This is a genomic window from Actinomadura harenae, assembly GCF_003696215.1.
In the GTDB taxonomy this organism is placed as follows: Bacteria; Actinomycetota; Actinomycetes; order Streptosporangiales; family Streptosporangiaceae; genus Spirillospora; species Spirillospora harenae.
Map to the genome: position 1 here is coordinate 1 of NZ_RFFG01000066.1, position 45,163 is coordinate 45,163.

The following is a 45,163-nucleotide window of genomic DNA, read 5'->3' on the forward strand; positions in this document are numbered from 1 at the left end:
GCCCGCCGCGCCCGCCGCCCCCGGCGCGCCCGCCGCCCCCGGCGGGCCCGTGGCGTCCGGTGAGGAGGGCCCCGGCGAGGTCCGCACTTTCCCGTAGGGCGCGTCCGGGCCCGGCAGGTGATGCTGAAGCCCGGATTCCCCAGGAGAGGACGCGGCCCGTGACGGACCTGAAGACGGTCATCGCCGACCTGACCGCCGAGAGTGAGCAGATCGACCGCATGGTCGAGGACCTCGACGACGCCCGCTGGGGCCGGGCCACGGCGGCCCCCGGCTGGACCATCGCCGACCAGGTGGCCCACCTGGCGTTCATCTACCGGCTCGCCGGGACGGCCGCGTCCGACGCCGCCGGGTTCCAGGCGCTCGTCGAGGGCGCGAAGGGCGACTTCGACGGCGCGGTGAACGCCGCCCTGAACCTCTACCCGCGCGAGAAGCCGCGCGAGCTGCTGGAACGCTGGCGCGACGACCGCGCCATGGGCGTCGACGCGCTCGCCGCCTTCCCCGAGGACGGCGTGGTGCCGTGGCTGGTCAACCCGCTGCCCCCGGCGATCCTCGCCTGCGCGGGGATCATGGAGACGTTCGCGCACGGGCAGGACATCGCCGACGCCCTCGGCGTCCGCCTGGAACGCAACGACCGGCTGATCCACCTGGTCGGGTTCGCGATCCTCACCCGCGACTTCGGCTACCAGGCGCACGGCCTGACGCCGCCCGCCGAGGAGTTCCGCTACGAGATCACCGCGCCGTCCGGCGCGACGTGGGAGTTCGGCCCGGAGGACGCCGCGCAGCGGGTCAGCGGCCCGGCCGAGGACTTCTGCCTGCTGGTCACGCGGCGGCGGCACCGCGACGACCTGGCGGTGACGGCGTCCGGCGCGGAGGCCGGCCGCTGGCTGGACATCGCGCAGGCCTACCGGGGACCGGCCGGGGAGGGGCGGGCCCCGGGACAGTTCGCGGCGGGCGGGAACGGCCGCCGATGAGCGAGGTCGACTTCGCCCCGATACCCGTCCCGCGCCCGGGCCACGGCAACGGCAACGGCAACGGTTCCCGCAGGGGTTCCGGGGACGCCCCGGGCGCGGGACGGGTGAACGGGCGCCGGGTCGCCGCCGCCCCCGGCACGGCAGAGGTCGTCCCCGGCACGGCCGAGTTCGCCCCCGGGACGGCCGAAGCCGTCCCGGGGATGGACGCGCTGCGGGACCGCCGCGACCGGACGCGGCGGGAGATCGTCCAGGGGCGGGCGGCGGCGGTCGAGCGGCAGCACCGGCAGGGCAAGCGGACGGCGCGCGAGCGCCTCGCCCTGCTCCTGGACGAGGGGTCCTTCCTCGAGGTGGACCTGTTCCGGCGGCACCGGGCGCAGGGCCCGAAGATGGACGGCGCCCGGCCCGCGACCGACGGCGTCGTCACCGGCTCCGGCACGATCGGCGGCCGCCGCGTGTTCGTGTACGCGCAGGACTTCACCGTGTTCGGCGGCTCGCTCGGCGAGGCCCACGCCGCGAAGATCCACAAGGTGATGGACCTGGCGGTGGAGAACGGCGCGCCGCTGATCGGGCTGAACGACGGCGGCGGCGCCCGGATCCAGGAGGGCGTCATGGCGCTGGACGGCTACGGCGGGATCTTCCGCCGCAACGTCCGCGCGTCCGGGGTGATACCGCAGATCAGCGTGGTGCTCGGGCCGTGCGCCGGGGGAGCGGCGTACTCGCCCGCGCTGACCGACGTCACGTTCATGGTCCGCGGCACCGCGCAGATGTACCTGACCGGGCCGGACGTCATCGAGGCGGTCAGCGGCGAGCGGGTCACGCACGCCGAGCTCGGCGGCGCGCACGTGCACGGCGGCCGGACCGGCGTGGCGACGTTCGTGCACGACGACGAGGAGGGCTGCCTCGCCGACGTCCGCCACCTGGTGTCGCTGCTGCCGTCGAACCACCTGGAGGCCCCGCCGTCCGGTCCGGCGCGCGGCGCGGAGGACGACCTGCGCCCGCGGCTCGCCGAGATCGTCCCGGCGGAGCCGCACCGGCCGTACGACACGCGGCTGGTCGTCGCCGAGCTGGTGGACGACGCGGACTTCATGGAGTTCCACGAGGACTGGGCGCCGAACGTCGTCTGCGGACTCGGCCGGGTCGACGGCCATGTGACGGGCGTCGTCGCGAACCAGCCGACCGTCCTCGCCGGGGTCCTGGACGCGGCGGCGGCGCAGAAGGCGGCGCGGTTCGTCCGGTTCTGCGACGCGTTCGGCATCCCGCTCGTGACCCTCGTGGACGTGCCGGGCTTCCTTCCCGGCACCGAGCAGGAGTACGCGGGCGTCATCCGGCACGGCGCGAAGCTGCTGTACGCGTACTGCGAGGCGACCGTCCCGCGCGTCCAGGTGATCCTGCGGAAGGCGTACGGCGGCGCGTACATCGTCATGGACTCGCGGTCGATCGGCACGGACCTCTCGCTCGCCTGGCCCACCAACGAGATCGCCGTGATGGGCGCGGAGGCGGCCGTGAACGTCGTGTACCGCCGCGAGCTGGCCGCCGCCGACGACCCCGCGCCGCTCCGCGACCGGTACGTCGCCGACTACCGCGACCGGCTCATGCATCCCTACTACGCCGCCGAGCGCGGCCTGGTCGACGACGTCATCGATCCCGCGCGGACCCGCGCCGAGGTGGCCCGCGCCCTCGCCATGCTCCGCAACAAGGCCGTGCCCGCGACGCCCCGCAAACACGGCAACATCCCGCTCTGAGGGAGCCCCGGCCCCGCCCGTATCCGGGTCCCCATTGGGGTCTTGTCTCCACCGCCGAACCGTGGTCATCTCACCTCATGGCCCACGAGAAGTGGAACGAGATCCGCGCGTCGCTCCACGAGACCGGCGAGCGTTTCTCCGAGCTGGTGTCCGCCGCCCCCGACCCGTTCGCCATGGCCACCGACGCGTGGACGATCGCCGACAGCGTCGCCCATGTCGCCGCCATCGCCTGGATGGACGCCATCCTCGTCGACCCGGACGCCGCGCCCCCGCCGCCCGTCCCCGACCTGTTCGAACGCCTGCCGCGCATGAACGTGGACGCGGTGCACGAACTCAACGTCGTCGTCCTGGACGCGTTCGCCGAGCGCGGCCTCGCGGCCCTGGTCGACCGCCTCCGCGAGTGCCTGGCGTTCATGCACGACCACACCGAGGACCGCGACCCGTCCGACACCGTGTCCTGGATCGGCGGCGCCCAGGTGACGCTGTCCGGGCTGTTCGGCCACATGATCAACGAGCTGCTGCTGCACGGCCACGACATCGCGGCCGCCCTCGGCCGCCCCTGGGAGATCCCGTCCCGGGACGCGTCCTACTTCTTCGGCGAGTTCATCGTGGGCATGGCGAACAACGGCGTCGGCGGCCTGCTCGACGGCGGCGGCAGGCCGCGCGCCCGCCCGATCTCGGTGGAGTTCCGCTCCGCCTACACCGAGCCGGTGACGCTGCGCCTGGCGAACGGCGAGGTGACCGCCCACCCGCCGTCCGCGGCGCCGGACGTCCGCCTCACCTTCGACCCGGCCGCGTTCAACCTCATGCTCTTCGGCCGCATGTCCAAGCCGCGCGCCGCCCTCACCCGGAAGATCGTCGTCGGCGGCCGCCGCCCCTGGCTCCTCCCCGTCTTCCTCAAGACCGTCCGCGTCCCCTGACCCCGGAAAGGCCGAAGCCCCGGTGACCGGCCACGGTCCCCGGGGCTTCGCCCTGGCATCAGAGGAACACTGGATCAGAAGCGCACCCGATCAGAAGAACTTCTTCTCCTGGCGGGGGAGGTTCACCTTGGACGGTCCGCGCCACGGGGCCGTCGGGGCGGGGGCGAGCTGCGAGGTCACGCCCTGCGGGGCCAGGACGACCGGGACGCTGATCGAGCTGCCCGCGAGGTCCACGGTCACGTTCGCGCCCGTGGGGGTCTCGGTGGTGTTGTCGATGTCGGTTCCGGCGATGACCAGGCCGAGGCGGTGGCCCTGCTTGAGGACGTACTCCTGGCTGAGCGTCTTCCAGTCGATCGTGTAGTACTTCCCGGACGCCAGCGGCGTCGGGTCGCTCAGCGAGGTGCGGTTCTGCGCGTCCATCCAGCCGCGGGCCACGACGTTCAGCGGGGTCGTGGTCGTGGTGGTCCGGGTGTCGAGGTAGCAGGCGCTGTCGTCGGCGGTGCTCTCGCCGAAGCAGCTGCGCGTGGTGAGCGTCTTGATGCCGGAGCCGTCGCCCAGGTAGTCGACACGGGTGTCGGTGCCGTAGTCGACGAGCAGGGCCGTCAGGTTCGACGTCGGCTTGTCCATCTTGACGCGCAGCCTCACGCTCGGCGTGCCGTCGATCCGGACGGACTTGGGCACCGGTCCCGACACGTACGCGACCCGGTAGGGCTTGGCGGTCGTCGGGTCGGACGCCAGGTCCGACTCGGTGTACCCGCCGTTGTCGGTGCCGGGCAGGTCGGTGAACGTGCCGGTGCTGCCGCCCTTGGCGGGCTTCAGGCCGAGCGAGCCGTCCGCGCCGGGACGCAGCGGGACCGCCTTCGACGCGGGCGCGGGCCAGTCGGACTGCGTGATCCACTGGTCCGGGCCGATCTCGACGTCCGCGCGCGGCTGGGCCATCACGTCGTTCGGGATCTTCTGCAGCTCGTGGTCGAACCACTTGTGCAGGGTGTTCACCCAGTCCTGGCGGCGGATGTCGAACGGGTCGACGTGGCCGCGCTGGTGCAGCCACACCTTCCGGGCGACGCCCTGCTTCTTCAGGCCCGCCCACCACTCGGCGAAGTGGTTGTCCTTGACGTTGAAGTCGTTCACGCCGTGGATGGCGAACACGCTCGCCCGGACGTTCCGGACGTTCGTGATCGCGCCCGTCCGGTAGTTCGTCGTGTTCCAGTAGGCGTTGTAGTCGCCCGTCACGTCGTCCTGCGCCTTGGCGAGGTAGTCGCGGACGGCCTGGCACTTGGCGGGCGGGTCGGTGTCGACGGTCTCGGCGAGGCCGTCCTGCTCACCCGTCCAGTACTTGATGCCGTTCATGCGGCTGTAGTCGTACCAGCTGCTGATCGCGGAGATCGGGACGATCGTGTCGAGGCCCTTCACGCCGGTCGCCGCGACGCCGTTGGCGAGCGTGCCGTCGTAGGACTTGCCGATCATGCCGGTGTGCCCGGTCGTCCAGGACGCCGTGACCGGCTTGCCGTCGGGGGTGAACGCCTTCGCGCGGCCGTTCAGCCAGTCGACGACGGCCTTCCCGCCGAGGACGTCGGTGGGGCCGCCGCTGGTCGGGCAGCCGTCGGAGCGGGTCGTCCCGACCATGTCGACGGCGAGGAACGCGTACCCGCGGGGCACGAAGTAGTTGTCGTAGAACAGCGGGAACGAGATCGGGTTCCCGTTCGCGTCGTACTTCTTGCGCTGGCCTTCGTTGCCGCGCCCGATGTTGTCGTAGTACGGCGACTCGTCCATGATGACCGGCACCTTGAGGCCGTGCTCGGTCTCGCGGGGACGGATGATGTCGACGTTCACCCGGTCCGGCTTGCCGTCGTGGTCGGAGTCCAGGTTCGTCTGGACGTACACGTGCTCGCGGATCGCGTCCTTGTAGGAGAACACGGGCTGGGTGACGCCGTTCTTCACCACGATCTTCGGCGTGGTCGTGGGCGCCGCCGCGTTCGCGGCGGGCATCGCGCCCGCCGCCACGACGGCGACGCCGGTCAGCGCCGCGAGCGTCGCGCTCCGGCGCGTCCTTGCGAGGGGCCGCCTGGGCAATCCGCACCTCCGTGATCATCAACGGTGATCTCTAGGTGCCACACGTTCCTCGTGGCGGACGGACCGGTAAACGTCGCCGTCCGACGAACTCTCCCGGCTTTTGGGCACAAGTTGCCCTTGCGTCCCTGGAGAAATCCCTTTGCCCCTGGTCGGGGCCCATCACGTACAGTGATGCGCATGGCCGACGCCCGCATTGTCTAGCCGACGACACCGCTTCCACGCCACACGTGTGTCCTCAGCCAGACTCGGAGCGTCCCTCTCATGATCACCCTTCGTGGTGTCGACGTGCACGCCGGTGCCCGTCCCCTTCTCCTCGGCATCACCGCCCACGTCTCTCCCGGTGACCGGATCGGCCTCGTCGGCCGCAACGGCGCGGGCAAGACCACCCTCCTCGGGGCCCTCGCCGGAGCCCTACCCCCCGCCGCCGGAACGATCACCCGGACCGGCCCGGTCGGCTACCTCCCGCAGGATCCGGCCGCCGCCGATCCCGCCCAGACCGTCACCGACCGTGTCCTGTCCGCGCGGGGGCTGGACGACGCCGTCCGCGCCCTCCGCGCCGCCGAGGCGGGCATGGCGTCCGGCGAGGCGCGGGCCCTCGACCGGTACGCGCGCGCCGAGGCCGAGTTCACCGCGCGCGGCGGTTACGCGGCCGAGGCCGAGGCGGCGCGCATCGCCGCCGGGCTCGGCCTGCCCGACGGGCTCATGCGGCGGCCGATCGGCACCCTCTCCGGAGGCCAGCGCCGCCGCGCCGAACTCGCCCGCGTCCTGTTCGGCGAGGACGGCGTCCTGCTCCTGGACGAGCCGACCAACCACCTCGACGCCGACTCGGTGGCCTGGCTGCGCGGGTTCCTGGCGTCGCGCGCGAGCGGCCTGGTCGTCATCAGCCACGACACGGGCCTGCTCGCCGCGACGGTCAACCGCGTCTGGCACCTCGACCCGGACACCCGGTCCCTGGACGTCCACAACACCGGCTGGGACACCTACCTCGCCGACCGGGACGCCGAGGACCGCCGCCGCGCCCGGCACCGCGCCGCCGCCGAGCGCAAGGCCGCCGCCCTGCACGCCCAGGCCGACCGGATGCGCGCCCGCGTGTCCACGGCGACCCGCGCGAAGGACATGGCCCGCCGCGCCGACCGGATGCTCGCCGCGACCGAGCCCGTCCGGCGGACGGCGCGGGTCGCGCGGATCCGGCTGCCCGAGCCCGCGCCGTCCGGCCGGACGCCGCTCGGCGCGATCAGCCTGGCCAAGTCCTACGGCGACCAGGTCGTCCTGAAGGGCGTCGACCTCGCCGTCGACCGGGGGAGCAGGCTGGTCGTCCTCGGCCTGAACGGCGCGGGCAAGACGACGCTGCTGAAACTCCTCGCCGGGGTGGAGCGCCCCGACTCCGGACGCGTCGTCCACGGCCACGGCCTGCGGCTCGGCTACTTCGCACAGGAGCACGACACCCTGGACCCGGACGCCTCGGTCGCGGCCAACCTCGCCGCCGCCGCGCCGCACCTCGCCGAGGCCGAGGCGCGCGGGATCCTCGGATCGTTCCTCTTCAGTGGCGACGACGTCGACAAGCCGGCCGGCGTGCTGTCGGGCGGCGAGAAGACCCGGCTGGCGCTGGCCGGGCTGGTCGCGTCGTCGGCGAACGTCCTGCTGCTGGACGAGCCGACCAACAACCTCGACCCGGCATCCCGGGCCGAGGTGCTGCGCGCGGTCGCCGAGTACCGGGGCGCGATCGTCATGGTCACGCACGACGAGGCGGCCGTCGAGGCCCTCCGCCCCGGCCGCGTCCTGATCCTCCCGGACGCCACCGAGGACCTGTGGAACCCCGGCTACGCCGACCTGGTCACCCTCGCGTGACCCGTGACCCGTGACCCGTGACCCGTGACCCCTGACGCCTGACCCCTACTTTCCGAGTGTGCGCAGGACGATGTCGCGGACGGTCGCCACGACGTCGTCCTGCCGGTACTCGGCGGAGTGCAGCGTGGTGTGCGTCCCCTCGTAGAGGACGCGGGCGAACACCTCGGGGGCGCACGGCCGCAGTACCCCGGCGTCCACCCCGCGCGCGATGGCCGCCGCCAGCAGGCCGATGACCCGCTGGTTCGTCTCCGCGCACAGGGCGAGCGCCTTGGCGTCGGCGGACCCGTACACGACGCGGTGCAGGTCGGCGTGCTCCACGGCGTGCCCGACGAGCCGTTCCAGGAGCTCGGCGAGCACGCCGACCCAGTCGTCCCCGGGCGTCCGGTCCTTCAGGACGTCCTCGGCCAGCGCGAGGTACCCGGCCACGTACCGCTCCCAGAGCGCGGCCACGACCTGCTCCTTCGCGGGGAAGTACAGGTAGAAGGTGCCCTTGGCGACCTGCGCGCGGGCCGTGATGTCGCTGACGGTCGCGTCCGCGACACCGCGCTCCGTGAACGCCTCCAGAGCGGCGTCCAGCAGCTCGGCGCGGCGCTCCTCGGCCGGTTTGAGCACGCGCTTGCGCGTGCCCGGGGTGCCCTTGCTCACGGCGGACGCCTTCCTCGCAGCTTGACTGACCGGCGGTCAGTGGAACAGACTGACCGGCGGTCAGTCGACTGACCGCCGGTCATCACCCTACCGATTCCCTCCGAAGGAGCGACCCTCCGATGCGCCGTTCCACCCTCGCGCTCGCCGCCGCCGCGGCCGTCGCCGCGCCCGCCCTGCTGAACGCCCGCCGCGGCGAGACGGTCCCCATGGATGCCCGGACCAGGCAGGACGCGCCCGGAACGTTCGTCCGGCTCCGCCACGGCACCACCCACGTCATGGTCGACGGCCCGGAAACGGGCGAGCCGATCCTGTTCGTCCCCGGAGCGACGCTCTCCCTCTGGGTATGGGACGGCCTCGTCGAGCGCCTCGCGCGGGCCGGATACCGGACGATCCGCTTCGACCGCTACGGCATCGGCTTCAGCGACCGTCCGGACGTCGAGCAGAACCAGGCGCTGTTCGAGGACCAGATGCTCGACCTGCTCGACGCGCTCGGCGTCGACCGTCCGGTCACCCTCGTCGCGCTCGCCTTCGGCGGCCCGGTCGCGGCCGAGTTCGCCGTCCACCACCCGGGCCGGGTCGCCGGCGTCTGCCTCGTCTCGCCGGACGGGTTCGCCACCCCGCTCAACCTCGGCCTGCGCCTGTCCCTGCTGCCCGGGATCGGCCTGCCGTTCTTCCGGCTGACCGGGAACCGCGCGCTGAGGTCCCGCCTGCCCGGCTACTCCCGCGACCCGCGCGTCGTCTCCCGCGTCCGGGCGCGGCTCCTGCCCGAACTGCGCTACGAGGGCTTCAAGCGCAGCCTGCACTCGGCGATCCGCAACGTCCCGATCCACGGCGCCGAGTACCTGTACCGGTTCCTGGACGCGGGCGACATCCCCCTCCAGGTCGTGTGGGGACGCCAGGACCCCGTCACTCCGATGCCGCCCGAGCCCGTCGTGCGCTCCGTCTTCTCCGGGGCCGACGTCCGCCTGCTCGACGGCGTCGGCCACCTGCCGCACTTCGAACGTCCCGACGAGACCGCCGGGATCGTCCTGGAGTTCGTCCGGGGGCTCAGGTGAACGCCCTGACCAGGCGTTCCTTGAGCGCGGTGAAGGGCGGGTAGACGACCCGCATCGTGTCGGGGGAGAGCGGCTTGTCGAGCACGGCCTTCGCGTGGCTGAACGTCTCGAACGAGCGGTGCCCGTGGTAGGCGCCCATCCCGCTCTCCCCGACGCCGCCGAACGGCAGCCCCGGGACGGTCAGGTGCGCGTTCGGCAGCCCGAACCCGACCGCGCCGGACGACGTCTCGGTGAGCACCCGCCGCCTTGTCACCGGGTCGTTCGTGAACGCGTACAGGGCGAGCGGCTTGTCCCGCCCGTTGACGAACGCGAGCGCCGCGTCCAGGTCCGGGACGCGCAGGACCGGCAGGATCGGCCCGAAGATCTCCTCGGCCATCACCGGCGCGTCCTCCGCGACGTCGGCGAGGACGGTCGGCGCGATGTACCGCGTCTCCTTGTCGTACTCGCCGCCGACCACGGCCCGTCCGCCGGGCAGGAGCGCGGTGAGGCGGTCGAAGTGGCGCTCGTTGACGATCCGCCCGTAGTCCGGGCTGCGGGACGGGTCGTCCCCGTACATCGCGCGGACCGCGTCCGCGAGCCGCCGTTCGAGTTCGTCCGCCGTCCCGTCGCCCACGGCGAGGACGTAGTCGGGCGCGGTGCAGCTCTGCCCCGCGTTGAAGAACTTGCCCCAGGCGAGCCGCCGGGCCGTCGCCGCCAGGTCGACGCCGGGGTCGACGATCGCCGGGCTCTTCCCGCCGAGTTCGAGCGTGACCGGCGTGAGGTGCTCGGCGGCGGCCCGCATGACGATCCGTCCGACGTGCCCGTTGCCGGTGTAGAAGACGTGGTCGAACCGCTGCTCCAGCAGCGCGGTCGTCTCCCCGACCCCGCCCTCCACGACGGTGACCGCCTGGTCGTCCAGGTGCTCCGGGATCAGCCGGGCGAGCGCCGCCGACGTGGCGGGCGCCAGCTCGCTCGGCTTGAGCACGACGCAGTTCCCGGCCGCCAGCGCGCCCACCATCGGCGCCAGCGCCAGCATCACCGGGTAGTTCCACGGGCTGATGACGAGGACGACGCCGAGGGGCTCGCGCACCGTCCGGGCGCGCGCGGGCATCAGCGAGCGCGGCACCCCGACCCGCTCCGGCCGCGTCCACCGCTCCAGGTGCCGCAGCGCGTGGTCGATCTCGTTGACGACGAACCCCAGCTCGGAGGCGTAGGACTCGACCGCGTTCTTGCCGAGGTCGGCGCGCAGCGCCTCGGCGAGCTCCGCCTCCCTCTCGGTCAGCAGCGCGCGCAGGCCGCGCAGCCGCTCCCGCCGCCACGCGAGCGGCTTCGTCCGCCCGCTCCGGAACGTTCCGCGCAACCGCTCGACGGTCTCCGCCGCCGTCTCGACCGTGTCCGCGCTCATCCCCGATGACCTCCTTCTGGAACGCGACGTGGCGCGCTCCTTCCAAGGACGGTAGCCCGCGACACGAGCGCAACGCAACGTTGCGTTGCACTAGGGTGGCGGCATGAGCGGACCCCGGAAGCGGCGCGAGATCTTCGACGCGGCCCTGCGCGACCTGGCCGCACGCGGTTTCGACGCCCTGACGATCGAGGGCGTCGCCGCGCGCGCCGGGGTGAACAAGACCACGATCTACCGCTGGTGGCCGTCCAAGGCCGCGCTGCTCGGCGCCGCGCTCGTCGACGCGCCGCTGCTCGACCTGCCCATGCCCGACACCGGGACGCTGCGCGGCGACCTGACCGCGCTCGTCGGCGGCCTCGTCCGGCTCGTCACCGGGGACGAGGCGGGCGGCGCGGCCCGGGCGGCGCTCGCCGCCGCCGCCGGCAACCCCGAGCTGGCCGCGCACTTCCGGACGTTCTTCGCCGATCGCCTGGCCCGCGAGCAGGCGATCGTCGACCGCGCCGTCCGGCGCGGCGAGCTGCCGCCCGGTGCCGACACGATGCTGATGATGGACCTGCTCGCGGGCGCGGTCTGGACGCGCGCGGCGTTCCGGGGCGAACCACTGACGCCGGACTTCCCCGCGCGCGTCGTCTCCGCCGTCCTGGACGGCCTGTCCTGACCGGTCAGGACTCGATCAGGCACGCCTTCTCGCGCGTGTACGCCAGGACGGAGTCGTGCCCGTACCCGCTGTCCTTCACGCCCTCCAGCGGGAACACGACCTTGCGGAACGTGTTGACCCACACCGTCCCGGTCTCCAGGCGGCGGAACATGCGCTGCGCCGTGCCGAGGTCCCGCGTCCACACCCCGGCCGCCAGCCCGTAGGACGAGTCGTTGGCGATCGCGACCGCCTCGTCCTCGGTGTCGAACGGCAGCACGACCGCGACCGGCCCGAAGATCTCCTCCTGGCAGATCCGCAGGCCGTTGTCCCCGGTCGCGAACAGCGTCGGCTCGACCCAGTAGCCGCCCGCCAGCCGCTCGTCCCCGACGGCCTCGGCGCCCGAGCGCCCGCCGAACACCAGCTCGGCGCCCTCCTTCTGCCCGATCTCCAGGTAGGACGTGACGCGGTCGAACTGCTCCCGCGACACGATCGGCCCCATGGTCGTCTCCGCCGACATCGGGTCGCCGAGCCGGACCGTCGCCGCGACCGCCCGCATCCGGTGCAGCATCTCGTCGTAGACCGGACGCTGGATCAGGACGCGCGAGCCGCCGTAGCAGATCTGCCCCGCGTTGGCCGTGAAGATCGCCTGCGTGGTGACGCCGACGGCGGCCTTGTCCAGGTCGGCGTCCGCGAACACGATGTTCGGCGACTTGCCGCCGAGTTCGAGCGCGAGCGGCTTCAGCGCGTCCGCCGACGCCCGGGTGATGATCTTCGCCGTCTCCACCGACCCGGTCAGGCTGATCTTGTTGACCCCGCGGTGCCGGACGAGCGGGTCGCCGGCCTCCTCGCCGAGCCCCGACACGACGTTCAGCGTCCCGGCGGGCAGGACGTCCTTCAGCAGCTCGGCCAGCCGCAGCGACGACACGGTCGCCTGCTCGGCCGGCTTGATGATCACCGTGTTCCCGGCCGCCAGCGCGAACGCCGCCTTCGCCGAGAACGTCGAGATGGGGGAGTTCCACGGGATGATCCCGAGCGTCACCCCGTACGGCTCGCGCCGCGTCATCCCGAGGCTCCCGGGGCCGAAGTCGACCGTCCGTCCCTCGACGGCGGCGGCGCACTCGGCGGCGGCGTTCGTCCACAGATAGGTCATGCCGGGCAGGTCGCGCTTGGCGGTCTCGCTGATCGTCCGGCCGTTGTCCCGGGTCTCCAGCTCGGCCAGCTCCCGCGCGTGCTCGGCGAACACCCCGGCGACCTTCCGCAGGTAGTGCGCGCGTCCGGCCGCGGGCATCCCCGACCACCGGGGGAACGCCGCGCGCGCCGCGGCGACGGCGGCGTCCGCGTCCTTCGCCCCGCTCCGCGGGATCCGCGCCCAGACCTCACCCGTCGCCGGGTCCACGCTGTCGAGCGTCCTGCCGCCCTCCGCCGCCCGCAGCTCGCCGCCGATCAGGTTCCGGTACTCCTGCAGCCCGTCAGCCATCGCCGTCCCTTCGGTTCGTCCGGCAAACAAGCGTACGCTTGGTAGCGCGCGGACGAAAGGCCGGTGCGGACCCCCTGGAACCCAGGGGTCCGCACCGGCCCGTCCAAGGGGATCAGCTCGCGATGCAGAAGGGGTGGCCCGCCGGGTCGATCAGCACGATCCACTGCCCGTCGCCCGGCTGCGACTCGGGACGCTCCGCGCCCAGCTTCACCAGCTCGTCCGCCGCCGCCTCCATGTCGGCGACGCCGAAGTCCAGGTGCGCCTGCTTCGCGGGGCTCGGCCACGCCGGGGCCTCGTACCCCTCGATCCGCTGGAACCCCAGCTGCGGCCCGGACCCGTCGCCCAGGTAGACGAGGTCGTCGTCGCTGTAGGTGATCTCCCAGCCGGTGGCCTTCCGGTAGAAGGCGGCCAGGGCGGCGGGGTCGGCGCAGTCGAGGATGACCGTGCCGACCTGCTTGAGGACGGACATGACAAGAACTCCTAGAATCGAACACCAGAACGAACCGCGGGGTCGAGTGCCCCGCGTCCGACCAGCCTGCCGACCCCGGCGGCGTCCGTCTTGAACATCCTTGCGCGCCGAAACGAACAGAAGATGCTCACCACCGTCCCCCTCGCGAACCGCCCCGACTTCACCGTCAGCGCCGTGACCTGCCGCTCCGACCACACGCGCTGGTCGCCCGCCGAGACCTACGACGCCTACCGGCTCGTCCTCGTCCGCACCGGCCGGTTCCGCCGCCGCGCGTCCGGCGACCACACCGACCTGGACACGACCCGCGCCTACGTCGGCGCCCCGTCCGACGAGGAGCAGTTCGCGCACCCGTCCGGCGGCGACGTCTGCACGTCCATCACCGTCGCCCCGCACCTCTGGCACGCCCTCGCCGGCGACGCCGCGACCCCCGACCGCCACAGCCTCTACGTCGACGCGCCCGTCGACCTCGCCCACCGCCGCGTCCTCGCCTCCGCCCGCGCCGGCGACGTCGACTACGCCCTCTGCGAGGACCTCCTCGCCCTCCTCGCCGCCGCCGTCCGCGACACCGTGGACGCCCCCACCCCGTCCCGCCCGCGACCCCGCGCCGCCGACCGCGCCCTCGTCGCCGCCGCCCGCGACGCCATCCTCGAGGACCACCCCGCGTCCGGCACGCTCGTCTCCCTGGCCGACCTCCTGGACGCGTCCCCCTACCGCCTCAGCCGGGCCTTCCCCCGCGAACTCGGCGTCACCATCACCCGCTTCCGCCACCGCGTCCGCCTGGCCCGCGCCCTCGACCGCCTCGAATCCGGCGAGACCGACCTCGCCGCCCTCGCCGCCGACCTCGGCTACGCCGACCAGCCCCACCTCACCCGCACCGCCCGCGACCACCTGGGCCAAACCCCCACGACCCTCCGCCGCCTCCTCACCCCGTGAGGAAACGCGCAATGCCGCGCCCCCTCGGGTGAGGCGGGGGCGCGGCACTGCGGGGGAGCGGCACTGCGGGGAGCGGCACTGCGGGGGAGCGGGTCAGTGCTCCAGGCGGGAGAGGGAGGCCGGGAGGTCGTCGTCGTGGACGACGGTCATGCTGCGGGTCGCGCGCGTGACGGCCACGTACAGGTCGTGGCCGCCGCGCGGGCGCTCCGTCGTGATGCCGGACGGGTCGACCACGATCACCGAGTCGAACTCCAGGCCCTTGGACTCCTCGGCGGTGAGGACGACGACCGGCGCGTCCAGGGCCTCCGGGGTCGCGCCCGCCGGAGCGTCCGGAAGGGCCGTCCGCACCTCGGCGTGCCGCGCGAGCGACGAGATCACCGCGAGGCGCCCCTCCCCGTCCCGCCCGGACGCGACGGCCGCGAACTCCTCCGCGACCAGGTCGGGCAGCGCGTCCAGCCCGGCGAGCGTGCCGGGGGCGGGCGCCGAACCGGCCGGGACGAGCCGCACCGCGCGCGGCGGCGGGCCGTCGTCGCGGACGGGCACGGGCGGCGTCTGCGACGGGTCGACCGAGGCCAGCACGTCCTCGGCGACCCTCATGATGGCGGCCGGGGTGCGGTAGTTGACCATCAGGCGCTGCTCGCGCCACCGCCCGGGGACGTACCGGTCGAGCATCTGCCCCCAGCCGCGCGCCCCCGCCGGGCTGCCCGTCTGCGCGGTGTCCCCGACGACCGTCATCGAGCGCGTCGGGACGCGCCGCATCACCGTCCGCCAGGCCATCTCGGACAGCTCCTGCGCCTCGTCCACGATGACGTGCCCGTAGGCCCACTCGCGGTCGGCGGCGGCGCGGTCGGCGGTGCTGCGGGCCGGGCCGTCGTCGTGGTGGCGGCCCGCGATGTCGGACGCGTTCATCAGGGACGTCCACCAGCCCTCGGTCATCTTGATGACCTCGGCCGCGTACCGCTCCTCCTCGGCGCGCTCGGTCGCGGCGGCGCGCCGCCGGGAGCGCTCGGACGGGTCGTCGTGGCCGAGCCACTCGGCGGCCTCGTCCAGGAGCGGGACGTCCTCGACCGTCCACTCCGCGCCGGGCTCGCGGTGCAGCGCGAGCGCCTCCCCGGCGGTGAGCCCGGCCGCCTCGCCCAGCCGGACGAGCGCCTCCGCGTCGGCGAGGAGCTCGGTGAGCAGCGCCTGCGGGGTCAGCTCCGGCCACAGCTCGTCGAGCGCCTTGCGGACGGGCGGCAGCTGCCACAGCTCGGCCTTCGCGAGCCGCATGTCGGTCTCGTCCAGGAGCGGCGTCTCCTCGGCGTCCTCCTCCAGCTCCTGGAGCCACTTGGGGACGCCGCCGCTGTCCGCGATCAGCGCCTCCAGCGGCTCCTCGATCATCCGCTCGTACTGCTCGGCGCGGTCGGTCGCGAGCGCCTCCAGCATCTCGTGGACGAACACCCGCCGCTGGACGTTGTGCGGCGCGCGCAGCACCCGCGCCCGCTGCCGCGCCTGCGCGCACGCCTCGGCGTCCACCTGGAGGGTCAGGTCGTCGAGCGGGACGGACAGGCCGCCCTCCGGCGCGCGCTCCCGGTCGTGGACGGCCGCCTCGACCAGGTCCGCCATGCGGTGGTCGCCCTTGACGACCGCGACGTCCGGGACGTCGTGCACCGATGCCCGGACCCCGGGGTACAGCGACCCGACCGTCGTGAGGACGACGTCGGTCTCGCCGAGCCCGGGAAGCACCTGCTCGATGTACCGCAGGAACGTCGGGTTCGGTCCGACGACCAGGATGCCGCGCCGTTCCAGCACGTCACGGTGGGTGTAGAGGAGGTAGGCGGCGCGGTGCAGCGCCGCGACGGTCTTGCCGGTGCCCGGCCCGCCCTGGACGACCAGGACGCCGTGCAGCCCGGAGCGGATCACCTCGTCCTGCTCCTGCTGGATGGTGGACACCACGTCGCTCATCCGGCCCGTCCGGCCGCGGCGCAGCGTCGCGAGCAGCGCGGCCTCGCCGACGACCGAGCGCCGCGCGTCCTCGCCGAGCCCGTCGAGGTCGAACACCTCGTCGTCGACGCGGACGACCTCGCGGCGCCGCGTGTGCAGGTGGCGGCGCCGCGCGAGCGTTCCGGGGGAGGACGGCGTGGCCGTGTAGAACGGGCGCGCCGCCGCGGCCCGCCAGTCGATCAGCAGGGGTTCGCGGTCCTCGTCGCGCAGGCCGATGCGCCCGACGTAGAGCGTCTCGCCCGGTTCGCCGGGCCCCTCGGGACGGTGGTCGACGCGTCCGAAGCACAGCCCGTGCTCGACCCCGAGCAGCCGCGACAGCGTGCGCGCCGCCTCGTCCGTCGCGACGGTCCGCTCCACGTTCGCCTGCATCACGCCGCCGCCGCCGGCCATCGGCCCCTGACGCAGCGCCCGCTCGGCCCCGTCGCGCTCCGCGTCGAGCCGCGCGTACATGTACCCGACCCGCGCGCCCTCCTCCCGCAACGCCAGCCGGACGGCGTCCCGTCCCTCCGCCATGCCCTCCGCCATGCCCTCCGCCATGCCCTCCGCCATGCCCTCCGCCATGCCCTCAGCCAAGCCTTCCGCCACGCCCTCCGCCTCCGTCACGCCCTCCGCCACGTTCCCCGCTTCCGCCACGCCCTCGGCTCCCGTCATCTCGACGTCGTTCTCCGTCACGCCGTTCGTCCCGGTCACCTCGACGTCCTGCCTTCCCACGCTCGCCGTCTCCTCGCTCTCCGCCGTCCGTGCCTTCCGCGGGCCGCCGTGCTCCGCGTCCACCTCGTCCGCCGCCACCCCGCCCCGCCCCGGCGCGACACGCCGGTGCCGCCGCCCCGGACGCCCCGCCACCAGGGACGTTCGGACCCGCGCCGCCGCGCGGGTTGACGTGGACGGGTTGACCTGTCTCCCTCTCTCGGGTACTCTGGTTTTTGACACTGGGATTAGTGCGTTCAGTTGAGTAAGGTTTTCGAGTCTAACACTCCTGCGCCCCGGCTGCGTCCCCGGCTCGGCCCCCCTTTCAAGATCGTTTCTGGTTCCCCGCCGTACCCCCGCACGTCACATGCCCGGCACGAGGGGGACACGCCCGCTCGGGACGCTGTCCGACGACCACCCGTCGGACCCCCGAGAGGTCACCATGCACGAGGCTCCTCACACCCCCGCCGCGGCTTCGCACCCCGCCCACGCCGTTGGACGCCGGTCCCTGCTGGCCGGTTCGCTCGCCCTCGGCGCCGCCGGAGCGCTGGCCGTGTCCGGCGCCCCGTCCGCCACGGCCGCCGTCAAGCCGGGACGCGGCCTGCCCGGCGACCCGTTCACCCTGGGCGTCGCGTCCGGCGACCCGGACCACGACGGGTTCGTCCTCTGGACGCGCCTCGCCGTCGACCCGCACGCCGAGGACGGCCTCGGCGGCATGCCCTCACGCGCCTACCAGGTCGAATGGCAGGTCGCCACGGACGAGCGGTTCCACCGGATCGTCCGGCGCGGAACGGCGCAGGCGCGCCCCGCGTCCGCGCACAGCGTCCACGTCGAGCTGAACGGCCTGCCCGCCGGACGCGACTACTGGTACCGGTTCCGCGTCGGCGGCCACGTGTCGCCCGCCGGCCGCACCCGCACCGCGCCGCACCCGTTCAGCCTCGGCGGGCCGCTTGCGATGGCCTTCGTCTCCTGCTCCCAGTACGAGCACGGCCTGTTCACGTCCTACCGCCGCCTGGCCGAGGACGAGCCGGACCTGATCCTCCACCTCGGCGACTACCAGTACGAGTACAAGAAGGGCGACTACACGATCCCGGGCGGCAACGTCCGCGACCACGAGGGCCCGGAGACCGTCTCGCTCGCCGACTACCGGCACCGGTACGCCCAGTACAAGAGCGACCTCGACCTCCAGGCCGCGCACTCCGCCGCGCCCTGGCTCGTCGTCTTCGACGACCACGAGGTCGAGAACAACTGGGCCGGATCCGTCCCCGAGGAGGGCTCCGACACCCCCGCCACGGCCGACTTCCTCAAGCGCCGCGCCGCCGCGTTCCAGGCGTACTACGAGAACATGCCGCTGCGCCGGAGCTCGCTCCCGCAGGGGCCCGGCATGCAGCTGTACCGCCGGATCCGCTGGGGACGCCTCGCCAACTTCCACATGCTCGACACCCGCCAGTTCCGCGACGACCAGGCGTGCGGCGACGGCTACAAGAACTGCGCCGCGGCGGACGACCCGTCCCGGACGATCACCGGCGGCGCCCAGGAGAGGTGGCTCCTCGAAGGCTTCCGCCGCTCCGCCGCGCGCTGGGACGTCCTCGGCCAGCAGGTGTTCTTCGGCCAGCGCGACCGCGACGCGGGCCCCCTCAAGGTCACCAGCATGGACGCCTGGGACGGCTACACCGCGTCCCGCGAGCGCATCACCCGCGGTTGGACGGACGCGAAGGTCCGCAACGCCGTCGTCCTCACCGGCGACGTCCACGCGCACTGGGCCGGCGACCTGAAGCTGGACTACTCCGACCCGTCCGCCCCGGCCGTCGGCAGCGAACTGGTCTGCTCGTCCATCACCACCGGCGGCGACGGCGCGGACGGCGACGGCACGCACCCCTGGTTCAAGAACAACCCGGCGCTGAAGTTCTACTCCAACCAGCGCGGCTACGTCCTGACCCGCATCGACCGCGACCAGATGAGGGCCGACTTCAAGACCGTCCCGACCGTCCGGACGCCGGGCGCGGCGGCCACCACCAAGGCCACCTACGTCATCGAGGACCGCGTCCCCGGCCTCAAGCAGACCTACCTGCGTCCCTACACCGCGCCCAAGGGCTTCGCCCGCACCGACCTCGACCGCCAGACCGTCGAGACCGAGACCTCCCAGCCCTGACCGCCCCCCCGGCGTCCGCCCAGCGGACGCCGGGCCCGTCAGTCCCCGTGCCGATCCCGCACGGCGTCGAGGACCTCCCCGAGCCGCCCCCGGGCCCGCGCGGACCGCAGATGGTCCAGGTAGTCCCGGGACTCGACGATCTTCCCGTCCCGGACCCGCATGACGAAGACCCCCGGAATCGTGAACGGCTCCCCGGTCTCCACCACGGTCCCCTCGTACCGGAACTCGGCCACGATGACCTCGGGATCCGCCGTCTCATGCACCGTGATCCCCGCAGGCCGCCGCCGCAGCGAAGGCCCCGCGGGCGAGGCTCCACCCCCGAAGTGCGCGCGCAGTTCGTCAAGCGACCGCAACGGAGGCGCCCCGAGCGGATGAAACGGATGCTCGACATGAGCGTCCTCCGCATACAACGCGAGCACCTCCTCCACACGCCCCTCGCACACCCCGTCCACAAGCCTCAAGAACACCTCACGCGGACTCAGTACCTCACCCACGAGACCCCTCCCACGCAGAGACAGTGGCCACCCACCCGCACGGGGCGGCGAGTGACGCCTGAACGTAGGTCGCAATATAATTCGGCAAAGAATTATTCGTCAACGAACTAGTATCTGCCTGCACCCGAGTCGGGCCATGGCCGCAAGAGGTGGATCGACTGCGAAGCGGTCGAAGTCGAGATCGGCAGCCCGGAACGGCGAGCGCCCGGTGACCGCCCTCCAGGAGGGCGGTCACCGGGCGCCGAAATCACCTGGGCGGTTGGTAGATCTCCGCCTCGGTGTTCTCCTCTTGTCCGCTCCATCCTTCGTCGTTGTCATAGCTCCCGTCGAGGCCTGTGACGGGTTTGCCGCTCAGTTCGCCCCGCAGGGGCAACAGGCTCCAGGTTCCGTAGCCGGTGGCGCCGGACATGACTATGAAGCCCGGGTCGCCAATGGGGGGGTGGGTTTTGTACTGATATGACCAGGGGTGGATGGGGGGATCGAAGTCCGCCTCCTGCTCGGGGATTCCGGGGCTTCGGTAGAGGATGTCGCCGGTCTGGTGTGGCCCGCTGAACAGGCAGAAGTAATCCTCAGGGCATGTGGAGTCCGGCGGAGCGGCCGCCGCGGCCGCCGCCCACGGACCGCTCAGCGGAACGGCGGCGAACGCCACCGACGCCAGGGCCATCCCGGTGCGCACTGATCGAGAAAGCATGAAACGACTCCTTACTAGTGATCTTCTTCCCTCCGATATGTAGCCCTGAGTGTCGAATAAATAACTGTGAGCAAGTAGATCGTTGGTGTCGGCCTGGTAACGCCCTCAGTGCTTGTCGTCCCGCTGACCTGCGGCGTCGCCGGCGAACAGGCGGTCGAGGTTGGCCTCGGCCAGGGCGTGGACGGCCGTGATGGTGCCCTGTAGGAGCCCGTAGGACCGCATCGCCTCGGTGTAGGCCGCCGAAGCGATGTCGAGCGCCCGCCGAAGCGCGATGCGCTGGTCCAGCTCGCAGCCCATCAGCGACCCTCCGTCCAGCGATCCCGGGCGGCGTCGTCCGGGATGGAGTGGTCGAAGCGGTGGCGGCCGGGCGGGTGGCGAAGGGCGAGGCGGCGCAGCGCGGCCCCGGCGAAGCACGCGCCGGAGAGCGCACAGGCGGCGGCCAGCAGCGGCACGACCAGGACGTTCGCCATCACAGCACCCCTGTCAGATCGACGCGCAGGGTGCGGGCGAGAACCGTCGCCTTCTCCGCGAGCGTGTCGCCGGGGATCTCGCCGTAGCAGTCGGTGAGGAAGGCGACGTCCTGCCCGCCATCGGACGCATTGGCGACGCTGGCCCGGACGGTCCGCCGGATCTCCGGGACGCGCCGGTTCACCAGCTCCAGAAAGGCGTGCCCGTTGACGCTCAGCAGCAGCTTGCCGAGATGGTCATGCCACGGATGCATCTCCTGGTAGAGCATTTCCAGATAATCACGCTCGGTGTGTCTAGAAGCGGAGAAGTCCGGCATGTTTGGACCTTTCGAATTTCGCCTGACTGACGTTGACCCGCGTCCTAGAATCCTCGCCATAAGCTCGTGGCGCCACGAGTCCCGGACGGATTACTACAAGGCGAGGAGTGCCCGATGTCCGTAGCCGAGTCGCTCAACCCCACCGATTCCCTCTGGCACGCCACCGCCGTTCACCTGCGCACGGAGCGCAAGCGGCGCAGGCTCACCCTGGAGCAGGTCGCCGAGATCATCAGGGCGGATCGGCAGCGCGTAGGAAACTATGAGGCGAACCGTCTTCAGATCACCAAGGAGCACGCCGAGATCCTTGACCGGACGTGGGGCACCAACTTCGCCGTCATGCGCCACTTCGCCGTTCTGTTCGGTACCGAGCAGGACTGGGTGAAGGAGCTCTGGGACTACGAGAAGAACGCTTTGGTGATCAAGGCGTACATCGCGCACTTCATCCCTGTCCCCCTCCAGACCGAGGCGTACGCGCGGGCCGTCCTGGAGACGGTCCGTCTCACCAAGGATGTCGAGCAGGAAATGCAGGGGCGCATGGCCCGCACCGAGAAGCTTCTGAAGCAGAAGACTTCGCTCTGGTTGCTGATCGACGAATCCGCCTTGGAGCTGGACTGGCTGCCCTCGGACGAGGCCAAGAAGGAACAGCTCCAGAGGCTTCTCGACATGAGCGAACAGGTCAGTGTTCGCGTCATCAAGCACACCAAGCGCATGCACGGCGGTACGGCTGGGAGCTTTGAGGTCATCACCACTGCAACCGGGCAGGACGTCGGATACATTTGGGCGCAGATTGGTGGCAAAGTGGTACATGTATCCGACCAGGTTCGCGAGCTGTCGCTTCGATGGGACCGATTGGGGGCGAACGCCCTAACCGAGGACGACTCGCGCGCGCTGATCCGACAGAAGTTGGAGCGTCTGAAGTGAAGATCGTCTGGCGTAAGAGCACCCACTCCGGTGCTGGAAGCAGCGGTGGTGACTGCCTGGAGGTCGCCGACCTTGGTATTTCCGTGGGAGTGCGGGACAGCAAGGCGCCCCAGAGTGGTCACCTTTCGATCAGCCGTGCGTCGCTGATGACCCTCCTCCAGGAGATCAGGTCGAGCTAGTCAGGAGTTCGGCGACGGGTCGGCTCATCCAGCGAAGCAGGAGGTGCAGTCGTGAAGGTCGTCTGGCGGAAGAGCAGTCACTCCGGCGGCGGGACTGGCGGCGGTGGCGGGGATTGTGTTGAGGTGGCCGCGGTCGGTGCGTCGGTGGGTGTTCGTGACAGCAAGGCGCCGCAGGATGGCTACCTCTTGGTCGGGCGTGCTTCGCTGGCGGGGCTTGTTCGGCGGATCAGGGTGGACGAGTCGGTGCGCTGAGCTGCGGACGTGAGTGAGCCCCCTCCTTGGAGGGGGCTCTCCGTGTTCAGGTGGGGGTGACGGCGGTCGAGAGGGCGCTGATCGTCGGTCTTGCTGCTGCGGCAGGTTCTGGAACTGGTCGTCGCCCACGGCGCCCCTTCGTGGTCAGGCGTGTCGGCATCGATGTTGGAGGGGTTCGTGTACGGGCTTGAGGTGTTCAAGGGGGCCCTGCGCGGGGACGGCGCGAGTCTGGCGGTCTTGCGGCAGGACGCCGAGGTCGTCTGTGTCGCGGACGCGCTGGGGTCCGTGTTCCGGGTCGGGGCGACCGGCGACGGCGGCCAGGACGGGGTCGTGGCCGTCGTCGGCGCGTCGGGCGGCGGAAGCGTGACGACGATGGAGATACCGCGCGCGTTCCGGGTGCGGGAGATCGCCGCCGACACGACGCACTTCACCCTCACCGACGCCGGGGGACGCACCGTGCGGGGCACGCCCGCGCAGTTCGGGATGTACGTTCGGCGCCTGGATCGCGAGTGCAATCCGCTCTACGAAGAGCAGCTCGCGGAGGCGTTTCTGGCGACTCCGTTGCTGCCCGATGCGAGCTGGGGCGAGGACCGGACACCGCCGCTGCATGACCTCCTGCTCGGCACGGTCGCCTTCGGCACCGGCTACGAGACGACGGTCGCGATCGGCGAACTCGACATCTGGGTGACGTTCGACGCCGCCGATGCCGAGAAGGTCGCAGAGTTGACTCCGCAGGCGAGAAGCCTGGTCCAGGGGTTCGCCGCCGTCGCGCGGGACGGCCTGGAGTTCCTCTGGAGGCAGGGCGCGGACGGCACCGAGAGCGCCGAGGAGAAGGCCCACTTCATGGACGCGCTCTCACCCGGCGCTCTCCAGATCTTCCGATCGGGCGACTTCGCGGTGCACTACGAGGACGACGGCGAGTACTTCATGGAGGGCTACTGGCCCGCCGTGCAGTTCCGCGCCGACCGGACGCCCGTCTCCACCACCGTCGAAGCCTGACGGGCGGACTCAGGACTTGCGGTACGTGGTGTTCTCCGTCGTGTTCGGGGTGTGGAAGATGGCGTCCAGGTCGTAGTCGACCGGCACCTCGAGCTGCTCGTACGTGCAGGACTCGGGGGTGCGGTCGGGACGCCAGCGGCGGAACTGGCCCATGTGCCGGAACCGGTCGCCCTCCATCGCCTGGTAGGCGACCTCGACGACCAGGTCCGGGCGGAGCGGGACCCACGACAGGTCCTTCTTGCCCGTCCAGCGGGAGACGGCGCCGGGCATGCGGTCGGTGGTCGCCTCGTCCTGCTCGGCCCAGCCGGCCCACGGGTGCTCCGACAGGTCGTCGAGGCGGTAGGGCTTGAGCTCGTCGACGAGCTCGGCGCGGCGCTTCATGGGGAACGAGCCGACGACGCCCACATGCTGGAGGCGGCCCTCGTCGTTGTAGAGGCCGAGGAGCAGCGAACCGACGATCGGGCCGGACTTGTGCCAGCGGAACCCGGCGACGACGCAGTCGGCGGTGCGCTCGTGCTTCACCTTGAACAGGGCGCGCTTGTCCGGCTGGTAGGGGATGCCGCGCGGCTTGGCGATCACGCCGTCCAGGCCCGCGCCCTCGAACTCGGTGAACCAGCGGTTCGCGACCGCGCTCGACTCGGTCGCGGGCGTCACGTGGATCGGCGGCGCCGACTCCGCGAGCGCGTCGAGGAGACGGCCGCGGCGCTCGCCCAGCGGGACGTCCATCAGCGACTCGTCGCCGAGCGCCAGCAGGTCGAACGCCACGAACGACGCCGGCGTCTCCTCCGAGAGGAGCTTGATGCGCGACGCGGCCGGGTGGATGCGCTGCTGCAGCCGGTCGAAGTCGAGCCGGGTGCCGCTGCGCAGGACGATCTCGCCGTCCACGACGCAGCGCTCCGGGAGCTCCCGCTTCACGGCCTCGACCAGCTCGGGGAAGTACCTGGTCAGCGGCTTCTCACCGCGACTGGACAGCTCCACCTGGTCGCCGTCGCGGAAGATGATGCAGCGGAACCCGTCCCACTTCGGCTCGTACAGCAGGTCGCCCTCGGGCATGGTCTTGACCGCCTTGGCCAGCATCGGCGGCAGCGGCGGGCTGATCGGCAGGTCCATGGCCACCATCATGGCCCCCGCCGCCGACAGAATGCGGCGCCGGGGCGGCCGCTAAGGTGCTCGGCATGCGCAGACTTCTGCCCGAACCCGCAGGTCAGATCGACCCTTATGACGCGTACGCGGATGTTCCGCCGGTGCGTGTCGGGATGGTTCTGAGCGCGGACGGCTCGGTCACCGACCCCGAAGGCTGGACGGACGGCCTCGGCGGCGACGCCGACTTCCGCGTGTTCCGGACGCTGCGGGCGCTCACCGACGCGATCCTCGTGGGCGCCGCGACCGTCCGCACCGGCCGTCTCGGGCCCGCCCGCCTCCGTCCCGACCTGCGGGAGCGCCGCGGTGGGCCGCCCGCCCCGGTCGTCGTGGCCAGCCGCTCCCTCGACCTGCCCTGGGACCTGCCGCTGTTCACCGCCGCCGAGACCCCGACGATCGTGGTCACGCCGTCCGAGGGGGACGTGCCGCCGGAGATCCGCGTCGTCCGGGCGCCCGACCTGCGGAGCGCCGTCGAGGAGCTGCGCGACGGCCTCGGCCTGCGCCGTGTGCTCTGCGAGGGCGGCCCCGGGCTCACCACCGCGCTCCTCCGCGAGAACCTCGTGGACGAGATGTGCCTCAACGTCGCGCCGACGCTGCTCGGGTCCCGCTTCCACACCCGCCTGCTGACCGGCCTGGACGCGCCCGTCGATCTCGACCTGGCCTCCGTCCACGAGGACGAGGGCGTCCTGTTCCTCCGCTATCGCGTGGGCTATCCCGTCCGCTGATCACAGGCCGTACCGCAATCTTCACGAAACAGTCATGGACGGGTGGGGAACGCGCGACACTCGAGGCAGGGGGTGGAACGAACCACGGAGGGGAGCCGGGGTGGAGTTCGCCGCACTCGGGTCATGGGTCCTGGCCGCGCTCGCGGGCGCGTACCTGCTGGTGCGCTGGCTGGCGGCGGGTGGGCTGCGCGGTCAGCCCGCCAAGGTGACGCGCTTCCCCGCGGCCGTCGTGGTCGGGCATCCGGTGTCCGCGCTCACCGGCCTCTGCGCGTGGATCCTCTTCTGCGTCACCGGACGGCCCGCGTTCGCCTGGCTGGCCTTCGTGGTCCTGGTCGCCGCCGCGTGCCAGGGGCTGCTGCTGTTCACCCGCTGGCTCGTCGGCGCCGACGGCGGCGGACGCCACGCCCGGGGCGCCGACCAGCCCTTTCCCGCCGCGGCCGTCACGCTGCACGGCCTGGTCGCCGTCACCACCTTCGTCCTCGTCCTGCTCACCGCCCTCGCCGCGACCGACCACTGACCCTGGCGGGTGCGGCGGCGGTCAGGCGCGGCGCAGGACGGTGAGGGAGTGCTCGACGATCTCGACCCCGTCGCGCGCCTTCACCCGGGGACGTTCGCCGACCGTGCCGGGCGCGGCCGTGTCGAGCGCGACCTCCCAGCGCTCGCCGTACTCGGGCCCGGGGACGGTGAAGTCGACCGCGGCCGAGCCCGCGTTGACCAGCAGCAGGAACGAGTCGTCCCGGACGCGGCGTCCGCGCGCGTCCGGCTCGGTGATCGCCGCGCCGTTCAGGTAGACGCCGAGGGACTTGGCGAACCCGGCGTGCCAGTCGCCGTCGGTCATCGGCTCGCCGGACGGCGTGAGCCACGCGATGTCGGCGTCGTGGCCGTCCGAGCCCGCGCGGGCCCCCCGGAAGAACCGCCGCCGCCGGAACACCGGGTGCCGGAGGCGGAGCCGCGCCAGGTTCCGGACGAACTCCAGCTCGTCCCCGGCGTCCTCCGCCGCGTCCCAGTCGATCCAGGTCAGCTCGTTGTCCTGGCAGTACGCGTTGTTGTCGCCCCGCTGCGTCCGGCCGAGCTCGTCGCCGTGCGACAGCATCGGCACCCCCTGCGACAGGAACAGCGTCGCGAGCAGGTTGCGCCGCTGCCGCGCCCGCAGGGCGTTCACCGCCGGATCGTCGGTCGGGCCCTCGGCGCCGCAGTTCCAGGAGCGGTTGTCGTCGGTGCCGTCCCGGCCGTCCTCGCCGTTCGGCTCGTTGCGCTTGCGCTCGTAGGCGACGAGGTCGGCGAGCGTGAACCCGTCGTGGCAGGTCACGAAGTTGACCGACGCGAACGGCCGCCGCGCGCCGTGCTCGTACAGGTCGGACGACCCGGTCAGCCGCGACGCGAACTCCGGCAGCGTCGCGAACGACCCGCGCCAGAAGTCCCGCACCGTGTCGCGGTACTTGCCGTTCCACTCGCTCCACAGCGGCGGGAAGTTCCCGACCTGGTAGCCGCCCTCGCCGACGTCCCAGGGCTCCGCGATCAGCTTCACCTGCGACACCACCGGATCCTGCTGGACGAGGTCGAAGAACGCCGCCAGCCGGTCCACGTCGTGCAGCTCCCGCGCCAGCGCGCTCGCCAGATCGAACCGGAACCCGTCCACGTGCATTTCGAGAATCCAGTAGCGCAGCGAATCCATGATGAGCTGCAAGGCGTGCGGACTCCGCACGTTCAGCGAATTCCCACAGCCCGTGTAATCGAGGTGATAGCGCCGGTCGTCGTCCCGCAGCCTGTAGTAGGACGAGTTGTCGATCCCGCGGAACGACAGCGTCGGCCCCAGGTGGTCGCCTTCCGCCGTGTGGTTGTAGACGACGTCGAGAATGACCTCGATGCCCGCCCGGTGCAGCGTCCGCACCATCGCCTTGAACTCGAGGACCTGCTCACCGCACTGCCCGGACGCCGAATACGCGTTGTGCGGCGCGAGGAACCCGATCGTGTTGTACCCCCAGTAATTGGTCAGCCCCCGCGCCACCGTCGCGTGCTCCGGCGCGAACTGGTGCACCGGCATCAGCTCGACCGCCGTCACGCCGAGCCCGGTCAGATGGTCGACGACCACCGGATGCGCCAGCCCCGCGTACGTCCCGCGCTGCTCCTCCGGGACCCCCGGGTGCCGCATCGTCAGGCCCCGCACGTGCGCCTCGTACACGACCGTCCGGTGGTACGGCGTCCGGGGCGGCCGGTCGTCCGCCCAGTCGAAGAACGGATTGATGACCACGTTCTTCGGCATGTACGGCGCCGAGTCGGCGGTGTTCAGCTTGTCCGGGTGCCCGAACCGGTACGAGAACAGCGCCTCATGCCAGCGCACCCCGCCCACGACGGCCTTCCCGTACGGGTCGAGCAGCAGCTTCGACGGGTTGCACCGGTGCCCCGCCTCCGGCGTGTACGGCCCGTCCACCCGGTACCCGTACCGCTGCCCCGGCCCCACGCCCGGCAGGTACCCGTGCCACACGAACCCGTCCACCTCGGGCAGGACGATCCGCTCCTCCCGCCCGTCCGCTCCGAACAGGCAGACCTCCACCCGCCGCGCCACCTCGGAGAACAACGCGAACCCGGTCCCCGACCCGTCCCACGTGGCCCCCAGCGGATAAGCCTCTCCCGGCCAGACCTCCCGCCCCACCGTCCCACTCCTCGACCCCGAATCGCCCTAACCCGACGCTCCACACCTACCCAACAAAAGGCCAGGTTGTACGGCAAAGGCTGATTGCGGCTGATCCCGCTCTCCGAGTGGGATCAGCCGGGCAGGATCAGCCGGGGTCGCTGGGCGAGGACCTCGGGAACGCGGTCGAAGGTGCGGGCCTGCGTGACCAGCTCGGCGTCGATGCACCCGAGCAGCCAGTAGAGGGTCGCGTGGCGCTTCTCCAGCGGACGGTCGTGGATCGGCTCGTAGTGCATGATCCGATTGCGGAACAGCACCATGCTCAGGAAGGGCTTGTGCAGGTTGCGGCGCGGCCCGTGGTAGCCGGGGAAGGCGCGGTGCAGCACCGGCACCCAGAACCCCCGGTCGGACGCCCTGCTCAGCAACTCCACCCAGAAGCCGAAGGTCAGCTCGGCGACCACGTCGTCGCAGGTGACGGGCCGATCATGGTCACGGACCACCTTGCGGCGAGCCTTGCGCCTGGCGTCGTCGACCTTGAGACGCGACTCCGGGAGGAGCGGAGCCACCCGCCACCAGTCGTCGCATCCGTGATGCTCGCGGAGCCGGTCGTTGAGCGAGTTGCGGAGCGAGACCTCCAGCCAGTGCAGCGGGCCGTAGAAGGCCGCGGAGACCTCCACGTTCCACGTGTACAGCCCCAGCACGGCGTCGGTCTGTGCGCTCGTCGCGAGGAGGTAGGGGTTGAGGCGGGAGCGGGACAGGGCTCGGCGGAGCCAGTCGGGCGGAGGGGTCGAGTTCATGGGGCACTCCGGGGGGAAGCCGTCAGGGACGGCGCTTCGGTGGTAGTCTTCCTCTTGGAAGCCCCGGGTCCGCCTCTGCATCGCATGCCGCCCGGGGCACAGTTCTTTCCACGGTGAGATCGCTTTGCGGTCTCACCGTTTTCTTTTTGCGCTGGGAAAACCCTACAGTCGCCGAAGATGTGCTGGCGAAAGGACAAATCCCCGTCTAATTACTCAAAAGGGAGTTGCCAGACGGTTTCGTCGCCGGAGGTTCTTTCGGTGGGGCGCATGCCGAGTTTTCTGGCGACGGACTCGGACGGGGCGTTGGCCGGGTGGACGGCGGCGACGATCGTCCGGACGTTGTGGGCGTGGAGCCAGTCGACGAGGGCCTGGGCGGCCTCGGTGGCGAAGCCGAAGCCCTGGTACGGCATGCCGACGACCCACGCGATCCAGGTCTCGGCGGGGGTGACGGTGGCCTGGACGGTTCCGACGGGACGGCCGTCGCGGGTGCGGCGGACGATCCAGTTGAGCCATCCCTCCTGGTGGAAGGGGGCCGGGCCCTCGGCGAGGCGGGCGTAGCGGGCGCGCAGTTCGGGGAGGGAGAGGGGCTCGCCGCCGAGGTGGGTGTGCAGGCGCGGGTCGTCCAGGACCTCGGCCATCTCGTCCGCGTGGTGGACGGTCAGGGGCTCCAGGACGAGGCGCTGGGTGCGGAGGGGTTCCGCCAGGGGACCGAACACGCGGACGAGCTTAGGGGGTCACCGGGCGTCGCCGGCGCAGCCTCGCCCGGGGTCAGGGCGCGGGGCGCAGGCGCCGGGACCAGACGCCCCCGGGGTGCTCGCGCGGGGGGAGCCAGAGCCAGGGCTGCGTGCGGCGGAAGTCGAGGGTGGTGCCGGGCTGCCAGGGGAACAGGTCGGCGCCGTCCGGCCAGACGACCTGGAGGTAGGGGAGGGGAGGGCGGCGGTAGAAGGACACGGCGCCCGGAAACGCCGCGTTGTACCAGGTGGGCTCGACGGCGCGGAAGGACGCGGGGTGGCCGCGCGCGGCGTCCGGGGCGACCTCGCCGTCCTCGGCCGGGCCTCCCTCGGCGGCGCGGCGGCCGAGGGTGTTGAGGGTCTCCTCCATCTCGTACACGTCGCCGCCGAACATGGCGAGCTCCGGGGCGCGGAAGCTGTGCCAGAGGCCGATGCTGTAGACCCAGCCGGGCGTCGGGTCCTCGGGCTGGACGAGGACGACGCTGAAGCCGTACTGGGAGATGTGCACGATCGTGCGGAGGTTGAAGGTGTCCAGGCGGTCGCGGTCACCGTAGTCGTGGTCCAGTACGCAGTGGCACTCAGAACGGCCGTCGGACATGTCGCAAGCTTACGATCATTTCCGGGCGGTGGTCGTGCGTGCGCGGTCGGTTTCGGTGGAATGGGGCCGGACCTCGCGTCCATGGCTTTATTGATCTTGCCGTGGTTCACTGGCCGGGGACGGGGCCGTTTGTTGGAGTCCGAGCCATGGAGACACGGGGTCGGAGGACGGATGCGCGGCCTATGAGCGCGGACGGTCGGTCGGTCGTCGGACGGGTCGTCTCACCCCTGTTGGTGGGGCGGGACGAGGAGATGGCGAGGCTGGTCGGCGCGGTCGCGCGCGCCCCGGCGGTCGTGGTCGTGACCGGCGAGGCGGGCATCGGCAAGACCCGGCTCGTCGCCGAGATGGCGGGCCGTCCCGAACTCCGCGGCCGCCGTGTCCTCACCGGAACGTGCCGCCGCATCCGCGAGCCCTTCCCCCTCGGTCCCATCGTCGAAGCCCTCCGCGACACCGCCGCCGCCCTCGGCGAGGAGGGGGCGGGCGCGCTGTCCCGGGTGGCGGGGGCGCTGCGGCCGCTGCTGCCGGAGCTGGAGGACGTCCTGCCGCCCGCGCCGCAGCCGCTCGGTGACCGGCTGGCCGAGCGGCACCGGATCTTCCGTGGGCTGGCGCAGGTGTTCGCCGCGCTCGGCCCGACCGTCCTCGTCGTGGAGGACGCGCACTGGGCGGACGAGCAGACCCTGGAGTTCCTCGACTACCTGCTCGCGGGCCCGCCGCCCGCGCTGTCGGTCGTGGTCACCTACCGGGGCGAGGACGCGGGCCCCGACGTGCGCCTGGTCACGGCGCGTCCGGCCGCCGAGGTGACGCGCGAGCGGATCGAGCTCGCCCCGCTGGACGTCGCGCGCACGCGCGAGCTCACGCAGGCGATCCTCGACGCCGACCGGATCACCGACGAACTCGCCGCCTACCTGTGCGAACGCGCCTCGGGGGTGCCGCTGGCCGTCCAGGAACTGCTGGCGTTGCTGCGCCAGCGCGGCACGCTCGCGTGGCGGCGCGGACGCTGGGCGCGCCGGACCGTCGCCGAGCTGGACGTCCCGGTGCGCGTCCGCGACTCGGTCCTCGAACGTGTCGCGCGGCTCTCGGACGGCGCCCGCGCGGTCGCCGAGGCCGCCGCCGTCCTGATGACCGCCGTCCCGCAGGCCGTGCTGCTGGACGCGGCGCGCGGCGGCACCGCCGACGGCCTGGACGAGGCGGTCGAGTCCGGGCTGATCGGCGAGCGCGGCGGCGACTTCGGGTTCCGGCACGTCCTCGCCGCGCAGGCGGTGTCCGAGGAGATCCCCACCGCCCGCCGCCGTGACCTGCACGGCCGGGCCGCCGACGCGGTCCGGCACCTGGACCGGGTGCCGCTCGGCGTGCTGGCGCACCACCTGCGCGAGTCCGGCAGGGTCGCCGAGTGGGTGGACGTCGCGGTCCGCGCCGCCGAGCGGGCGACCGAGCTGCGGGACGACGCGGAGGCGTTCCGGCTGCTGGACGGCGTGCTCCGCGACGCCGACCTCGAGCCCGTCCGGCGCGCGGAGCTGACCGTCCTGCTGGCGAAGGCGGCGTTCGAGACGTTGCGCGTCCCGGACCTGCGCACGGTGTTCGCCCGCGCCCTGGCCGCCGACCTGCCGCGCCGGCTGCGCGCCGAGCTGCGCCTCCGGCTCGGCCTGTACCTGGACTCGGTCGGCCTCGACCCGGACGAGAAGTGGGTGAGCGTCCGGGAGTCGGTGGAGCACCTGGACCAGCGCGCGGGCCTCGCCGCATGGGGGATGCTCGCGCTCGGCATGCCCACCGAGCCGACCGGCCTCCCCGTCGCCGAGCGCCGCGGGTGGGTGGACCGTGCCATCGCGACCCTCCCGAACATCGAGGAGCCCGCGCAGCGGCAGTTCGTCCTCGGCAAGGCGTCGATGGCCCGGCTCCTCACCGGCGACCCACGCTGGACGGACCTGCGCGACCGGATCCGCGGCGGGCCCGCCGAGATCGACTCGCGGCGCGCGAACGCGTTCTACTCGCTCGGGATCGGCGCCGGGTTCGCCGGGCACCACGAGGTCGCGCGCGACTCGCTGCGCACCGCGCTGGAGATCGGCACCGAGATGGACCCGACCGGCGGCATCGCCTACCGCAGCCGCGCCGGGCTGCTGCTGGTGTCCTACCTGCGCGGCGAGTGGGACGGGCTCGCGGACGCCGTCCCCGAGGTGCTGGACGGGCTGCGCGACCGCACCGAGAGCATGTTCGCCGAGGCCGTCGCCGTGTGCCTGGACGTCGCGGCGGACAACCCGCCGGGCATCGTCGACCGGCTGCGCGCGGTCGCCGAGGTGGCCGTCCCGGGCGACGCCATGCTGCTCGCGGTCATCGTGGACGCGTGGCTGCGGCCCGCCGTCGCGGGCGGCGCGGCGGCGGAGGCGCTCGCCGACACGGCCGCGTACGTCGACCTCTGGGAGACGCGCGGGATGTGGGCGGCCGGTGTCCGGGCCGTCCCGTCGCTGGTCGAGGCGCTGATCGCGGACGGGCGGACGGACGACGCCCGCGCGCTGACAGAGCGGTACACCGACCGATTGGCCGGACTTGACGCGCCAATGGCCCAATGTGCGCTAACGTACGCGCGCGGGTTGCTGGCCGCCGCCGACGGCGGCGGGTCACGGGCGGGCGCGGCGTACGCGGCCGCCGCCGAGGGTTATGAGAGACTCCCCGCGCCGTACGAGGCGGCGCGGGCGCGAGAGCACGCGGCCGGGGCGCTACGTGGGGTGGACGCCCCGGCCGCGTCCGCCTTCCTGGCCCGGGCCGCGACCGCCTTCGAGCGTCTCGGCGCGACCCGCGACCTCGACCGCGTCGCCCGCACGGCCCGTCGCCGGGGGATCGAGCTCGCACCGCGCCCGGCGCCCAGGCGGGGACCGCGCGGTTACGGCGGCGCCCTCTCACCGCGCGAACGCGAGGTCGCCGAGCTGGCCGCGTCCGGCCTCACCAACCGTGACATCGCGAGCCGCCTGTACGTGTCGCCGAAGACCGTCGAGAAGCACCTCGCGTCCGCGCTGCGCAAACTCGGGCTCCGCACCCGCGCCGGGCTCGCCGCCCGCCTCGCCGAGGGCCCCGGCGCCGCCACCGGCTGACCCGGCGCCGCCACCGGCTGGACCCGCGCCGGCCGACCGCGTCCCGGCCGGCCCACCCCCAGAGGTTTCGGCGTCGCACCTCGTCGCCGTTCGGCCCACGGGCCGTTCCTCCGGGGACCCCCATCGGTTTCCGGAGGTCCCGTCCGTCCCGTGAATGGGTGATCTTCCCCATCCCGCCGCGGCCCGCCGCGCGCCGATCCTTGCCGCATGTCCAGTGCGCAACCGGCGCGTCCGCCGGAACCGGACGAGCCGGACGAGCCGGACCCGGAGGACGAGGAGTGGGTGGACGCGCGAGTCCGCCCCGAGGCGAACCCGGGGACCGGCAGGACCGACAGGAGGATCGGTGTCCAGATTCCGACTGACCGCCGCGCTCGCACGAGCGAGGCAGGCGAAGCGCGGGGAACGGCGGCGCGGGGAACGGTGTAGAGCGGGCCGGGGGCGGCGCCGGACGGGGATCGCGGTCGGCGTGACCGCGGTGCTGGCGACGGCGGGGGCCGCCGGCGGGACGGCGACGGCGGGACCGGGGGAGCGCGTGGCCGCGCCGCCCCCGGGCCCACGGGCGGCCGGAGCGGCCGCGCCCGCCGCGAAGGTCGTGAAGAGCGCGGACGTGACGCTGGTGACCGGCGACCGCTTCCGCGTGGACGTGGCCGAGGACGGCTCGCAGCAGGTCGCCCCCTTGGACGCCGTGGGGGAGAACGGCGGCACGTTCACGCAGTTCACCTACGACGGGGACGCGTACGTGATCCCCGCGAAGGCCGCGCCGTTCCTCGGCACGACCCTCGACCCGCGCCTGTTCGACGTGGGCTACCTCGTGCGGGCGAAACTCGACGACGGGCACGCCTCGTCCCTGCCGGTGACGGTCAGGGCGACGTCGGCGAAGGCGGACGGCCTGCCCGGGACGAGCGTCACCTCCTCCTCGGGCGGGACCGTCCGCGCGAAGGTCGCCAAGAGGAAGGCGGCCGGGTTCGGCGCCCTCCTCGCCAGGAACTGGGAGGCGGCGAGGGGCGGGGGCGGCTCGGCGACGCCGGGCCTCTCCGGCGTGGACCAGATGACCCTGGCCGTCCCGGGCGGCGCGCCGAAGCTCCCGGCCGCGCCGCCGCTCGTCCGTACGGCCGCCCCGAAGGCCACGGTGAACGGCGGGGCGAACGGCCCGGCGAACAGCCCGGTGAACGGCGCGGCGAAGGGCGGCGTCAGGTACCGCACGCTGACCGTCGACTCCATCGACCAGGACGGCAAGCCCGGCGTGATGATCGGGTTCGTCCACAGCGTGGACGACGCGACCCTCGGCGACTTCGGCATGGCCGCCCCGGGCAACGGCAGGCGGGCGTTCAGCGTTCCCGAGGGCACCTACAGCATCGAGGCGAGCGTGCTCACCGGCCCGGGGACCGACCGGAGCAGCCGCGCCGCGCTCGTCATCGAACCCGAGCTCACCGTCAAGGGCGACACCACGGTCGTCCTGGACGCCCGGAAGGCCGTCCAGTACCGGACGGACCTCGCCGCTCCGCCGAAGCCGGACATGCCACGCGTCGACTTCATGGCGTTCCTCCGCGGGGACACGCACGGGAAGCAGGAGGGCGTGCCGCCGAACGGAGTGGGCTCGCTCGCGGGCTTCTACGACATGCGGCTCGGCTCGTCCATCTACAACGGCAACCCCAAGCTGTACGTCACGCCGACCAAACCGGTCACCAAGGGCACGCTGCACTTCCTCGAGACGACCTCGCTGAGCACCGGCACCGGCAGCGTGATCGGCTCGGGCCCCACCTACAAGACGCTGTTCCTCAGCGAGGGGTCCGTCCCCGCGGTCCAGACGCATTCGCTCGCCCAGTCCGACTTCGCGACGGTGGAGTCCCGGCTGCACAACGTGCCGTCGGACGACGCGTCCACCGGCCCGGCGCAGTGGTACACCAACGCGTTCCTGCCCTGGACCTACACGTCGGTCGGGCACGCCGGGGCCGTCCCGGCCGGTGACCGCACCGACTACCTGTACAGCAACACCCCCGACCAGGTCGTGTGGGAATGGGCCTTCACCCCGGACAAGGGCGGCCGGCGGAACGACCCGCGCCGGACGCTGAAGCCCGGCCAGGTGGTGCGGCAGGAGTTCGGCGGTGCGCCGCCCACGCCGTCCGTCGCGGCGGAGTACCTCAAGAGCGTCGACGTCGTCATCGGAGGCGGGGATCATGCCCCCACCACCGACGACGCCCTCGCACAGGTGTGCGTCGCCTGCCGTCAGGGCGACCTCGCCGCCCTGTTCCTCCGGGGCGGAGCGGACACCGACCCGACGCACCACGCCTACGTCAACGGCGAGGGCAACGAGATGCGCTTCTACCGGGACGGCAAGCTCGCCTACTCCACCGAGGTCGAGCCCTCGAACATCCGGTACAGCCCGGACCCGGCGAACCTGCCGCTGGCGCCCCGTCCCGCCGACTACCGGCTCGTCTGGGAATCGTCCGACCCGGACGTCCCGGACGCCACCGGCACGACGGACTGGAGGTTCCGCTCCGCGCCCGGCGGCGCCACCGCGACGCTGCCGAAGACGGCGTTCTGCGGTCTGGACACGTCCACGTCCTGCTCGTTCCTGCCGCTGCTGTTCGTGACCTACGACCTGAAGCTGGACGCCGACTCGCGCGCCAAGGCCGGGCAGCCGTTCGACGTCGGGTTCCGCGTCTCGCACCAGCAGTACCAGGCCGCCCCGACCGGGGTGACCGGCACCGTCGAGGTCTCCTACGACGACGGCGCGACCTGGTCCGGGCCGTCCGCCGCCACGGCGGGGTCGGACGGCGTGTTCCACGCCTCCGTCACCCACCCCGCCTACGACCGGGACCACCGCTGGGTGTCCCTGCGGGTCACCGCGCACGACGCGGACGGCTCGTCCGTCACGCAGACCAACGTCCACGCCTACCGGCTCGACGGCTGAGCGGGGAGCCGACATGAGGATCACCAGAAGGAAGCTGGCCACGCTGGCCGCGACCGGAGCGCTCGCCGTCACGGCCGTCGTCCCGGTGTCCGCGTCCGCCGCGCCGTCCGCGCCGTCCGGCGGGGCTCCGCAGGGGCGTCCGGCCTGCGCCGTCGCCGAGACCAAGGCCAAAGCCAACACCAAGACCACGACCACGACCAAGGCGGCCGACTGCATGCTGCGGTTCGCGACGCCGAAGGCGGGCAAGGCGCGGAGGTTCACCGCCAAGGCGGGCCTCGCCCAGGCCGGTCCCGGACGGACCGCCGCGCTCAAGGCCGCCGCCGAGGGCGTCCCGCCCGGGGGGCTCACCGCCGCCGACCTCCAGGACGCCTACAAACTCCCGAGCGACCTGCTCGGCGGGCGGAGCACGATCGCGGTCGTCGTCCCGTTCGACGTCACCGCCGCCGAGCAGGACCTGAACACCTACCGCGCGGCGAACGGCATGCACGTGTGCGACGCCGAGTTCCCGTGCTTCCGGAAGACCGGCCAGCGCGGCGGCGGCACCCTGCCGCCGTCCGACCCGGCCTGGGGCCTGCACGCGGCCGTCGGCCTGGACATGGCCTCGGCCGCGTGCCCCAACTGCGACCTGCTCCTGGTCGAGGCCGACGCCGCCACCCTCGCCGACCAGGGCGCGGCCGTCGACCAGGCGGTCGCGCAGGGCGCGCGGACGGTCGTCGTCATGGACGGCTGGTTCGCCGAGTACGAGGGCCAGGGCGCGCAGGCGTCGCACTTCGACCACCCGGGCGTCGCGGTCGTCGCCGCGTCGGGGGGATCGGGGTTCAACGGCGACGGACACCAGGCGCTGCCCGCCGCGTACCCGACGGTCGTCGCCGTCGGCGGAACCGACCTGTACCGGGACGCGTCGTCCGGGCGCGGCTGGACGGAGACGCCGTGGCGGAAGACCTCGTCCGGCTGCTCGCTGTACGAGAAGCGGCCGTCCTGGCAGAAGAAGGGCGCCTGCGGCGACCACCGGACGGTCGCCGACGCCGCGGCCGTCGCGTCCGAGTACACCCCGGCCTCGGCCTACGACTCGGGCAACGGCGGCTGGGTGAACGTGTCGGGTCCCCCTCTCGCGGCCGCGCTCGTCGCGGGCGTGTACGGCCTGGCCGGGAACACCTCGTCCACGCCCGCCCCCCAGCGGCTCTACTCCCACGCCAGGTCCCTGTTCGACCTCACCTCCGGGGCGAACGGCCTCTGCGCCGCCGCCTACCTCTGCACGGCGGGCGCCGGATACGACGGCCCGAGCGGCATGGGCGCCCCCAACGGCATCGGTGCCTTCTGATCAGCGCCTTCTGATCGGTGGCTTCTAGGAGACAGGCAATGCGAAACCCCCTGCGCAGCAGACGAAACCCCCTCCCCGACACCCCCCGGCGGCCACGCCGCGCGACGGCGCTGCTCGGCCTCGGCACACTGGTCACCGGCACGCTGTCCGGCGTCCTCGCCGGCTCGGCGGTCCCCGCGAACGCGGCCTGCACCCCCGCCTGGAAGATGGAGACCCCGGCGTTCCCCGCCAGCGAGGTCCAGGACGTCGAGGCCCTGTCGGCCAAGGACGTCCGGTTCACCGCGAACGTGGACTCCGACTGGGGCGCCGGACTGTCCGAGACCGTCTGGGACGGGTCGAAGAACACCGGCACCGGCCCGCAGATCCCGGTGCAGCCGAAGCGCCCGGTCTTCAAGGGCACCCGTGGTTCCTATGACTCGGCGTCCAGCGGCTGGGTCATCGTCCAGCCCGCCGGCGGCGGGGCCGACATCGCCGTCATGACGATGGCGCGCTGGGACGGCGGCCGGTGGAGGCTCTACCCGACCGCCGCCTCGCCCGATCCGAAGAACGGCCGCGTCCGGCTGCTGGACGTGGCGTCCGTGGCCCCGGACGACGCCTGGGCCGTCGGCGACCTCGACATGAGCGGCGCGCTCCTCGAGCACTGGGACGGCACCGAGTGGACGCTCGCCGACCACCCCTCGGCCTCGGGCCAGGGGTCGGCGCTGATCCAGATCGACGCCGTGTCCGCGAACGACGTCTGGGCCGTCGGCTACAAGCGCGCGCGGCCCGCCGAGGGCGTGTTCATCCCGTACGCGGAGCACTACGACGGCACGAAGTGGACCGAGGTCGAGCTGCCCTCGGTCGTCGCGCCCGGCATGCCCGAGGGGATCGCCAGCACCGTCGTGGCGAACGGCCCGGACGACGTCTACATCGGCGGCTGGCGCGGCACCTGGACCGACTGGAACGGCTACCGCGGCCTGGTCATGCACTGGGACGGCAAGAAGTGGTCCGTCGACACCGGGCCGGGCGACGTGAAGCAGGGCGGCTTCATGAACGCCCTCTACGCCGCCGGACCGGACGACCTGTGGGCGATCGCCGACTCCACCCTCCTGCACCGGACCGGCACCACCTGGACGAAGGTCGCCCCGGAGGGCGCCCAGCCCGGCGGAGGCGGCGCCGCGGGGGTCACCTACCTCTACCGGGCGCTCGCGGGCTCCGGCCCGGGCGACGTCTGGGCGGTCGGCTCCTACGAGTACACCGACCCGTCCCCCATGCCCGGACTGGCGTACGCGACCAAGCGCACGGCGCTCGCCCACCTGACCTGCGGAGTGCGGTGACATGCGGCTTCTGGAAGCCATGCGGCTCTCTCGACCGACCGCCGGGACCACCGCGGCGGTGCTGTGCGCGGCGTCCCTCGTGACGGCCACGCTGACGTCCGGTGCGGCGCAGGCGGCGCCGGCGGCGCCCAGGCCGGCGGCGCTGGACGCCGACGTGCGCGCGGCCTACGCCACGTCCGGCACGGCGAACATCTGGATCCGGATGGCCGACCGGGCCGACCTGTCCGGCGCGGTGCGGGTCAAGGACCGCGCCGAACGCGGCCGGGCGGTCATGAACGGCCTCAAGGCCGAGGCGAGCGCGACGCAGGGGCCCGTCCAGAAGGCGCTGAAGGACGCCGGCCTCGGCGGCAGGTCCTACTGGGCGACCAACGCGGTCTACGCCGCGAACGTCCCGGAGAGCGTGGCGCGGAAGCTCGCCGCGATCCCGGGCGTGGCCGAGATCCGGCCGTCCCGGACGTACCGGGTGCAGAAGCCGGTCGAGACGGCCGGACCGAAGACGCCGGCGAAGACGCCGGCGAAGGCGAAGGCCGGAGCGACGGGCTCCACGCGGGCGGCGGTCGCCTGGGGCGTCACCGACATCAAGGCCGACCAGGTCTGGACCCGGACCGGGCGGCGCGGCGAGGGTATCGTCGTCGCCAACGTCGACACCGGCGCGCAGTACGACCACCCGGCGCTCGTCCGGCAGTACCGGGGCAACAACGGCGACGGGACGTTCACCAACGACTACAACTGGTACGACCCGTCCGGCATGTGCAAGAGCGCGACGCCCTGCGACAACAACGAGCACGGCACCCACACCATGGGGACCATGGTCGGCGACGACGGCCAAGGCGAGCGGATCGGCGTCGCGCCGGGCGCGACGTGGATCGCGGCCAAGGGCTGCGAGACCGACAGCTGCTCCGACACCAACCTGCTCGCCGCGCTCCAGTGGATGCTCGCCCCGACCGACCACGACAACGCGAACCCCGACCCGTCCAGGCGACCGGACGTGGTGAACAACTCGTGGGGGTCGCCGCCGTCCAACGAGCCGATGTTCGAGGACGTCGAGCTCGCGTGGGCCGCCTCCGGGATCATGGGCGTGTGGGCCAACGGCAACGACGGCCCGAACTGCGGGACGGCGGGCGCGCCCGGCAGCCGCACGATCAACTACTCGGTCGGCGCGTACGACCCGGCGGGCAAGGCCGCCCCGTTCTCCAGCCGGGGTCCGGGCCAGGACGGCCTGGTCAAGCCGAACATCTCGGCCCCCGGCGTGGACGTCCGCTCCTCGGTCCCCGGCGGCGGGTACGCCGAGCTCAGCGGCACCTCGATGGCGACGCCGCACGTCGCGGGCGCGGTGGCCCTGCTGTGGTCGGCCCGTCCGGAGTACCGGCGGGACCTGGAGAAGACGCGGGACCTGCTGAACCTCACCGCCGTGGACACCCCGGACGGCCAGTGCGGCGGGACGCCCGGGAACAACAACGTCTACGGCGAGGGCCGCCTGGACGCCCTCGCCCTCGTCGACGCGGGCACGGCGGGGCTGGGCGACGTGTCCGGGACGGTCACGGACGCCTCGTCCGGCCAGGCCGTCGCGGGCGCGACCGTCCACGCGTCCGGCCCGGTGGACCGCGCCTTCACCACCGGCGCGGACGGCGCCTACCGGTTCCGCCTCACCGCCGGTGACTACGAGATCAGCACCACCGCGTTCGGCTACGTGACCGGGACGACCACCCTCACCGTCGGCAAGGACGGCTCGCAGACCCAGGGCATCGCCCTGGCCCCGACCCCGCGCGTCGACCTGACCGGAACCGTCACCGACGGGTCCGGCAAGGGCGGCGGCCTCCCGGCGAAGATCGTCGCGAGGGACGGCGAGGGGCACGCGTGGTCGGCGTCCGCCGACGCGTCCGGGGCCTACACCCTGCCCCTGCTGCCGAACCTGGCCTACACCGTCACCTACACCTCCACCGAGCCCGGCTACGAACCCGCGACCCGGACGGTCACGCTCGGCGGCGCCGGCCGGACCGAGGACGTCGGCCTGACCGTCACCCTCGCCTGCGTCGCCAAGGGCTACCAGGTCACCCGGGACGGCGGCACCGAGGGCTTCGACGGCACCCGCCTCCCCAAGGGCTGGCAGCTCACCAACGCCGACCCCGGCATCCCCAACTACGCCCACCAGCCCGGATGGGAGTTCACCGACCCGGGTGGACGCGGCAACCACACCGGCGGCGCCGGCGGCTTCGCCGTCGTCGACTCCCAGCACACCGGCCCCGGCCACGTCCAGGACACCTACCTGACCAGCCCGTCCTACGACATGTCCAAGCGCACCAAGGCCACGATCGAGTTCGCCCAGGACCTGAAGCCCGCCGTCAACTCCACGACGTCCGTGGACGTCAGTCTCGACGGCGGTAAGACCTGGACGAACGCCTGGACCGCCAAGGGCTTCCCCGGCGCCCCCGGGCCGTCCGCCCAGGTCGTCCCGATCCCGCAGGCCAACGGAAGGTCCAGCGTCCGCTACCGCCTCCACTACCGGGGCCAGTTCTCCGGCTGGTGGGCCGTCGACGACGCCTTCGCCGGCGACCGCGCCTGCACCCCGTCCACCCACTAGCGGAAGCGACACGAGGTGCCCGGACGAACCGTCCGGGCACCTCGCTCGCGTCCGGTCACTTGAAGGGGTTGGTGGTCTGCCGGTCCTGCGGGAGGAAGGACGCCTGGCCGAGGAGCGCGGCGAACTCGGCCACCTTCGACGGCTGGTGGGGGAACGGGTTCCCGTAGAGCCGCACCTTGTAGGGGCCCATGGTCGTCTCCGTGAGTTCGTTGCGAGGCCCTGAGCCCTGGCCGGGGAGCCGGGGTCGCCTCGCGCCGGCCGGGTAGACGTCGATCTGGAGGCGCTGCTTCGCGAACGCGCCTCCGAAGACGAGGAAGCCGCCGAAGGCCGGTGTGCTGGACCCGGTCGTTTCGGCGTACAACTCCCGCACCTCGAACGGTTCCTTCAGGCCGCGGAAGCGCACCGGGAAGCGGATCGGCTCCGTGGCCCGGGCGAAGACGGCGCTCTCGGCGATCTTCACGACCGTCGCGGGGTCTCGCGTGACCTTGGTGCTGACCCTGAGGGACGCCGACCTGTCCGAGGCGTAGTTCCAGACGATCTGGATGGCATTCGACCGATCGGCTCTGGGATGGCCGAGCCAGGCCGCCGCCTTCCCGTTCACGGTGAGGTTCCCGGTGGCGCGCGGTAGGGGGTCGGGTCGTGTGCCGGTCGTCAGCTGGATGGGCGCGACGTCCTGTGGGTCGGTGAAGCCGGGCTTGGCCGCCGAGACGGTCGTGTTGAGGCTGAGGGAGCCTGCCGCGGCGCGGACGCCGTACTCGCGGTAGCCGTCCGGGAGCCATCCGAACGAGGCCGTCCGCGTCAGGGTCCGCACTTCTCCCGGGCCCCCGGACGTGGCGTTCTGGGCGGGCGGGGTGCGGCGGACCGTCCCGGAGCCTCCGTCGGCCAGGACGGAGTAGGAGACGCCCGCGATGGCGACGCAGGCCGCCGTCACGGCCGCGGCAGCTCGGGCGCGGCGGGTTCGGCGGGTTCGGGTGCCGCGGGTGCGGGCGGTGGCGATGTCGACGTGGCCGGACGCGGGGAGCGGGGCGTCCGCCAGGGCGCGGAGCTCGTCGCGGAGGTGGGATTCCAGGCTCTCGTTCATCGTCCCTCCAGGTGGCCGCGCAGGGTGGTGAGGGCCCGGGAGGCCTGGCTCTTGACGTTGCCCTCCGAGCAGCCGAGGACCGTGGCGGTGTCGGCGACCGAGAGGTCGCAGTAGTAGCGGAGCACGACCACGGCGCGCTGGCGCGGCGCGAGCGAGGCCAGCGCGTCCCGCAGGTCGAGACCGCCGTCGGGGTCGCCCGAGTCGGACGCGCGGTCCGGGGGAGCGACCAGCGAGGTCCGCCGCCACCACGCCTTGCGGCGCTCCGCGAGGAACTCCCGGACGAGCACGACGCGCGTGTACGCGTCCAGGCTCTCGGCGCGGCGGGCCTTCGCCCAATGCACGAACAGCTTGTAGATGGTCTGCTGGGTCAGGTCGTCCGCGGCGGTCCAGTCGCCGCAGAGCAGGTAGGCGGTGCGGCGGATCCAGGTGACGCGCCCCGACACGTAGGCGGTGTAGCCGCCGTCGGCGTCCTCGGCGCCTCGGACACCGACGTCGTCCGCGGGCACGGCCGGGGCCGTCATGGGGCCGTCCTTCTCGTACATCGCTTCACACCCCCCTGATGCGTCCCGCCGCGCGGAGGGTTGCACGGCCGGACGATCTCCTTTCGCGCCCGGTGCGAGAATGGGCGCATGACGAGCAGGCCGGCGCGCCGGCGCGGCACGGAGCTGGAGGACGCGATCCTCGGCGCGGCGGTGGACGAGCTGACCGAGTCCGGTTTCGCGGGCCTGACCATGGACCGGGTCGCGGCGCGCGCCGGGACGAACAAGAACGCGATCTACCGCCGCTGGCCGAACCGGCTCGCGCTCGGCGTCGCCGCGTACCGGCGGCTCGCCACGAAGGTCCCGGTGCCGGACACCGGCGACCTGCGCGCGGACGCGCTGGAGCTCCTGCGCGGCGCGAACCGGCTCTGGAGCTCGCCGCTCGGCGCGATCCTGCGCGAGCTGCTCGTCGCCGCAGGGGGGGCGGCGGAGCTGGTCGCGCAGTTGCAGGACCAGTCGGGCGTCGCGGCGCCGTGGCTGACCGTCCTCGGGCGGGCGGTCGCGCGGGGCGAGGTCGCGCCCGAGGCCCTCCACCCGCGGGTCGCGACGGTCGCGATCGTCCTGCTGCGGAACGAGTTCGTGGTGCGGGGCGTGCCGTCCGCGCCGGACGACGTCCTCGTCGAGATCGTCGACGAGGTGTTCCTGCCCCTGGTCACGAGCCGTCCGCCGAGCCGGTCCGAGCGCTGATCCGGGCCGCGATCCGGTCGACGTCGAAGCGTTCGGCGGGCGGGAGCGGAGCGCCCACGGACGTCCGGATCGCGTCGGCCTCGGCGAGCAGCCGGGACGCCTCGGCGGTGTCGCCCGTGAGGGAGCGCGCCCCGGCGAGGCCCTCCAGCGCGAGCGCGACCGCGCGCGGGTCGCCGGTCTCGCGGGCGGTCTCCAGCGCGGTCGTGTGCAGCGCCTCGGCGGACGCGGCGTCGCCGCGCTGCTCGGCGGCGAACCCGAGCTGGGTCTGGATGAACGCGATGCCCGCCGTCCCGCCGATGCCGCGCAGCCACGGCAGGCGGCTGCGCAGGTGCTCCTCGGCGGCGTCCAGGTCGCCGCGGCGCCGGGCGACCAGGGCGAGGCCGATCGCGGCGAACTCCTCGGCCGACCGGGACGACCGGTCGCGGGCGAGGCCGAGCGCGCGTTCGTGCAGGTCGTGGGCCTTGTCGAGGTCTCCTTCGAGGAGCGCGACGCGGCCCAGCCCGGACAGCGCGAACGACACCTCCGCCCACATGCCGAGGCGTTCGGCGCGGCGCGCCACCTCGCGGCGCATGCGGACGGCCCGCGCGTAGTCGGCGACGATCTCGGCGTGCCGGGCGACGGCGTCGGCGGCCTCCAGCTCGCCCCACGCGTCGCCGAGCTCGCCGAACAGGCGGAGGCTGCGTTCGGCGTCGTCCCGCATGTCGGCCAGGTCGCCGCCGACCATGCGCAGTTTCGCGCGCGTGCTCAGGACGGCGGCCTCTCCCCAGCGGTCGCCTTCGTCCTTGAACAGGGCGAGCGCGCGCTCTAGGCGGGCCTGGTTGGCGGGCAGGTCCCCGTAGGGCCAGTGGACGAACGTCAGGAACCACAGCGACCAGGCGTCCGCGTCCGGGCCGAGGGCCGCCTTCCTCAGGGTTTCGGACTCGTCGCCCTCTCCCGACAGCATCGTCAGGCCGTTCAGCCAAACGCGCGTCCGCCGCAGGACGTGTTCGGGCGCGTCTTGGGCGAGGGCGAGCGTCAGGTAGCGGCGGGCCTCGTTGAGCCGTCCGCGAAGGAACCAGTACCAGCCGAGCGCGTTCGCCAGGACGGGATCGGCCCGGTGGTCCAGCGCGGCGCGGAAGTTGGCGCCCTCACGATCGAGCCGCTGGAGCCAGCGCTCCTGTTCCGGCCCGCGCAGATACGGGACGGCCCGTTCGGCCAGCGCCGTGTAGTACCGGGCATGACGCGCGCGCACGAGGTCCTCCTCGCCCGCTTCCCGGAGACGCTCAAGGCAGTAGTCGGCGACGGACTCCAGCAGCCGGTACCGCCGGTCCTCGGTGAACACGACGAGCGACCGGTCGACGAGCCGCGTGAGGACGTCGATGTCCGGATCCCCGCATACCTCCTCGGCGGCTTCGAGCGTGCAGCCGTCCGCGTGGACGGCCAGCCTGCGCAGCGCGACCCGCTCCGGATCGCTCAGCAGCTCCCAGCTCCAGTCGATGACGGCGCGCAGCGTCTGCTGCCGGGCGGGCCCGCCGCGCCGGGTGAGCAGCCGGAACCGGTCGTCCAGCCGTTCGGCGAGGGCGTCCACGCCGAGGGCCCGGACGCGCGTCGCGGCGAGTTCCAGGGCGAGGGGCAGGCCGTCCAGGCGGCGGCAGACGGCCGCGACCGCCGCCGCGTTGCCGCCGGTCACCGCGAAGCCCGGCGCGGCCGCGGCGGCGCGCGCCGCGAACAGCCGCTCGGCGTTCC

The 45,163-nt window shown here is 72.9% G+C and carries 39 protein-coding genes; 20 read left to right on the top strand and 19 right to left on the bottom strand.

Annotation, left to right across the window (positions count from 1 at the left end):
* Window positions 1-158: 158 nt before the first annotated feature.
* The 3 genes from EBO15_RS29415 to EBO15_RS29425 all read left to right on the top strand — a co-directional run bounded on the left by EBO15_RS29415 (window position 159) and on the right by EBO15_RS29425 (window position 3,633).
* Window positions 159-971 carry a TIGR03084 family metal-binding protein gene (locus EBO15_RS29415; RefSeq protein WP_122197720.1) on the top strand — a complete coding sequence of 271 codons (813 nt, stop codon included), beginning with the start codon at window positions 159-161 and terminating at the stop codon, window positions 969-971.
* Window positions 972-1,171: 200 nt separating this feature from the next.
* Window positions 1,172-2,713 (top strand): acyl-CoA carboxylase subunit beta, encoded by a 1,542-nt coding sequence (locus EBO15_RS29420; RefSeq protein WP_122197752.1) that lies wholly within the window; start codon window positions 1,172-1,174, stop codon window positions 2,711-2,713.
* Window positions 2,714-2,790: 77 nt separating this feature from the next.
* The gene (locus tag EBO15_RS29425; RefSeq protein ID WP_122197721.1) at window positions 2,791-3,633 is read left to right on the top strand and encodes a maleylpyruvate isomerase N-terminal domain-containing protein; all 843 of its coding nucleotides are present in this window, start codon (window positions 2,791-2,793) and stop codon (window positions 3,631-3,633) included.
* A gap of 90 nt (window positions 3,634-3,723) precedes the next feature.
* On the opposite strand, the gene EBO15_RS29430 is transcribed toward EBO15_RS29425, so the two are convergent.
* The gene (locus EBO15_RS29430) at window positions 3,724-5,706 is read right to left on the bottom strand and encodes a Xaa-Pro dipeptidyl-peptidase (protein ID WP_122197722.1); all 1,983 of its coding nucleotides are present in this window, start codon (window positions 5,704-5,706) and stop codon (window positions 3,724-3,726) included.
* 261 nt (window positions 5,707-5,967) lie between these two features.
* Between EBO15_RS29430 and EBO15_RS29435 the strand changes: the two genes are divergently transcribed.
* A complete protein-coding gene (locus EBO15_RS29435; RefSeq protein ID WP_122197723.1) occupies window positions 5,968-7,554 on the top strand; it encodes an ABC-F family ATP-binding cassette domain-containing protein in 1,587 nt (528 codons plus the stop codon).
* A 45-nt stretch (window positions 7,555-7,599) separates the two neighbouring features.
* Here the strand turns inward: EBO15_RS29435 and EBO15_RS29440 are convergent, their stop codons facing one another.
* A complete protein-coding gene (locus EBO15_RS29440; RefSeq protein WP_122197724.1) occupies window positions 7,600-8,199 on the bottom strand; it encodes a TetR/AcrR family transcriptional regulator in 600 nt (199 codons plus the stop codon).
* A 119-nt stretch (window positions 8,200-8,318) separates the two neighbouring features.
* On the opposite strand from EBO15_RS29440, the gene EBO15_RS29445 reads away from it, so the two are divergent.
* Complete coding sequence (locus EBO15_RS29445) at window positions 8,319-9,254, top strand: alpha/beta fold hydrolase (RefSeq protein WP_122197725.1); 936 nt, start codon at window positions 8,319-8,321, stop codon at window positions 9,252-9,254.
* Here the strand turns inward: EBO15_RS29445 and EBO15_RS29450 are convergent.
* Window positions 9,247-10,638, bottom strand: a complete 1,392-nt coding sequence (locus EBO15_RS29450) for an aldehyde dehydrogenase family protein (RefSeq protein WP_122197726.1) — start codon at window positions 10,636-10,638, stop codon at window positions 9,247-9,249. The genes EBO15_RS29445 and EBO15_RS29450 overlap by 8 nt on opposite strands.
* 103 nt (window positions 10,639-10,741) lie before the next feature.
* Here EBO15_RS29450 and EBO15_RS29455 point away from each other — a divergent pair, with 103 nt between their 5' ends.
* Window positions 10,742-11,293 carry a TetR/AcrR family transcriptional regulator gene (locus EBO15_RS29455; protein ID WP_122197727.1) on the top strand — a complete coding sequence of 184 codons (552 nt, stop codon included), beginning with the start codon at window positions 10,742-10,744 and terminating at the stop codon, window positions 11,291-11,293.
* 4 nt (window positions 11,294-11,297) lie between these two features.
* Here EBO15_RS29455 and EBO15_RS29460 read toward each other — a convergent pair whose 3' ends face one another.
* A complete protein-coding gene (locus tag EBO15_RS29460) occupies window positions 11,298-12,749 on the bottom strand; it encodes an aldehyde dehydrogenase family protein (RefSeq protein ID WP_122197728.1) in 1,452 nt (483 codons plus the stop codon).
* Between the two features lie 112 nt (window positions 12,750-12,861).
* Window positions 12,862-13,218: a VOC family protein gene (locus EBO15_RS29465; protein ID WP_122197729.1), complete on the bottom strand. Its 357-nt coding sequence runs from the start codon at window positions 13,216-13,218 to the stop codon at window positions 12,862-12,864.
* Between the two features lie 123 nt (window positions 13,219-13,341).
* Between EBO15_RS29465 and EBO15_RS29470 the strand changes: the two genes are divergently transcribed.
* Complete coding sequence (locus EBO15_RS29470) at window positions 13,342-14,151, top strand: helix-turn-helix domain-containing protein (protein WP_122197730.1); 810 nt, start codon at window positions 13,342-13,344, stop codon at window positions 14,149-14,151.
* A 93-nt stretch (window positions 14,152-14,244) separates the two neighbouring features.
* On the opposite strand, the gene EBO15_RS29475 is transcribed toward EBO15_RS29470, so the two are convergent.
* A complete protein-coding gene (locus EBO15_RS29475) occupies window positions 14,245-16,647 on the bottom strand; it encodes a HelD family protein (RefSeq protein WP_122197753.1) in 2,403 nt (800 codons plus the stop codon).
* A 616-nt stretch (window positions 16,648-17,263) separates the two neighbouring features.
* Between EBO15_RS29475 and EBO15_RS29480 the strand changes: the two genes are divergently transcribed.
* Window positions 17,264-18,973, top strand: a complete 1,710-nt coding sequence (locus EBO15_RS29480; protein WP_122197754.1) for an alkaline phosphatase D family protein — start codon at window positions 17,264-17,266, stop codon at window positions 18,971-18,973.
* Window positions 18,974-19,011: 38 nt separating this feature from the next.
* On the opposite strand, the gene EBO15_RS29485 is transcribed toward EBO15_RS29480, so the two are convergent.
* From EBO15_RS29485 to EBO15_RS29500, 5 genes are all read right to left on the bottom strand, one after another.
* A complete protein-coding gene (locus tag EBO15_RS29485; RefSeq protein ID WP_122197731.1) occupies window positions 19,012-19,467 on the bottom strand; it encodes a nuclear transport factor 2 family protein in 456 nt (151 codons plus the stop codon).
* 247 nt (window positions 19,468-19,714) lie between these two features.
* The gene (locus tag EBO15_RS29490) at window positions 19,715-20,158 is read right to left on the bottom strand and encodes a hypothetical protein (protein ID WP_147481702.1); all 444 of its coding nucleotides are present in this window, start codon (window positions 20,156-20,158) and stop codon (window positions 19,715-19,717) included.
* A gap of 105 nt (window positions 20,159-20,263) precedes the next feature.
* Window positions 20,264-20,455: a hypothetical protein gene (locus tag EBO15_RS29495; RefSeq protein ID WP_122197733.1), complete on the bottom strand. Its 192-nt coding sequence runs from the start codon at window positions 20,453-20,455 to the stop codon at window positions 20,264-20,266.
* Window positions 20,455-20,628, bottom strand: coding sequence for a hypothetical protein (locus EBO15_RS44515; RefSeq protein ID WP_158628385.1), 174 nt, complete (start codon window positions 20,626-20,628; stop codon window positions 20,455-20,457). The genes EBO15_RS29495 and EBO15_RS44515 overlap by 1 nt, the downstream gene beginning before the upstream one ends.
* Entirely contained in the window at window positions 20,628-20,942 is a 315-nt protein-coding gene (locus EBO15_RS29500) for a hypothetical protein (RefSeq protein WP_147481703.1), read from the bottom strand. Before EBO15_RS29500 ends, EBO15_RS44515 begins: the two co-directional genes overlap by 1 nt.
* Window positions 20,943-21,056: 114 nt before the next feature.
* Between EBO15_RS29500 and EBO15_RS29505 the strand changes: the two genes are divergently transcribed.
* The 4 genes from EBO15_RS29505 (at window position 21,057) to EBO15_RS29520 (ending at window position 23,293) form a co-directional block, all read left to right on the top strand.
* Complete coding sequence (locus EBO15_RS29505; protein WP_122197735.1) at window positions 21,057-21,863, top strand: helix-turn-helix domain-containing protein; 807 nt, start codon at window positions 21,057-21,059, stop codon at window positions 21,861-21,863.
* Complete coding sequence (locus EBO15_RS29510; RefSeq protein ID WP_122197755.1) at window positions 21,782-22,042, top strand: DUF397 domain-containing protein; 261 nt, start codon at window positions 21,782-21,784, stop codon at window positions 22,040-22,042. Before EBO15_RS29505 ends, EBO15_RS29510 begins: the two co-directional genes overlap by 82 nt.
* A 51-nt stretch (window positions 22,043-22,093) precedes the next feature.
* Window positions 22,094-22,294 (top strand): DUF397 domain-containing protein, encoded by a 201-nt coding sequence (locus tag EBO15_RS29515; RefSeq protein ID WP_122197736.1) that lies wholly within the window; start codon window positions 22,094-22,096, stop codon window positions 22,292-22,294.
* A gap of 177 nt (window positions 22,295-22,471) precedes the next feature.
* Complete coding sequence (locus EBO15_RS29520; protein WP_147481704.1) at window positions 22,472-23,293, top strand: hypothetical protein; 822 nt, start codon at window positions 22,472-22,474, stop codon at window positions 23,291-23,293.
* A gap of 9 nt (window positions 23,294-23,302) precedes the next feature.
* Here EBO15_RS29520 and EBO15_RS29525 read toward each other — a convergent pair whose 3' ends face one another.
* Complete coding sequence (locus EBO15_RS29525) at window positions 23,303-24,403, bottom strand: ATP-dependent DNA ligase (RefSeq protein ID WP_122197738.1); 1,101 nt, start codon at window positions 24,401-24,403, stop codon at window positions 23,303-23,305.
* Between the two features lie 65 nt (window positions 24,404-24,468).
* Here EBO15_RS29525 and EBO15_RS29530 point away from each other — a divergent pair, with 65 nt between their 5' ends.
* Together EBO15_RS29530 and EBO15_RS29535 are read left to right on the top strand one after the other, a co-directional pair.
* A complete protein-coding gene (locus EBO15_RS29530) occupies window positions 24,469-25,158 on the top strand; it encodes a dihydrofolate reductase family protein (protein ID WP_122197739.1) in 690 nt (229 codons plus the stop codon).
* Between the two features lie 100 nt (window positions 25,159-25,258).
* Window positions 25,259-25,675, top strand: a complete 417-nt coding sequence (locus tag EBO15_RS29535) for a hypothetical protein (RefSeq protein WP_122197740.1) — start codon at window positions 25,259-25,261, stop codon at window positions 25,673-25,675.
* Window positions 25,676-25,696: 21 nt separating this feature from the next.
* On the opposite strand, the gene glgX is transcribed toward EBO15_RS29535, so the two are convergent.
* From glgX to EBO15_RS29555, 4 genes are all read right to left on the bottom strand, one after another.
* A complete protein-coding gene (gene glgX / locus EBO15_RS29540; protein ID WP_122197741.1) occupies window positions 25,697-27,811 on the bottom strand; it encodes a glycogen debranching protein GlgX in 2,115 nt (704 codons plus the stop codon).
* Between the two features lie 113 nt (window positions 27,812-27,924).
* A complete protein-coding gene (locus tag EBO15_RS29545; protein WP_122197742.1) occupies window positions 27,925-28,587 on the bottom strand; it encodes a hypothetical protein in 663 nt (220 codons plus the stop codon).
* Between the two features lie 209 nt (window positions 28,588-28,796).
* Window positions 28,797-29,303, bottom strand: a complete 507-nt coding sequence (locus tag EBO15_RS29550; protein ID WP_122197743.1) for a GNAT family N-acetyltransferase — start codon at window positions 29,301-29,303, stop codon at window positions 28,797-28,799.
* A gap of 52 nt (window positions 29,304-29,355) precedes the next feature.
* Window positions 29,356-29,916, bottom strand: coding sequence for a DUF4262 domain-containing protein (locus EBO15_RS29555; RefSeq protein WP_122197744.1), 561 nt, complete (start codon window positions 29,914-29,916; stop codon window positions 29,356-29,358).
* Between the two features lie 182 nt (window positions 29,917-30,098).
* Between EBO15_RS29555 and EBO15_RS29560 the strand changes: the two genes are divergently transcribed.
* The 5 genes from EBO15_RS29560 (at window position 30,099) to EBO15_RS29580 (ending at window position 41,131) form a co-directional block, all read left to right on the top strand.
* Complete coding sequence (locus tag EBO15_RS29560) at window positions 30,099-32,999, top strand: helix-turn-helix transcriptional regulator (RefSeq protein WP_122197745.1); 2,901 nt, start codon at window positions 30,099-30,101, stop codon at window positions 32,997-32,999.
* 466 nt (window positions 33,000-33,465) lie between these two features.
* The gene (locus EBO15_RS29565; protein ID WP_122197746.1) at window positions 33,466-35,913 is read left to right on the top strand and encodes a hypothetical protein; all 2,448 of its coding nucleotides are present in this window, start codon (window positions 33,466-33,468) and stop codon (window positions 35,911-35,913) included.
* A gap of 13 nt (window positions 35,914-35,926) precedes the next feature.
* Entirely contained in the window at window positions 35,927-37,234 is a 1,308-nt protein-coding gene (locus tag EBO15_RS29570) for a S8/S53 family peptidase (protein ID WP_122197747.1), read from the top strand.
* A gap of 38 nt (window positions 37,235-37,272) precedes the next feature.
* On the top strand, window positions 37,273-38,550 hold the full coding sequence (locus EBO15_RS29575) for a hypothetical protein (RefSeq protein ID WP_122197748.1): 1,278 nt from the start codon (window positions 37,273-37,275) through the stop codon (window positions 38,548-38,550).
* Window position 38,551: 1 nt separating this feature from the next.
* Window positions 38,552-41,131, top strand: coding sequence for a S8 family serine peptidase (locus tag EBO15_RS29580; RefSeq protein WP_122197749.1), 2,580 nt, complete (start codon window positions 38,552-38,554; stop codon window positions 41,129-41,131).
* Between the two features lie 55 nt (window positions 41,132-41,186).
* Here EBO15_RS29580 and EBO15_RS29585 read toward each other — a convergent pair whose 3' ends face one another.
* Together EBO15_RS29585 and EBO15_RS29590 are read right to left on the bottom strand one after the other, a co-directional pair.
* Window positions 41,187-42,212: a hypothetical protein gene (locus tag EBO15_RS29585; RefSeq protein WP_122197750.1), complete on the bottom strand. Its 1,026-nt coding sequence runs from the start codon at window positions 42,210-42,212 to the stop codon at window positions 41,187-41,189.
* On the bottom strand, window positions 42,209-42,754 hold the full coding sequence (locus EBO15_RS29590) for a SigE family RNA polymerase sigma factor (RefSeq protein WP_233616515.1): 546 nt from the start codon (window positions 42,752-42,754) through the stop codon (window positions 42,209-42,211). Before EBO15_RS29590 ends, EBO15_RS29585 begins: the two co-directional genes overlap by 4 nt.
* A gap of 87 nt (window positions 42,755-42,841) precedes the next feature.
* Here EBO15_RS29590 and EBO15_RS29595 point away from each other — a divergent pair, with 87 nt between their 5' ends.
* Window positions 42,842-43,438, top strand: a complete 597-nt coding sequence (locus EBO15_RS29595; protein ID WP_122197751.1) for a TetR/AcrR family transcriptional regulator — start codon at window positions 42,842-42,844, stop codon at window positions 43,436-43,438.
* On the opposite strand, the gene EBO15_RS44520 is transcribed toward EBO15_RS29595, so the two are convergent.
* Window positions 43,404-45,163: ATP-binding protein (locus tag EBO15_RS44520; RefSeq protein WP_325051944.1), on the bottom strand; the 1,760-nt coding region annotated here is incomplete at its 5' end. The genes EBO15_RS29595 and EBO15_RS44520 overlap by 35 nt on opposite strands.

Coding starts and splice junctions, on each gene's coding strand:
- EBO15_RS29595 (WP_122197751.1), top strand. CDS start 42,842: ATGACGAGCAGGCCGGCGCGCCGGCGCGGCACGGAGCTGGAGGACGCG.
- EBO15_RS29420 (WP_122197752.1), top strand. CDS start 1,172: ATGGACGCGCTGCGGGACCGCCGCGACCGGACGCGGCGGGAGATCGTC.
- EBO15_RS29545 (WP_122197742.1), bottom strand. CDS start 28,587: ATGAACTCGACCCCTCCGCCCGACTGGCTCCGCCGAGCCCTGTCCCGC.
- EBO15_RS29490 (WP_147481702.1), bottom strand. CDS start 20,158: ATGCTTTCTCGATCAGTGCGCACCGGGATGGCCCTGGCGTCGGTGGCG.
- EBO15_RS29585 (WP_122197750.1), bottom strand. CDS start 42,212: ATGAACGAGAGCCTGGAATCCCACCTCCGCGACGAGCTCCGCGCCCTG.
- EBO15_RS29530 (WP_122197739.1), top strand. CDS start 24,469: ATGCGCAGACTTCTGCCCGAACCCGCAGGTCAGATCGACCCTTATGAC.
- EBO15_RS29455 (WP_122197727.1), top strand. CDS start 10,742: ATGAGCGGACCCCGGAAGCGGCGCGAGATCTTCGACGCGGCCCTGCGC.
- EBO15_RS29425 (WP_122197721.1), top strand. CDS start 2,791: ATGGCCCACGAGAAGTGGAACGAGATCCGCGCGTCGCTCCACGAGACC.
- EBO15_RS29445 (WP_122197725.1), top strand. CDS start 8,319: ATGCGCCGTTCCACCCTCGCGCTCGCCGCCGCCGCGGCCGTCGCCGCG.
- EBO15_RS29495 (WP_122197733.1), bottom strand. CDS start 20,455: ATGGGCTGCGAGCTGGACCAGCGCATCGCGCTTCGGCGGGCGCTCGAC.
- EBO15_RS29590 (WP_233616515.1), bottom strand. CDS start 42,754: ATGTACGAGAAGGACGGCCCCATGACGGCCCCGGCCGTGCCCGCGGAC.
- EBO15_RS29475 (WP_122197753.1), bottom strand. CDS start 16,647: ATGGCGGAGGGACGGGACGCCGTCCGGCTGGCGTTGCGGGAGGAGGGC.
- EBO15_RS29525 (WP_122197738.1), bottom strand. CDS start 24,403: ATGGACCTGCCGATCAGCCCGCCGCTGCCGCCGATGCTGGCCAAGGCG.
- EBO15_RS29465 (WP_122197729.1), bottom strand. CDS start 13,218: ATGTCCGTCCTCAAGCAGGTCGGCACGGTCATCCTCGACTGCGCCGAC.
- EBO15_RS44515 (WP_158628385.1), bottom strand. CDS start 20,628: ATGGCGAACGTCCTGGTCGTGCCGCTGCTGGCCGCCGCCTGTGCGCTC.
- EBO15_RS29470 (WP_122197730.1), top strand. CDS start 13,342: ATGCTCACCACCGTCCCCCTCGCGAACCGCCCCGACTTCACCGTCAGC.
- EBO15_RS29570 (WP_122197747.1), top strand. CDS start 35,927: ATGAGGATCACCAGAAGGAAGCTGGCCACGCTGGCCGCGACCGGAGCG.
- EBO15_RS29510 (WP_122197755.1), top strand. CDS start 21,782: ATGGGACCGATTGGGGGCGAACGCCCTAACCGAGGACGACTCGCGCGC.
- EBO15_RS29560 (WP_122197745.1), top strand. CDS start 30,099: ATGAGCGCGGACGGTCGGTCGGTCGTCGGACGGGTCGTCTCACCCCTG.
- EBO15_RS29580 (WP_122197749.1), top strand. CDS start 38,552: ATGCGGCTTCTGGAAGCCATGCGGCTCTCTCGACCGACCGCCGGGACC.
- EBO15_RS29480 (WP_122197754.1), top strand. CDS start 17,264: ATGCACGAGGCTCCTCACACCCCCGCCGCGGCTTCGCACCCCGCCCAC.
- EBO15_RS29555 (WP_122197744.1), bottom strand. CDS start 29,916: ATGTCCGACGGCCGTTCTGAGTGCCACTGCGTACTGGACCACGACTAC.
- EBO15_RS29450 (WP_122197726.1), bottom strand. CDS start 10,638: ATGAGCGCGGACACGGTCGAGACGGCGGCGGAGACCGTCGAGCGGTTG.
- EBO15_RS29460 (WP_122197728.1), bottom strand. CDS start 12,749: ATGGCTGACGGGCTGCAGGAGTACCGGAACCTGATCGGCGGCGAGCTG.
- EBO15_RS29575 (WP_122197748.1), top strand. CDS start 37,273: ATGCGAAACCCCCTGCGCAGCAGACGAAACCCCCTCCCCGACACCCCC.
- EBO15_RS29435 (WP_122197723.1), top strand. CDS start 5,968: ATGATCACCCTTCGTGGTGTCGACGTGCACGCCGGTGCCCGTCCCCTT.
- EBO15_RS29505 (WP_122197735.1), top strand. CDS start 21,057: ATGTCCGTAGCCGAGTCGCTCAACCCCACCGATTCCCTCTGGCACGCC.
- EBO15_RS29500 (WP_147481703.1), bottom strand. CDS start 20,942: ATGCCGGACTTCTCCGCTTCTAGACACACCGAGCGTGATTATCTGGAA.